Source organism: Streptomyces sp. NPDC048560 (genome assembly GCF_040650955.1).
Classification (GTDB): Bacteria; Actinomycetota; Actinomycetes; order Streptomycetales; family Streptomycetaceae; genus Streptomyces.
Map to the genome: position 1 here is coordinate 33,132 of NZ_JBEZIJ010000004.1, position 57,097 is coordinate 90,228.

Below are 57,097 nucleotides of genomic sequence, written 5' to 3' on the forward strand. Positions count from 1 at the left end.
CGTCGAGACGGGCGGCGCCACCACAGCCGAGGCACGCGCGCACGCCGAGCGGATCGTGCGGGCCGGTGGCGCGGACGGCGCCGTCGCCCCCACCCGCCCACCGCCTTTTCCCCTGTCAGGCCACGAACGTCCTCGGCGCCTCGGCCACCGCGCCTACGCCCGAGGCGACGAGCTCCGCCGCGGCGGCGAGCCGCAGGGCCGCCTCGTCCGCCACCGGACCGCCCACGGTGAAGGGCAGCCGCACATAGCCCTCGAACGCCCCGTCGACCCCGAAGCGGGGCCCTGACGGCACGCGCACGCCCACCCGCTCGCCCGCCACGGCCAGCCGCGAACCGGAGAGCCCTCCCGTACGCACCCACAGGGTCAGTCCGCCGCGCGGCACCTCGAACTCCCACTCCGGCAGTTCCCGGCGCAGGGCCCGGACCAGGTCGTCACGGTTCTCCCGGGCCTGGGCGCGCCGGATCTCCACGGCCTGCTCCCAGCCACCCGTACGCAGCAGCCAGTTGACGGCGAGCTGCTCCAGCACCGGCGTCCCCATGTCCGCGTAGGCGCGGGCCGCCACGAGGCTGCGGATCACGTCCGGGGCCGCGCGCACCCAGCCGATCCGCATCCCGGCCCAGAACGCCTTGCTCGCGGACCCGACGGTCAGCACGGTGCTGCCCGCCGGGTCGAAGGCACAGACCCGGCGCGGCATGTCGACGTCCTCGTCGAGACAGAGCTCGTGCATGGTCTCGTCGACGACGAGGACCGTACCCGCGGCGCGGGCCGCGTCGACGAGATCGCGCCGCTGCTGCTCGTCGGCGAGCGCCCCGGTCGGATTGTGGAAGTCGGCGACCACGTACGCGAGGCGGGGCGCGGCGTCGCGCAGGACCTGGCGCCAGCGGTTCATGTCCCAGCCGCCGAGCCCCTCCTCCATCGCGACCGGCACCAGCCGGGCACCGGCCTCCCGCATCAGCTGGAGGATGTTGGCGTACGAGGGGGACTCGACGGCGATCCGTTCGCCGCGCCCCGCGAAGAGGTGGCAGATGGCGTCGATGGCACCCATCGCGCCGGTGGTGACCATGATCTGTTCGGGCATCGTCGCGATGCCGCGCTCGGTGTAGCGGGTGGCGATCATCTGCCGCAGGGCGGGGAGTCCCGCCGGGTAGTCGCCATGGGTGTGCGCGTAGGGCGGCAGTTCTTCCAGGGCGCCCTGCACCGCCCGGGTCAGCCAGGGCTCGGGCGCGGGCAGCGAGGCGCAGCCCAGGTCGATCATCGAGCCGAGGGACTCCGGGGGCAGCGGTTCGAGGCCACGTGCGGGCAGCGGGTTGCCCGCGGGCACCGCGGTCCAGCTGCCGGCGCCGCGGCGGGACTCCAGGAAGCCCTCGGCCCGCAGCGCCTCGTAGGCGGCGGCGACGGTCGTCCGGCTGACCGAGAGGGCAAGTGCCAGCTCGCGTTCGGCGGGCAGCCGCGCGGCGACCGGGACCCGGCCTTCGAGGACGAGCAGCCGGACACCGTCGGCGAGCGCGCGGTAGGCGGGCTGCTTACGACTGCCGGGCCCTGCGGGGCGGTCATGCTGGGCCTGGAGCTGGCGAGCGAGCTGTGCCGCGCCGACCGTCGAAGTCCACTGAGCCATGGAAATCAGTCCACCTTCCTCGGATTGGCCATAGTTGGCAGCCAATCCCCTGCCACAGAGTGACACGCAGCAGTCCACCATGACCACACCAGGGGGCACCACTTGTCCGATACCACCGGCCGGAGCCGGACCCACCTCACTCGGCGGTTGATCCAGCTGTATGTGGGCCTGGCCCTGTACGGGGCGAGTTCGGCGCTCCTGGTCCGTGCGGAGCTGGGCCTCGAACCATGGGGCGTACTGCACCAGGGCCTCACCGAGCTGACCGGCATCTCGATCGGTGTCGTCTCGATCATCGTCGGTGCGATCGTGCTGCTGCTCTGGATTCCGCTCAGGCAGCGCCCCGGTCTCGGCACGGTCTCCAACGTCTTCGTCGTCGGCATCGCGATGGACGGCACGCTCGCCGTCGTGCCGGCGATCCATGGACCGGGCGCGCAGATCCCGGCGATGGCACTCGGCATCCTGCTCAACGGTGTGGCGACGGGGCTTTACATCACGGCCCGGTTCGGCCCCGGCCCCCGCGACGGGCTCATGACCGGCCTCAACCGGGCCACCGGGCGCTCCATCCGGCTGGTCCGTACGGCGATCGAGGTGGCCGTCGTGGCGACCGGATTCCTGCTCGGCGGCTCGCTGGGCGTCGGCACGGTCCTGTACGCCCTGGCGATCGGCCCGCTCGCCCAGTTCTTCCTGCGCGTGTTCGCCGTCCCCGAGCCGGCCGGAGTCACCGCCGCGGCCGCCGAGCCGTCACCCGGGCAGGCGATACTTCCCCGGTGACCCAAGGACGCCACCCCTATCTGGACCATCCCTCCACGATCCCGTTCGCCCACCGCGGCGGCGCGGCGGAGGGCATGGAGAACACCGCCGAGGCCTTCCGCCGGGCCGCCGGCGCGGGCTACCGCTACTTCGAGACCGACGTGCACACCACGTCGGACGGCCGGCTGGTGGCCTTCCACGACACCACGCTCGACCGGGTGACGGACGCCCGGGGGCGCATCTCGGAGCTGCCGTGGAGCGAGGTGAGCCGGGCGCGCGTGGCGGGCCGCGAACCCCTTCCGCTCTTCGAGGACCTGCTTGAGGAGTTCCCGGACGCCCGGTGGAACGTGGACATCAAGGCGGAGCCGGCCCTCGCCCCGCTCATCGAGCTGGTCCGCAGGACCGGGGCCTGGGACCGGGTGTGCGTCGGCTCGTTCTCGGAGTCCCGGGTGGCAAGGGCGCACCGGCTGGCGGGGCCCCGCCTGGCGACCTCGTACGGCGTGCGCGGCATCCTGGGCCTGCGGCTGCGCTCCTACGGCATTCCGGCGGCGCTGCGGGCGGGCGCCGTGTGCGCGCAGGTCCCGGAGAGCCAGAACGGCATCCGGGTGGTCGACCGCAGTTTCGTCCGGACAGCGCACGCGCGGGGCCTCCAGGTGCACGTGTGGACGGTGAACGACGCGGAACGGATGGCGAGGCTCCTCGACCTCGGGGTGGATGGCATCATGACCGATCACATCGAGACGCTGCGCACGGTGCTGAGCGAGCGGGGGGCCTGGGCCTGACGCCTGCTTCCCCGCGCGCGCGGGGACGAGCGAGGGGGCGCGGTGTGACCACCGGTACCGCAGGAACGGCCGATCCGGCGGAGCGGCCCGCAGGGGCCGAGGAACGCCGCCGTGAGCAGCGCGGCTGGTACTTCTACGACTTCGCCTGCTCGGTCTATTCGACGAGCGTCCTCACCGTCTTCATCGGCCCTTATCTGACGTCGGTCGCCAAGGCCGCCGCCGACGCCGAGGGCTTCGTGCACCCGCTGGGCATACCCGTGCGCGCCGGGTCCCTGTTCGCGTACACCGTTTCGGTGTCCGTGATCGTGGCCGTCCTGCTGATGCCCGTGGTGGGGGCCGCGGCGGACCGCACGGGGCGCAAGAAACCCCTGCTGGCCGCCGCCGCGTACACGGGTGCCCTTGCCACGACCGGCATGTTCTTCCTGGACGGCCACCGGTATCTGCTCGGCGCGTTCCTCCTGGTCGTGGCCAACGCCTCGATCTCCGTGTCGATGGTGCTGTACAACTCCTACCTCCCGCAGATCGCCGGGCCCGACGAACGCGACGCGGTCTCCTCCCGGGGCTGGGCCTTCGGATACACCTCGGGCGCACTCGTCCTGGTGCTGAACCTGGTCCTCTACACGGGACACGACTCGTTCGGGCTGTCCGAGTCCGAAGCGGTACGGATCTGCCTCGCCTCCGCCGGTGTCTGGTGGGGCGCCTTCACCGTCATACCCCTGCGGCGGCTGCGCGACCGCAAGGTGAGCCCCGACGGCCCGGGAGCGGTCGGCTCGGGCTGGAAGCAGTTGACGGCCACCCTGCGCGACATGCGCCGGCATCCGCTGACCCTCTCGTTCCTGCTGGCCTACCTCGTCTACAACGACGGGATCCAGACGGTGATCTCCCAGGCATCGCTGTACGGCTCCGAGGAGCTGGGCCTGGACCAGACGACCCTGATCACGGCCGTGCTGCTGGTACAGGTGCTGGCGGTGGCCGGCGCTCTGGGGATGGGGCGGCTGGCCCGGGTGTACGGCGCGAAGCGCACGATCCTGGCCTCGCTGGTCGTCTGGACGCTGATTCTTCTGGGCGCGTATGTACTTCCGGCGGGTGAACCGGCCTTCTTCTACTCCCTGGCCGCCGCCATCGGCCTGGTCCTGGGCGGCAGCCAGGCCCTGTCGCGCTCGCTCTTCTCGCATCTCGTGCCGCGCGGCAAGGAGGCCGAGTACTTCTCCGCGTACGAGATGAGCGACCGCGGACTGAGCTGGCTGGGGCCCCTGGTGTTCGGCCTCGCGTACCAGCTGACCGGCAGTTATCGCGACGCGCTGCTCTCGCTGGTGATCTTCTTCGCGCTCGGTACGGTGCTGCTGGCGCGGGTGCCGGTGCGGGCCGCCGTGGCGGCGGCGGGCAACCCGGTTCCGGCCCGGATTTAGACGTTGAAGTGAAAGGCCGGTAGTGTACGCCTTTGGCCTGCCCGGAGGACCGTTACTGCGAGCGGAAGAAGCCAAACCGTTGGGTGACAACTTCTGCCAGATGTGACAAACCGGGCATTGGTGGGTACCTAGAACCCTGGAAACCCAGTACAAGCAGCGGCACGACGGGCGACGCAGACCGGCAACGGGAATCTTTACCGCCGACCGGACGTTGACCGGATGACGACGACAGCGACACCTGTCCTGTGGGCGACAAGCCCGGGAGGCACGATTCATGAGTGAGCGAGCTCTCCGCGGCACGCGACTCGTGGTTACCAGCTACGAGACGGACCGCGGCATCGATCTGGCCCCGCGCCAGGCGGTGGAGTACGCATGCCAGAACGGACATCGATTTGAGATGCCGTTCTCGGTAGAGGCGGACATTCCGCCGGAGTGGGAGTGCAAGGCGTGCGGCGCCATGGCACTCCTGGTTGACGGGGATGGCCCCGAAGAGAAGAAGGGCAAGCCTGCGCGTACGCACTGGGACATGCTCATGGAGCGGCGCACCCGCGAGGAGCTTGAGGAGGTGCTGGCCGAGAGGCTGGCGGTTCTGCGCTCCGGAGCCATGAACATTGCCGTGCACCCGCGGGACAGCAGGAAGTCTGCCTGACCCGCGTACAGCCGCACAGATCCAGAAGCCGCGGGCCCGGACACACATCGTGTGTCCGGGCCCGCGGCTTTTCCGTGCGCCGGCGGAGGGGATCAGGGGGTCAGCGGCGGCCTGGGTCCCTCGTCGGGGCGAGGACGCGGCTGCGCGCCGTCCTCGCGGATGACCTCGCCCTGGACGACCTTGCCGTCGGGGCGGTGCATCCGGGCCTGCTGGAAGGCGTCCGAGAGGCTCCCGGGAGAAGCGGCGCGCATCCGGCTCTCGAGCGACCGCTCGGTGTACCGCCCGAGCGCGGTGCGGACCGGCGGCAGCAGCATGAGCAGGCCGGCCGCGTCCGAGATCACGCCCGGGATCATCAGGAGCAGGCCGCCCAGCATCAGGAAGCCGTTGCCCTTGCGGCCCTGGGCGGGGCCGGGTGGTACGGCCGAGGCACCTGGCCGGCCGGGCGTCTGCTGGAGCGTCTCGGAGAGACTGCGGAAGGCTCGCCGGCCGGCGCTCTTCATCACCACGGCCCCGAGCACGGCCCCGGCCACCAGGAGCAGCAGCACGACGAAGCCGCTCGACGCCTGCGCGATCACCGTCAGCAGCCAGATTTCCAGCACCACCCAGCCGGCGAGGGCCAGCGGCAGCAGCCGTCGGGTGCGTGAGCGTCGTGGACGTGCGGGGGGCGGGGTGGCCGTCGTCATGCCCCCAGTGTGCCCGTACGGACATGCATACGGCGTAAGGGGGTGATCATGAGGCGGCGACGGCGGGCGTCAGGGGGTCTTGCGGCCCAGGACCTTGTTGGCCCGGCTCGTGATGCCCCAGCCGGTGACCCGCCACAGCGCCTCGACCAGGATGTCGCGGCTCATCTTCGAGTCACCGATCTCGCGCTCCATGAAGGTGATCGGGACCTCGACGACGTGATAGCCCGCCTCGACGGAGCGCCGGGCCAGGTCGACCTGGAAGCAGTAGCCCTGCGAGGCGACCTCGTCGAGTCCGAGGCCGGCCAGGGTCTCCGTACGGAAGGCTCGGTAGCCGCCGGTGACGTCCCGCACCGACAGGCCCAGCAGCATCCGGGAGTAGAGGCTGCCACCGCGGGAGATGACCTCGCGGTGCTTGGGCCAGTTCACGACCCGCCCGCCCGGCACCCAGCGGGAACCGAGGACGAGATCGGCGCCCTTCAGGGCGGTGAGCAGCCGGGGCAGCTCCTCGGGCTGGTGCGAGCCGTCGGCGTCCATCTCGACCAGGACGCCGTAGCCGTGCTCGCTGCCCCAGCGGAAGCCCGCCAGATAGGCGGCGCCGAGCCCTTCCTTGCCCTTGCGGTGCAGCACGTGGACGCTGCCGTCCGCGGCCGCGAGCTCGTCGGCCACCTTGCCGGTGCCGTCGGGGCTGTTGTCGTCGGCGACCAGGATGTCGGCATCAGGAACGGCGGCACGCACCCGGCCAACGATCAGCTCGATGTTCTCGGCCTCGTTGTAGGTCGGGATGATGACCAGGACTCTGCCGAGCGGGCCGTACTGCCGCTGACCGCCGTCGTTCACAACTGCCCCTTAAAGTCCGTACGCAGGTGTCCACCATATCCAGCGTCCCGGCGCGGGTCGCCGACGCGGTCGGGGGGCGTCGTCACACCGGACCGGACAGAAGCGCGGAACTACGGACAGAACTGCGGATCGGGGCCCGGCGTCCTTCGGGCCGACCTGGGACCCGCTGGCTGCGGGTCGACCGAAAGCCGTTGTCTACTGAACGTCCGGGCCCCACCCGGGTCACACCCTCCGTCCGGCTGAAACCTTCCCTCGCCCCCGAGGCGCGGGCGCTGAACCTGGCTGTCAGCGGTGGTGCGCCGGTGCGGCACACCACCTCATGACCCAGCGGCGTTCGACGACTGCGTGGACGTTTAACCGGTCGGACGTCCTGTGGTGGACCCGGCCGAACCTACCGGCCGGTGGGCGCGTTCTGTCAATAGCCCTTTGACCTGCGACTTCTACCTAAACCGCCTGGTCAGTGACGAAGATCCGCAGGTCGCGGCAGAGTGGCCGCGCCTTCGGTCGGCGGTACGAAATGTCCGCACGTCACTCGTTCGGCCGTACGTAGACACTTTGTCCGAAGACCACAGTGCGCAGACAGACCGGCAGCTCGGCGCCCGGGGTGAGATCCGGCAGGCCAGGGGTGCCTGACCGGGGGTCGGTGGACCAGCGTGCGACCCGGTCGTCGGGGGCCTGGACGACCAGTTCGGCCGTACGCCAGACCGCGTAGTCGGCCGGGGCTCCGGGCACGAGAACGCCGGCGTCGTCGCGGCCGACGGCCCGCCAGCCCCCGCGGGTGTGTGCGGTGAATCCGGCCCGTACGGAGATCCGGTGCTCGGGCGTCCGGTGGAACGCGGCGGCCCGCACGGTGCCCCAGGGGTCGAGCGGGGTGACCGGGCTGTCCGAGCCGAAGGCGAGGGGCACTCCTGTGCGCAGGAGCGCCGCGTACGGGTTCAGCGTCCTGGCGCGCTCGGCACCGAGGCGCTGTGCGTACATGCCGTCGTCGCCGCCCCAGGCTGCGTCGAAGGCGGGCTGGACCGAGGCGGTGAGGCCCAGCTCCGCGAAGGCGGCGATCGTCTCGGGGGTGAGCATCTCGGCGTGCTCGACACGGTGCCGGGCCGCCCTGACGCGAGCGAGCCCGAGGGTCTCGGACGCGGCCCGGATGCCCGCCACGACGGCGGCCACGGCCGCGTCGCCGATGGCGTGGAAGCCGGCCTGGAGTCCGGCCTCGGTGCAGGCGATGACGTGGGCCGCGATCTCCGCCGCGTCCAGGTGGGAGGTGCCGGTGTGCGGGGCGTCCGCGTACGGCTCGTGGAGGCACGCCGTGTGGGAGCCGAGCGAGCCGTCGACGAAGAGGTCACCGGCTGCCCCGATGGCCCCGAGTTCGCGGATGCGGCGCGCGCCCTTCTCGTCGCTGATGCGCTCGGCCCAGTAGCCGTGCACCCTCGGGCCGGGCTGTTCGGCGGCGAGCGCCAGCAGTCCGGTGAAGTCGTCCTCGTCGGAGATGTCGGGTCCCGCGCACTCGTGAACAGTTCCGATGCCGAGCGAGGCGGCGTGCCGCAGGGCGGCGCGCTGGGCCTCGGTGCGCTGGCGCGGCGACAGGGCGCCGTGCGCGGCCGAGCGCACGGCGTGGTGGGCGGCGCCGGTGAGGGGGGCGTCGGGGTGGTACCCGGCGAGCCCTGTGACACCGGGGACGAGGTCCAGCAGGGCGCTCGTGACGACCGCGGAGTGCACGTCGATCCGGGGCAGATAGACGGGCCTGCCCCCGGCCGCGGCATCGAGCTCGGCGCGCGTGGGCGGGCGCTGCTCGGGCCAGCGCGTGGCGTCCCAGCCGTGGCCGAGCAGGACCCGGTCCCCGGTACGGGTGCTCACGTACGCGCGGACGAGGCCGAGTGCGTCGGGAAGGCTGCGGGCGCCGGAGAGGTCCAGGCCGGTGAGGGCGAGGCCGGTGGACGTGGTGTGGACGTGGGCGTCGGTGAACGCCGGGGTGACCAGGGCCCCGTCGAGGTCGATCACCTCGTCGACGCCGCTCGCGAAGGCGTCGGCCGCCCCCTCGGAGCCCACCCAGGCGACGTGACCGCGTTCGACGACCATGGCGGTGGCGAACGGGTCGGCTGGACTGTGGACGTCTCCACCGCGCAGCAGCACGGTGCGGTGGTCGCTCTGGGGGGCGGTGCTCTCGGTCATGGGACCAGTCTCCCGCCTGCCCGTCGCGCCCCCGTCCGCGGCCCCCCTCAGATATGCGGCGGCCGTGCCTCGTACGGCGTGGAGAGGACGACGGTCGTGCGTGTCGACACGCCCGCGAGCGTGCGGATGCGGGTGAGCAGGTGCTCCAGTTCGAGGGGGGTGGCCACCCGCACCTTGAGGATGTAGTTCTCGTCGCCCGCCACGCTGTGGCACGCCTCCAGCTCGCGCACCTCGGCGAGCCGCTCCGAGATGTCGTCGGGGGCGCTGGGGTCGAACGGTTTCACCGAGATGAACGCGGTGAGGGGCAGGCCGACGGCCTCGGGGTCGACGACCGCGGCATAGCCGCGGATCACCCCGCGCTGCTCCAGCCGGCGGACACGCTGATGAACCGCCGAGGTGGACAGGCCCGTGGCCTTGCCCAGGTCGGTGTAGCTCATCCGCCCGTCCTTGACGAGCAACTCCACAATCTGACGGTCCAGCTCCTCCATGCGGATCAACCTATGCCCCACGCCTCTTCCGGCACAGTCGTAAGGCCCCCGGAACGGCACCTGCGGCTGTCATGTGACGAATGCCACAGGTTTACGAGTGGGTAGCGGACCGCCTCGCGGTTACGGCCATCTCGCGACGGGAAGTGCTTGCTGTGGCCGAGGCCACGGCGCCTTGTCGGCCCACCCGAGGGGGGAATTCCCATGCAGAGCCTGAAGCTCACCGGACGTACCGAACCGGAACCCGTCGATCCGGACGAGGACACCGCACTCGACGCGTACGACACCTTCGAGATGTTCCGGGTGATCTGCCCGGACTGCGCGCAGCCGATCGCGCTGCTGGCGGACGAGGACATCCTGCCGGAGCACGCGCTGTGCCCGAGCCCCTGGAACCCGTTCGTCCTCACGGTCTGCGCGGGTACGGGCCGCTCCGCCGCCGAGGCACGCCCCGCGGACGAGTCGCTCGACGCCCAGGAGCAGGAGACGGCCCTGCTGTTGACGCTCCCGCAGGGTCTCGACTGGCGGATGCAGCCGTTCTCGCACGCCGGCGGCGTGGGGTCACGCCCGCTGCGGATCCCCCACCAGATACGGCGTCACGCCGCCTGACGCACCTCTGTCGCAGCGCACCACGCCCGGCCAGGCCGGCGTGGTGCCGACAGCCACCCACCGGCCGGTCCATCGACGGACCGGCACGGCATGGAGCGGCACGGGCATGGAGCCCGGTCACGCACCCGCCGCCGTCCCGGCCACGAGGGCCAGGGCACGGCACGTCCACCTGGCGAACTGGCGCTCGACCACGCCCGGCAGTGACCCAGCGCCTTCGTCCGGCGTTGGTCCTGCATGACCATGCTGCATTCCACGGCCGGCCCAGGTCGACGCCGCCTCGTCGCTCCGACCCCCGAAGAATCGGTTCCGCGCCCGGTTCCACACCCGGCTCCCCGGCCCGAACAGCAGCCGCAACAGCGCCCCGAGCCTCAGCCCACGACCCGGGCGACCGGCCGGTCGGGCCTGCCGTTCTCGGCCGACCCGCCCATCTACCGGGCCATGCTGCGCCATTGGGAGAGCTCGGGGCGGACTCTGCCGGGCCGCCAGGACACGGAGTGGAACCGGATCATGACGACGCCCGTGTGGTCGGACCGCTCGGGTCGCGTCAGCGCGTCTCGGGCCCCGCGAGGTGACGGGCGATGACCATGCGCTGGATCTGGTTGGTGCCCTCGACGATCTGGAGCACCTTGGCCTCGCGCATCAGCCGTTCGACGGGGAAGTCGAGCGTGTAGCCGTAACCGCCGAGCACCTGGACGGCGTCCGTGGTCACCCGCATGGCCGCGTCCGTGCAGAACAGCTTCGCCATCGCCGCCTCCCGCGAGAACGGCCGTCCCGCGTCGCGCAGCCGGGCCGCGGCCAGGTAGAGCGAGCGTCCGGCCTCGATCTGGGTGGCCATGTCGGCGAGCATGAACCGCAGGCCCTGGAAATCGGCGATGGGACGGCCGAACTGGCGCCGCCCGGTGGCGTACTCGACCGCTTCCGTGAGGGCCGCCTGGGCCACACCGATGGCACACGCGGCGATGCCGAGGCGCCCGGAGTCGAGCGCGGACAGGGCGATGGCGAATCCCTGCCCCTCCTCACCGATGCGCCGGGAGTCGGAAACCCTGACGCCGTCGAAGTTCAGCTGGGCGGTGGGCGAGCCCTTCATGCCCATCTTCTTCTCGGGGAGGGCCGCGTTGAGCCCTTCGGCGTCCCCGGGGACGAGGAAGGCGGTGATTCCGCGCGGGCCGTCGACGCCGGTGCGCGCCAGCACCGTGTAGAAGTCGGCGATACCGCCGTGGGTGATCCACGCCTTCGTGCCCGTGAGGACCCAGTCCTCACCGTCGCGCACGGCCTTCGTCCGCAGCGAGGCCGCGTCGGAGCCGGACGCCGGCTCGGAGAGGCAGTAGGCGCCCAGCAGGCCGCCGGAGAGCATCGCCGGGAGGTGTGCGGCCTGCTGCTCCTTGGTGCCGAACCCGGCGAGGGCGTGGCAGGCCAGCGAGTGGACGCTGACGCCGAGGCCGATGGTGAGCCGGGCGGCCGCGAGCTCCTCCAGGACCTGGAGGTAGACCTCGTACGGCTGGTCGCCGCCGCCGTGGTCCGATGCGTAGGGCAGTCCGAGCAGTCCGGATTCGGAGAGCAGGGTGAAGATCTCGCGCGGGAAAAGGCCCGCTTCCTCCTCCTCGGCCGCGCGGGGCGCGATCTCCCTGGACACGATGTCGCGGACGAGCGCGACGAGCTGCCGGGACTCCTCGGTGGGCAGGCTTCGTTCCACCAGCTGCGGGGCACGGTCGGACATGACGGCGCTCTCCTCCCTGTCGGGCGTAGCGGCGGTCGCACGCGCGGGGTAGGAGCGGCGCCGCCGGGTGATCCCGGGCGTGGCCCGGACATATGGCTCCCCAACCGATCCTGCCCTCTCGGATCACAAGAGGCGCTGGCCAGCGGCTGTGGCGGCTTGAGTATGCCCGATGGGAGCGCCGCCGTCACGGGGTGCCCGGCGCGCCCCACGGTCCTGGATCTGGTCCGGACCTTTGACCCAACTGGTGCGGTCCGTCCGGAGTTCAGCCGATCGGCACGCCTTCCGGGCGGACCGGTGGGGCGGAGGGGCACGCTTCACCCTCCGCCCCGTGGGCCGTCAGAGGATGCCGAGCCCCTTCAGGACACAGCTCTGGGCCGGTGTCGGAGCGGCGGGGAAGTAGACGTAACAGACCCCTCCCGTGCCTCCCCTGACCTTGCCCGTGGAGTCGTAGCGCTTGGTCCTGAGCCAGATGTTCTCCCACTCGCGCCGTCGGTAGACACGGCGTACGGCCTCGTTGGAGGGCGACGCGGGGTCGTTGGCGATCACGTCGCCTTCGGCGGTGAAGCCGATCACCGTCATCAGGTGGCCCGAGGTGCCGTAGCCCGCTCCGGTCAGCTCCTCCTTGGTGAAGGACTGAGACGTTATGACCGGGATCCCGGCGCCCACCAGCTCCTCCAGGTCCGTCAGCGAACCGAGGCGGGTGACCACGGCGCTCATGTCCTCGTACGTGGCGGCGTAGGCGGCGTTGAAGGGCCAGTTGCCGCAGCCCTCGTACTGGTAGTCGAACGTGTGGCGGGCCGCGTGGCAGACCTGTGGGTCGGCGATCTCCGGCCTGACCCAGGCCAGGTCCTCCGCGGTGGGCCCGCGTCCCCAGTACTCGATGATCATCTGCGACGAGGTGGGGCTGCACCACGCCTCACCCCCGTTGTCGTACTCGGGGTACTCCCCCACGTGCACGTTCTGCGAGTAGCGCGGCACCGGCAGCTCGCGGGCCGCGCCGGGAGCGGTGGCGGGGACGGTGAAACGGTCCGGGACGTCGGAGGCCATCGCGCCGATCCGCCACACCGTGGGCGTGGCGGTCGTCCCGGGAGTGCGGTGGAGGGTGAGGCGCAGCCGGTACGAGACCAGCCGGAGCCCGCTCGCCGCGTCGTCCACGGCGAAGGTGTCGGTCCAGATCGAACTCTTGCCGTCGCCCTGGTCGTCGACGGACGTGCGCCGGATGTCCTCGTCGCCGGCCGCCCAGCGGCCCATGACGTACCAGGGGGTTGCGGAACCGTCGGAGTAGCTGCCGCGCAGTTCGATCTGGATCCACGTGCCCGCTGGGGCGTGTGCGTTCCAGGAGGCGATCACTTCGGTGGCCGGGACCGTGGAGCGGTGGACCGGCGAGGTCCAGGTCGCGTACTCCCAGGAGCTGGTCCTGCCGGTGTGCGGGTCGGTGTAGTCGCTCCGCCCCGCGGGGGTGGCGATCACGAGGCCCGGCCTGCGGCCGCCCAGGACGCGGGTGCCCGTTCCGGACCCGGAGCGCCACTCGGTGTACGTGTTCCAGAAACGGTTGTCCACCTGCGAAGCCGTCCCTGCGGGCGCGGCGGGGTGGGACGCGGCGGGGTGGGACGCGGCGGGGTGGGACGCGGCGGGGTGGGACGCGGCTGCGGTCGCGGGCCCGGCGGAAGCCACGGCGCCGCCGGTCGCGGCCGCGGCGAGCGCGGCGGTCAGCACGGTTCTGCGCGAAGTCGGTCTGGTCATGGGCGAGACCCCCGGTCGTGAGCGGAATGGGGCTGCGGGTGCCGGTCAGTGGGGCAACTATCGCGGGTCGCGGCACCGTTCGGCCAGCGATTCGCCTCGTGCCGCCGGACCAATATTGGTCTGGTCCACTGGCGTGACCTGCGGTTGCTCCGGCCGGGCTCGTAGGCTGGGTTGATGAACGACCTCGACCCCGGCCTCGCCGGGCACGCCCCCCGCCTCCGGTCGCTGCCTCCGTCCTGCGGCCCGGTGCGCCTGATCGCGGTCGACGGTCACGCCGGTTCGGGCAAGAGCACGTTCGCGGCCCGACTGTCGGCCGCTCTCGGCGACGCGCCTGTTCTGCACCTGGACGACCTCGCCACCCACGACGAGCTCTTCGCGTGGACCGCCAGACTGCGCGAGCAGGTGCTCGACCCCTTCGCACGCGGCGAGAGCGCGCGCTACGCGCCGTACGACTGGACGCGGCGGGGCTTCGGGACCGAGCGGACACTGGAGCCCGCGCCCGTGGTGATCGTGGAGGGCGTCGGCGCGGGGCGGCGGGAGTTGCGGCCGCTGCTCGCGGGGCTGCTGTGGATGGAGTTGGCGAGTGACGTGTCCTGGGAACGGGGCCGGCACCGCGACGGCCCCGCGCTCGGGGAGTTCTGGGACGGCTGGACGGCCGCGGAGAGGAAGCATTTCGCCGACGACCCCTCACGGCCCTTCGCGGACGTCCTGATACGGCAGTTGCCCGAGGGATACGAGTGGGTGAAGGGACCCAGCACCACCACAGGGGTGAACCATTTCGTCACCGAGAGTGAAGGCGTGGCGCCGCCCCGCTGAGCAGTCGGCAATCGGTCCGGAAGTCCCTCAACTCTGCTTGACCGACGGGCCGTACAGGTCTTACGTTCTCAATGTGCGGCTTTTCGGAGCCCCCGCAGACGCGAAGCCCCCGGTTGTTCCCCCGTGACCGGGGGCTTCGTTCTGCCTTCAGACACTCTTGCGGCGGCCCGAAACCGGCCTTTTCGCTCACCCACGGTCACGGTCGGCCGTCGGCCGCACTCTTAGCCGCCTGCTGCCTTCGCGGGTACCATGCACTGCGGTGCGGTCAATTCCCGTCCCCGGCACAGTGATTCGACGCGCCCCGGTGGGCATGATGTGCGGGCGGGACATCCTGGGGGCACGGTTTGTGGGGGACCTGATGGACATCGGCACGCAGGGCGCACAAGCCCCCGCCGACCTCGCCTGGCTGCGCGGCGTCGACGCCTACACGATGGGCGCGTATCCGCAGGCCGAGGAGGAGTTCAGAACCGCGGTGCGCTTCGATCCCGGCATGGCGGACGGCTGGCTCGGCCTCCATGCCCTGCGGGTCGACACGACCACGGCGCTGCTGCGCATGTACCGCCATCGCGACCGCTTCGGCGAACAGCGCGCCCGGCATCGACGCACCCTCAACTCCTGGTACTGGCTGGGCTGGTGGGTGCAGCCCGTACTGGAGAGTTCGCGTGATCTGCTGCTCGCGCACGCCTCCCACTGGCTCGACGGCCGGCACGTGCCCGAGCTGGACCGCGCCCTGGCGGGGCTGCCGCCGGTCGACGCGGACCCGCAGGTGCGGTTCCTGCACGCCTGCCGCTCGTATCTGGTCAAGGACTGGGAGCAGCTCGTCCGCAACACCGAGCAGCTCGTCGAGGACCCGCTGCTCGGCATCGAGGCGGGCCTCTTCGGGGGCATGGCCCGGGTTCGCCTGGAGATGTACGGGCAGGCCGAGCCGCTGCTCTCCGCCGCCCTGATGCGCTGTCGCAGCGAGCAGCCGCAGCGCAAGGAACTGCGCTACTGGCTGGCGCGGGCGCATGAGGGCACGGGCCGCAGCGCTGCGGCCCTGCCCCTCTACCGTGCGGTGCACCGGGTCGATCCGGCGTTCATGGACACCTCGGCCCGGCTCGCGGCGATCTCGGAGGGCGACGGGTACGACGATTCGGCCGATCTGGCCTCCGTGGCCCTGACGGGCTTCGGTTCGGACGGCATGGGCATGGAGACGCAGACCGACGGTGAGGCGTTACTCGGCACCGATCTCGTGGACGGCCGGGAGCCATGGCTCGGCGGCGATCCGCAGGGCCTGACCGGGGCCGTCGCGCCGCCGCCGGCAGACGCGGTGCGGGAGAAGTCACCGACGGGCGGCCGGTCGGGGCCCACGGTCTTCCCGGCGGGGCCGAGTGACACCGCACTGCTCGCCGAGGCGCTGGCCGAGCTGGAACGGATGGTCGGCCTGGAACCGGTGAAGCGGCAGGTCAAGGCGCTGTCCGCCCAGCTGAACATGGCACGTCTGCGCGCCGAGCAGGGGCTGCCCGTGCAACCGCCCAAGCGGCACTTCATCTTCTCCGGCCCGTCCGGCACCGGCAAGACGACGGTGGCCCGCATTCTGGGCCGGGTCTTCTACGCGCTTGGCCTGCTCGGCGGGGACCATCTGGTGGAGGCCCAACGGGCGGATCTGGTCGGCGAGTTCCTCGGCCAGACCGCGGTGAAGGCCAACGAGCTGATCGATTCGGCGCTCGGCGGGGTGCTGTTCGTCGACGAGGCGTACAGCCTCTCCAACTCCGGCTACAGCAAGGGCGACGCGTACGGTGACGAGGCCCTGCAGGTCCTCCTGAAACGGGCCGAGGACAACCGGGACCATCTCGTCGTCATCCTCGCGGGCTACCCGGAGGGCATGGACCGGCTGCTCGCCACGAACCCCGGACTGTCCTCCAGATTCACGAGCCGCGTCGACTTCCCCAGCTACCGTCCGCTCGAACTCACCGCGATCGGCGGGGTGCTGGCGGCGGAGAACGGGGATCTGTGGGACGAGGAGTCCCTGGACGAGCTGCGCAGCATCAGCGGGCACGTGGTGGACCAGGGATGGATCGACGAGCTGGGCAACGGGCGCTTCCTGCGGACGTTGTACGAGAAGAGCTGCGCCTACCGTGACCTGCGGCTCTCCGGGTACGCGGCGGTGCCGACCCGGGACGATCTGGCCACGTTGCGGCTGCCCGATCTGATGCAGGCGTACGGCGAGGTGCTGTCCGGCCGGGGGCCGGTGAACCGGGGGCCCCAGGAGCCGGGGGCGGTGTGAGGGTGCGGGGCGCAAGGGCGGGCCGGGTCGTCCTCGGTCACCGGACCGGCTGAATACCGGTCCTCCCTCGCCGGGCGGGCTTGATCCGGCCCGCCCGGCAAGAGAGCTCCGGGGTCAGGGGCGGCCGGCCATCGCCTTCGGTTCCTGCTGTTCGTGGTGTCCCGCGGGGACGTCCACCGTGCGGCGTGGCACCGAGACCCGGTGGGCGGGGTCGCGGACCTCTCCCACCAGCATCTCCAGGACGTCCTCCATGGCGACCAGGCCGAGGACCCGTCCGGAGGCGTCGGCGACCTGGGCCAGGTGGGTCGCGGCCCGGCGCATCACGGTCAGGGCGTCGTCGAGCGGGAGCTCCGCGCGTACCGTCGCCATCGGGCGCCAGATCTGCTGCGGAACGGCGCGCTCGCCGTCCTCCAGGTCCAGCACGTCCTTGACGTGGAGGTAGCCCATGAACGGGCCGCCGCCGTCCGCGCAGACCGGGAAGCGCGAGAAGCCGGTCCGTACGGTCAGTTCCTCAAGACGGCGAGGGGTGACCGAGGGGTCCACCGTCACCAGGGACGCCCGGTCGAGCAGCACGTCGGTGACGGGCCTGCTGCCCATCTCCAGGGCGTCCTCCAGCCGCTCCTGCGCCGCCGGTTCCAGGAGACCCGCCTGGCCGGAGTCCTCGACGAGCCGGTTCAGCTGCTCGCTGGTGAAGACCGCCTCGACCTCGTCCTTCGGCTCGACCTTGAAGAGCCGCAGGACGAGGCGGGCGCAGACGCCCAGGCCCGCGGTGACCGGACGGCAGAGCCGGGCGAAGCCGACGAGCCCGGGGCTGAGCCAGAGCGCCGTCTTCTCGGGGGCGGCCATCGCGAGGTTCTTCGGGACCATCTCGCCGATGACGAGGTGGAGGAAGACGACGAGGGCCAGGGCCAGCGCGTATCCGAGGGGGTGGATCAGCCCTTCGGGCACGTGCGTCGCGTGGAAGACCGGCTCCAGGAGATGGGCGACGGTCGGTTCGGCGACGGCTCCGAGGGTGAGCGAGCACAGGGTGATGCCGAACTGGGCGGCCGCCATCATCCGCGGCAGGTTCTCCAGTCCGTACAGGACCTGCTTGGCCCGGCTCGATCCACTCGCCGCCAGCGGTTCGACCTGGCTGCGGCGTACGGAGACGAGCGCGAACTCGGCGCCGACGAAGAACCCGTTCGCCAGCACGAGCAGCCCGGCGAACAGCAACTGGACGAGACTCATCGCACGGCCTCCAGCCGGCTGGGGGCGAACGCTTCGGCGGCCGGTTCCTGCGCATCGGTCAGGCGCACGAAGCGGACCTGTTCGGCCCGGTAGTGGCCGACCTGGCGGACGGCTATCCGCCAGCCGGGCAGCTCGGCCCGGTCACCGGGGGCTGGGATGCGTCCCAGCAGACCGGCGACGAGCCCGGCCACGGTCTCGTACGGCCCCTCGGGCACGTCGAGGCCGATCCGGCGCAGGATGAGGACCCGGCAGCTGCCTTCGACGTCCCAGGCGGGACGTCCGTCCTCGGCGACGGCGGAGACGAATTCGGGCCGGTCGGCGCCGATGGCGTCGTGCTCGTCCCTGACCTCGCCGACGAGCTCCTCGATGATGTCCTCGAGGGTGACGACTCCGGCGGTCCCGCCGTACTCGTCGACGACCACGGCGATCGGCTGCTCGTTACGCAGGCGGTGCAGCAGCTGTTCCACGGGAAGCGTCTCGGGGACCAGCAGCGGCGGTACCGCGATCCGGCCCGCGGGGGTGCGCAGCCGGTCCCCGGCGGGCACCGCGAGGGCGTCCTTGAGGTGCACCATGCCGACGACCTCGTCGATGCGTTCCCGGTAGACCGGGAAACGGGAGAGGCCCGTGGCGCGCGTCAGGTTGAGGACGTCCGCGGCGGTCGCCGAGGACTGCAGGGCGCTGACCTTCACCCGTGGGGTCATGACGTGCTGCGCCGTGAGTCCCGCGAGCGACAGGGTGCGTACGAAGAGGTCGGCGGTGTCCTGTTCCAGGGCGCCGGCCTCGGCGGAGTGCTGAGCCAGCGAGACGAGCTCGCCGGGTGTGCGCGCGGAGGCCAGTTCGTCGGTGGGCTCGACGCCCAGCAGCCGTACCAGCCGGTTGGCGACGGTGTTCAGCGCGGTGATCACCGGGCGGAAGAGGGTCGCGAAGCGGTGCTGGGGGCCGGCGACGAACCGGGCGACCTGGAGCGGCCGTGAGACCGCCCAGTTCTTCGGTACGAGTTCGCCGATCACCATCTGCACGGCGGCCGCCAGCAACATGCCGATCACGACGCCTGCACCGGGGACGGCCCCTGCGGGCAGTCCGGTGGCGGTGAGCGGTCCGGCGAGCAGCTCGGCGAGCGCGGGCTCGGCGAGCATACCGACGACCAGTGAGGTGATGGTGATGCCCAGCTGGGTGCCGGAGAGCTGGAAGGAGAGTTCGCGCAGGGCGGCAACGACGGTACGGGCCCGCCGGTCGCCTTCGGCGGCGGCTCGTTCGGCGTCGGGCCGGTCGACCGTGACGAGCCCGAATTCGGCCGCCACGAAGAATCCGTTGGCGAGGATGAGAAGGAATGCCGCGGCGAGCAGCAGCAGCGGGGTGGTCATACCGCCGCCTCCGGGAAGAGCGTGGGCTCTGCTGGGGCGGCGCAGGTACTACCGGACGATCCGTCCATTGCTGGAGGGAGTCACTCCTTGGGTCGCAGGAAAGCCCCGCCGGCCTCGTGGACCTCTCGTGCGGGGCGGGGCGCACAGGGCGCCGCCGCCCTCAAGAGTAGTCAAGAAGGGGCCGTGCGGGGCAGGGGGCTCAGCCGTTCTCCGTACCGGCGTCCGCTCCGGTGCCGTGGGATTCGGCGAGCGCGCGGAGCGCACGGGCGTCGCGGATGGCCTGTTCCTTGGCGATTCCGGGCTGGATACCGAGGGCGGGCAGGCTGGTGCCGTCGCTGAGGTCGAGGAAGACCCAGGGGTCACCGGCCCGCAGGTTGACCCGGACGATCTCCGCCCAGGCCAGCCTGCGGGTACGGGTGATGTTGACGACCGTGACCCCGGCCTCGTCGGCGACGATCCTGGGCCGGCTGAGCAGTGCGAGGACACCGAAGAACAGCAGGGCCACGAAGACGAAGCTGGTCCGCTCCCCCGCGCTCAGCTTCTCCAGGGCCAGGGCGACGACGGTGATGACGACGAACATCACCAGGCCGACCGTCAGCAGGACCACCCGGGTGAGGGTGGGCCGGAAGGTGGCCGGGAGCGTGGGCGGTCCGGTCCTGGGCGCGGGGGTCATCAGGTTCTCTGTCTTCCGGTGTTCGGTGGATCCCCGGCCGTCAGAGGCGGCAGGCGTGGATGGCCGTGGTGAGGATCGCGCGGGCACCCAGTTCGTACAGGTCGTCCATGATGCGCTGGGCCTCCTTGGCCGCGACCATGGAACGGACGGCGACCCAGCCCTCGTGGTGCAGCGGGGAGATGGTCGGCGACTCCAGGCCCGGGGTGAGGGCCACGGCGCGCTCCAGGTGCTCCACGCGGCAGTCGTAGTCCATCATCACGTAGCTGCGGGCTACCAGGACGCCCTGGAGGCGGCGGAGGAACTGCTGGACCTTCGGGTCGTCGACGGGGGCGCCGGTGCGGCGGATGACGACGGCCTCCGACGTCATGATCGGCTCGCCGATGACTTCGAGTCCGGCGTTGCGCAGGCTGGTGCCCGTCTCCACCACGTCCGCGATGACCTGGGCGACGCCCAGCTCGACGGCGGTCTCGACCGCGCCGTCGAGGTGGACCACGGAGGCGTTGACGCCGACCTCGGCGAGGTGCTTGGCGACGATGCCCTCGTAGGACGTGGCGATCGTCATGCCGTCGAAGTCCTGCGGGCCCTCGGCGGTGCCGGGCTTCGTGGCGTAGCGGAACGTGGAGCGCGCGAAGCCGAGCTGGAGGATCTCCTCGGAGTCCGCGCCGGAGTCGAGGAGCAGGTCCCGGCCCGTGATGCCGATGTCGAGGCGGCCGGAGCTGACGTAGATCGCGATGTCGCGCGGTCGCAGATAGAAGAACTCGACCTCGTTCTCCGGGTCCACGAGGACGAGCTCCTTGGACTCCTTGCGCTGCTGGTAGCCGGCCTCATGGAGCATCGCCATCGCAGGCCCGGAGAGTGCACCCTTGTTGGGGACGGCGATGCGCAGCATGAGGTCAGGTTTCCTTTGTGCGAAGGGGTGTTGGAAGCGTGTTCCGCGGTCGTACGGATCGCGGGGGTGCGTCGGCTCAGAGGTGGGCGTAGACGTCGTCCAGGGAGATCCCGCGGGCGACCATCATCACCTGGACGTGGTACAGCAGCTGCGAGATCTCCTCGGCGGCGGCCTCTTTGCCCTCGTATTCGGCGGCCATCCAGACTTCGGCGGCCTCCTCGACGACCTTCTTGCCGATCGCATGGACTCCCTTGTCCACCAGTTCGGCGGTGCGGGAGGTGGAGGGGTCGCCGTTGGCGGCCTTGAGCTGCAGCTCGGCGAAGAGCTCTTCGAAGGTTTTGTTCGCCATGATGTCCTTAGAATACGGGGTCGCCGGCCCGCACTCAGCGCCAGGGTTCGCTGACGGTGCGCAGTGTCGCGGCCGTCGCGACGGCCGCGGTGACCGCTTCGTGGCCCTTGTCCTCGTTGGACCCTTCGAGACCTGCCCGGTCGAGTGCCTGCTCCTCCGTGTCACAGGTGAGGACGCCGAATCCGACGGGGACGCCGGTGTCGACGGTGACCTGGGTCAGCCCGAGGGTGACGCCCTGGGACACGTACTCGAAGTGGGGGGTGCCACCACGGATGATTACGCCGAGGGCGACGATCGCGTCGTAACCGCGGCCGGCGAGGACCTTCGCGACGACCGGGAGCTCGAAGCTGCCGGGTACGCGGAGCAGTGTCGGCTCGTCGATGCCGAGGTCGTGCAGGGCGCGCAGCGCGCCGTCGACGAGGCCGTCCATGACCTTCTCGTGCCACTGGGCCGCGATCACCGCGACCCGCAGGTCACCGCAGTTGCGTACGGACAGTTCGGGTGCGCCCTTGCCGCTCATGTCTTTCTCTCCTGCTCGTTCCGTGATCGTTACTGGTTGCCGCAGGTCGACGCGGGAACCGCGTCGAGCCAGGGCAGGTCGTGCCCCATCCGGTCGCGCTTGGTGCGCAGATACCGCAGGTTGTGCTCGCCGGCCTGGACGGGCATGGGCTCGCGGCCGGTCACCACCAGTCCGTGGCGCAGGAGCGCCGCGGTCTTGTCGGGGTTGTTGGTCATCAGCCGGACGCTGTGGACGCCGAGGTCCAGCAGCATCTGGGCGCCCGCGGCGTAGTCCCGCGCGTCGGCGGGCAGGCCGAGTTCCAGGTTGGCGTCGAGGGTGTCGACGCCCTGCTCCTGGAGCTCGTACGCACGCAGCTTGGAGAGCAGTCCGATGCCCCTGCCCTCGTGGCCGCGCAGATAGACGACGACGCCGCGGCCCTCCCGGGTGACGCGTTCCATGGAGGCGTGCAGCTGAGGGCCGCAGTCGCAGCGCTGGGACTGGAAGATGTCGCCGGTCAGGCACTCGGAGTGGACCCTGACCAGGACGTCGTCGCCGTCACCGATGTCGCCGTGGACGAGGGCCACGTGCTCGACGCCGTCGATGATCGAGCGGTAGCCGTACGCGGTGAACTCGCCGAACGTGGTGGGCAGCTGGACCTCGGCCTCGCGGCGGACCGTCGGCTCGGCGCTGCGGCGGTAGGCGATCAGGTCCTCGATGGAGATGATCGTGAGGCCGTGCTTGCGGGCGAACGGGACCAGTTCGGGCAGGCGCAGCATGACGCCGTCCTCGCCCGCGATCTCCACGATGGCACCGGCGGGCCGCAGCCCGGCGAGGCGGGCCAGGTCGACGGCGGCCTCGGTGTGGCCGTTGCGTACGAGGACGCCGCCGGAGCGGGCGCGGAGCGGGAAGATGTGGCCGGGGCGGACGAAGTCGCCTGGGCCCGCACTGCCCGCCGCCAGCATCCGGAGCGTGGTCGCGCGGTCCGCGGCGGAGATTCCGGTGGTCACGCCGTGCGCGGCGGAGGCGTCCACGGAGACGGTGAAGGCGGTCTTCATCGACTCGGTGTTGTCGTCGACCATCTGGGGCAGGTTGAGCCGTTCCAGCTCGTCGCTCTCCATGGGCGCGCAGATCAGTCCGCGGCACTCGCTCATCATGAAGGCGACGATCTCGGGGGTGGCCTTCTCGGCTGCGATGACGAGGTCGCCCTCGTTCTCGCGGTCCTCGTCGTCGACGACCACGACGGGGCGTCCGGCGGCGATATCGCGGATGGCCTGCTCGACGGGGTCGAGCGACAGGTCGACGACGTGGCCGCCGTGTTCGGGGTGGAACCAGGTGGGCTGGGCAGTCATGCCGTGGCTCCTTCCAGAGCGGGTGTCCGCGTACGCAGCCACCAGTCGCGCATACCCCACAGGACGAGGGCGCCGTAGACGACGTAGATGAGACCGGAGAAGGCGAGACCGCTGTGGAAGTTCAGCGGTACGCCGACGAGGTCGACGAGCAGCCAGGCGAACCAGAACTCGACCATGCCGCGGGCCTGGGCGAGCATCGCGACGAGGGTGCCGGCGAAGATGTAGGCGTCGGCCCACGGGCTCCAGGAGAGCGAGGGGAACGCGGTGAAGAGGCTGCCGACGGCGAGCGTGCCGAGTGCGGCGCCGCCGATGAGGTAGCCGCGTTCGCGCCAGGTGGCGAAGCGGATGGCGATGGAGCCGTCCTGCGCCTGCTGCCTGCCGCGGGTCCACTGCTGCCATCCCCAGACGGCGACCGCGACGACGATCACCTGTTTCCCGACGCTGCCCGCCTGCTGTACGGAGACGTTGGCGGCGATGAGGACGAGGCCGGAGAGGAGCTGGGCGGGCCAGGTCCACACGGAGCGGAGCCAGCCCAGGGTGAGGGCGGCCAGACCGATCGTGTTGCCGATCAGGTCGGACCAGATGATGTCCTGGTCCAGGACGGTGAACGCATCCGAGTTCAGCCAGGTCAGGGCACTCACTTCACCGGCTCCTCGGGCTCCTGGGCCGCGCGGTCGCCGAGCAGGCGCTCGACGTACTTGGCGATGACGTCCACCTCGAGGTTGACCGGGTCGCCGGCCTGCTTGAGGCCGAGCGTGGTCAGCGCGAGAGTGGTGGGGATGAGGCTGATGGTGAAGAAGTCGGGTCCGGCCTCGACGACGGTCAGGCTCACGCCGTCGACGGTGATCGAGCCCTTCTCCACCACGTAGCGCGTCAGGTCCGCGGGCAGGGAGATCTTGACGATCTCCCAGTTCTCGGAGACCTCGCGGTCGATGATGCGGCCCGTGCCGTCGACGTGTCCCTGGACGATGTGCCCGCCGAGCCTGCCGCCCAGTGCCATGGGGCGCTCCAGGTTGACCCGGGAGCCCGCCGCGAGGGCGCCGAGGCTGGAGCGGTTCAGGGTCTCCGCCATCACGTCGGCGGTGAACTCGTGCTCGCCCAGGTCCACGACGGTGAGGCAGACGCCGTTGACGGCGATCGAGTCGCCGTGCTTGGCGCCTTCGGTCACGACAGGACCACGCAGCCGGAAGCGGGAGGCGTCGTCGAGTTCCTCGACGGCGGTGACTTCGCCCAGTTCTTCGACAATTCCGGTGAACACTCAGTTTCCCTTCCGAGCAGGGACGGGGACGGCGGTGATGCGCAGATCGGGGCCGATACGTTCGGTCTCGGTCACATCCAGCCGCAACGCCCGGGAGATGGTGGAGATTCCGGCGTCGGCGAGGGCTGCGGGGCCCGCGCCGAGGAGAACCGGAGCGAGATAGCCGACGACCTTGTCGACCGATCCCGCGGCGACGAAGGCACCGGCCAGGACCGGCCCGCCTTCGAGGAGTACGGAGCGGATGTCGCGGGCGTGCAGCGCGCCGAGCAGGGCGCCGATGTCGAGCCCTCTGCCCGTGGCGGCGCGGGGCAGCCGGAGCACGGTATCCGCGGGGAGGTGAGCCGTGCCGGCGTCCTGCGCGACCGCGATCAGGGTGGGGGCGGTGCCGTCGAGGACACGGGCGCCGGGCCGCACGGCGGTGGCTTCGGTGTCGACGACCACCCTCAGCGGCTGGCGTGCGCCCTCGATCCCGCGTACGCCGAGCTGCGGGTCGTCGGTGCGGGCGGTGCCCGACCCGACGATCACGGCGTCGGCCTCGGCGCGCAGCCGGTGCACGTCCGCGCGGGCCTCGGGGGAGGTGATCCAGCGGCTGGTGGCGTCGGCGGCCGCGATCCGGCCGTCGAGGGTGGCGGCGTACTTCCAGAGGACGTACGGGCGGCCGAGGCGCACGGAGGTGAGCCAGGCGGCGTTGCCCGCCTCCGCCTCGTCGGCGAGGAGGCCCTGCGTGGTCTCGACCCCCGCCGCACGGAGGGTGTCCGCACCGCCGGTGGCCTGGGGGTTCGGGTCCCCGACCGCGTAGACGACCCGGCTCACACCGGCCTCGGTGAGCGCCTGGGCGCAAGGGCCGGTCCGGCCGGTGTGGTTGCAGGGTTCGAGGGTCACGTAGGCGGTGCCGCCACGGGCACGCCCGCCGGCCGCGCGCAGGGCGTGGATCTCGGCATGGGGACCGCCGGCCCGCTGGTGGAAGCCTTCGCCTGCCGGTTCCCCGGCGGCGTCGAGAATGACGCATCCGACGACCGGGTTCGGGCTGGTGGAGCCGAGACCGCGCGCTGCGAGCGTGATCGCTCGCCGCATGGCGGTGATGTCGGCTGCGGTGTCCACCGGGTCCTCCTGCCTCTTCGGGCACGGACTCCGGGGCTGTCGATGACGACAGATGAAGCGGAACGCAACAGGGAACGCCGAAACCGAGGAAACGGACGCGGGTCACCGGGAGATCCCGGAACGCATCCGCCGACGGCGGCGTACCTGTGACGGCCCGCCGCGCACTGCCTCCCATCCGGACTTTCACCGTCGGTCCAGGAATCTCACCTGGTCAACCGGCCGCTGGATGCGGACGGGTCGCGGACTATAACCGCCGGTTCGGAATTACACCGACCCCGGAGTGCGCTGCTGCTGGTACAGGACCAGTCTGCCACGGCCGCCCGTCGGCCATACGGGCGAGTGCCTGTGTGCTGACTCACAGGAAGCCGTGAGGGGGGTACGCACCGTGACAGTCATGGGCAGATGGTCCAGACCTATTGACTCACTGGTCTAGTCCTCTTAATCTCTGCGTCACCTCCGAGGTCCGGTCCGGGTGTGCGCACTCCCTGACCCCAACACGACCAATCCCCCTTGCCAGTTGTGTTCTGCCGACCTCCCCAGGAGGAACGACAAATGCTGTCCCCCACTCGTGCGAGAGCCACCCTCTTCGCAGCAGGCGCGGCCGTCGCCGGGCTGCTGATGGGTGGCCTCGCCGCCGCGCCGTCGGCCGCCGCCGACCAGGAGTCCTGTCGCCCGGACGGACTGTACGAAACACCCGGCGTGGACGTCCCCTACTGCTCCGTCTACGACAGTGACGGCCGCGAGAAGATGGGCGCCGACCACCAGCGGCGCGTCATCGGTTACTTCACCAGCTGGCGCACCGGCAAGGACGGCAAGGCCGCCTACCTCGCGTCGGACATCCCCTGGGACAAGGTCACCCATCTCAACTACGCCTTCGCGCACATCGACGGCGAGAACAAGATCTCCGTCGGCTCCGACAGCCCGCAGAACGCCTCCACCGGAATGACGTGGCCGGGCGTGGCGGGAGCCGAGATGGACCCCGCGCTCCCCTACAAGGGCCATTTCAACCTGCTGAGCAAGTTCAAGAAGCAGCATCCGAACGTGAAGACACTGGTGTCCGTGGGCGGCTGGGCCGAGACCGGCGGGTACTTCGCCGACAACGGCGACCGGGTCGGCTCCGGCGGCTTCTACTCGATGGCGACCAACGCCGACGGCTCGGTCAACCAGGCCGGCATCAACACCTTCGCCGACTCGACCGTCGCCTTCATCAAGAAGTACGGCTTCAACGGCGTCGACATCGACTACGAGTACCCGACGACGATGAAGGACGCGGGCAACCCGCTGGACCACACCCTCGCCAACGCGCGCAGGGCCGGTCTCGTCAAGGGCTACGCCGCGCTGATGAAGACCCTGCGCGAGAAGCTCGACCGGGCCGCGGCGGCCGACGGCAAGCACTACCTGCTGACCGTGGCAGCGCCGTCGTCCGGCTACCTGCTGCGCGGCATGGAGACCTTCCAGGTCCAGAAGTACCTGGACTACGTCAACATCATGTCGTACGACCTGCACGGCGCCTGGAACGAGTACGTCGGCCCGAACGCCTCGCTGTTCGACGACGGCAAGGACGCCGAACTCGCCCAGGCGGGGGTGTACTCCACCTCGCAGTACGGCGGCGTCGGCTACCTCAACACCGACTGGGCGTACCACTACTTCCGCGGTTCGATGCCGGCCGGCCGTATCAACATCGGTCTGCCGTACTACACCCGCGGCTTCAAGAACGTGCAGGGCGGTACGGACGGGATGTGGGGCAAGGCGCCCACGACCGAGTGCCCGGCCGGGGCCGGTCTGACCAAGTGCGGTGACGGAGCCGTCGGCATCGACAACCTCTGGCACGACCTGGACACCAACGGCAAGGAGGCACCGGCCGGTTCGAACCCGATGTGGCACGCGAAGAACCTGGAGAAGGGCGTCGTCGGCGACTACGTCACCCGGTACGGATTCCCCGCCGGCACGAAGCTGACCGGCACCTACGCCCGCAAGTACGACTCGACGCTCGTCGCGCCGTGGCTGTGGAACGCCGAGAAGAAGGTCTTCCTCTCCACCGAGGACGAGCAGTCGGTCGCCGCGAAGGCGGACTACGTCGTCGACCGCGGAATCGGCGGCACGATGATCTGGGAGCTCGCGGGCGACTACGCGTACGACTCCGCCAAGGGGCAGTACGGACCGGGCTCCACGCTCACCTCCACGATGTACGAGAAGTTCAGATCGGCCACGCCCTACGGCGCGAAGCGGTCCACGATCGAGCTGCCCGCCCAGGCGCTGGACATCGACGTGGCCTTCGAGCAGTTCCCGCTCGGCGACTCCAACTACCCCATCGGCCCGAAGCTGAAGATCACCAACAACACCAGGACCACCCTGCCCGGCGGTACGGAGTTCCGGTTCGACTACGCCACGTCGGCGCCCGGCAACGCCAAGGACCAGTCGGGCTTCGGGACGACGGTCATCCGCAGCGACCACACCGCCGCGAACAACATCGGCGGACTCAAGGGGGACTACAACCGCGTCTCGCTGAAGCTGCCGGCCTGGCAGACGCTGGCACCAGGTGCCTCGGTACAGCTCGACTTCGTCTACTACCTGCCCACGTCGACGCCGTCGAACTGGACGGTGACCTTCGGGGGGACGTCGTACTCGCTGGCGGGTGATCTGGCACGGGGCACGACCGTGGTGGAGCCCGGCACGGGCACCAGCCCTTCGCCGGACCCGTCGGCCACTCCCCCGACCACCCCTCCCACCACGCCTCCGGCGGGCGGCAGTTGCTCCGCGCCGGCCTGGAGCTCGACCGCGGAGTACGGCTCGGGTACGACCGTCAGCCACGCATCCCACCAGTGGAAGTCCAAGTGGTGGACGAAGGGCGAGACGCCCGGCACCACCGGTGAGTGGGGTGTCTGGCAGGACCTCGGGGCCTGCTGAGCACCGAACACGAGACCGCCGTGCGGTGACCGGAACGCCCCCGGTCACCGCACGGCCATGTCCGGGCCCGCTCGCGGCCTGGAGCGTCAGCCGCCCGGAGCGAACAGCCCGGCCGGAAGCGTCAGCCGCCCTGAGCGAACAGCGCGTCCTGGGCCGCCTCGCGGGCCGCGACCAGGGCCCCGCGCAGCACCGCGGCCCCGCCGAGCGCGCCCGCCCTGACCTCGGTGGGCAGCGGCGACAGCCTGGCCAGCCGTTCCTCGACCCGTGCGGCCAGTGCGGCTCCGCCCGCGTGGCCCACCTCGCCCGCCAGGACCACGCAGCCCGGATCGAGCACCGACACCACTGCGGCGGCGCCCAGCGCGACCCGGTCGGCGAGCGCGTCCAGGAAGGCGTCGCCGTTCGCGGCCCCCGCGAGGGCGGCGCGGACCGCGTGAACCGCCGCGGGGTTCTGCTCACGACCCCGCGTACCGGCCGGCGCGTCGGCCGGTACGCCGTACCCGGCGGCCAGCTCACAGACCGCGGCCGAGCCGGCCAGCGAGTGGAACCCGCCGTCGCAGCTGACCGCCGACGGCACGCCCTTGGTCCACGGGACGGGCAGGAAGCCGATCTCGCCCGCGCCGCCCGAAGCTCCGCGGCGCAGCTTGCCGTCCAGCATGACGGCGGCCCCGATGCCGTGGCCGAGCCACAGCAGGACGAAGGTGTCGCGGTCCCGGGCCGCGCCGACGCGCTGCTCCGCGACGGCCGCGAGGTTGGTCTCGTTCTCCACGAGCACCGTGGCGGGCAGCCGCTGCTGGAGGGCGGCGACGAGCCCCCGGTGCCAGGCGGGCAGACCCGTGGTGTCGCGGAGTTCCCCGGTGGCCGGGTCGATCAGGCCGGGGGCGCCGACGCCGACGCTGTGCAGGGGGGCCGGGCCCGCCTTGCGCGCCGTGCGCTCCAGGAGCCCGACGGCCTGCTCGATGGCCGCCGCGGTGCCGGTTCCGCCGTCGATGGGCAGGGTGTCCTCGGCGAGCGTCACCCCGAGGAGGTCCGCGACGACGACGGCGACGCTGTCGGTGCGCACGTCCAGGGCCGCGAGATGGGCCCGGTCGGCGACGATCCCGTACAGCCGGGCGTTGGGCCCGCGGCGCTCGGCACCGCTCTCGCCGACCACCCGGATGAGCCCGGCCCCCTGGAGGCGCTCGACGAGGTCGGCCACCGTGGGGCGGGAGAGACCGGTGAGTGTCTTGAGCTGCGTCGCCGTCAAGGGGCCGTCCCGCTGGAGCAGTTCCAGGGCGAGCCGGTCGTTGATGGCCCGGGCGGTGCTCGGTGAGGCGGGCATGCCGCGATCCTTCCAGATCCTGCCGCACGGGTCGCCATCTATTTATCAGGCAGGGTTCCTGATAGTTTACAGCCCGCGTTGTGGAGACGGCCCCCGGGACCCCGGCGGGCCACGCATCCCAGGGGAGGGCACGGCGGTATGACAACGGATCCCGGCAGCATGGTCTTCGACAAGGAGCGGGTGAGGCGGGCCCGCATCGCGGTCGCCGCGGTCTTCACCGTGCACGGAGCGGTGACCGGCAGCTTCGCCACCCGGGTGCCGTGGATTCAGGACCACGCCTCGGTGAGCGCGGGGCAGCTCGGCCTCGCCCTCGCCTTCCCCGCCATCGGCGCCTCCCTCTCCATGCCGCTGGCGGGCCGGATCAGTCACCGCTTCGGTGCCAGGACCGCGCTGCGCGGCCTGCTGGTGCTGTGGACACTGGCGCTGATCCTGCCCGCTCTCGCCCCGAACCTCGTGACGCTCTGCGCGGCGCTCTTCGTGTACGGGGCGACGGCCGGCATGTCGGACGTGGCGATGAACGCGCTCGGCGTCGAGGTGGAGAACCGGCTCGACAAGTCGATCATGTCGGGGCTGCACGGGATGTGGAGCGTCGGCGCCCTGATCGGCTCGGCGGCGGGCACGGTCGCCGCCCATCTGGGCACCGACGCGAGACTGCACCACACCATCGCCGCGCTCGCCCTGACGGCACTCGGCCTGATCGCCTGCCAGGGGGTGCTCGACCTGCGCAGCGAGGCGGACGAGGAGCCGCCGCCGCGCTTCACGCTGCCGCCGAAGTCGGCGCTGATCATCGGTGCGGTGGGCTTCTGCGCGGTGTTCGCGGAGGGGGCCAGCCTCGACTGGTCGGCTGTCTACCTCAGGGACATCATGGGCAGCTCCGCCGGGCTGGCGGCGGCGTCGACGACGGCGTTCGCGCTGACGATGGCGGTGGCCAGGATCGCCGGTGACAAGGTCGTGGACCGCTTCGGCGCCGTCAGGACGGTCCGGGCCGGCGGCGTACTGGCGACGGTGGGCGGGCTCCTCGTGGTGGTGGCACCCGACGCGGCCCTGGCGCTGTGCGGCTTCGGACTGCTCGGCCTCGGGGTCGCGGTGGTCGTCCCGCTGGCGTTCGCCGCCGCGGGGCGCAGCGGTCCCAACCCGAGCCAGGCCATCGCGGGCGTCGCCACCATCACGTACACCTCGGGGCTCATCGCACCCTCCATGATCGGCTCGCTGGCGGAGGCGACCTCGCTGGTCGTGTCGTTCGGCCTGGTGACGGTGCTGGCCTTCGGCCTGGTGCTGGGCGCGGGTGTACTTCGCGGTGCCGACCGCGTCTCCACGGGCGGCGGCGCCCAGGACCCGTCGCCGGCGAAGGCAGGGACCGGAACCGCGGCCTGAGCCCGGCCGCGGCGGGCGGGGCTGCCGGGGCACTGCGCGAGTGCGGCGGACCGCGGCACTAGCATGGCGCTGATCTTTTCCGCGGGAGAACACTCCGCACGGGATATACGCGGTGAACACTCCGCACGGACACACAGGGAGCGACCATGGGCGGCCTCGGCGTGCGCTGGACCTTGCACGGCGACGGGAAGACCCCCGAACCCGGGGCCGTGGTGCGGCCGGACGAGCGGCTCTCCTGGCCCCGCACGTTCGGACTGGGCGCCCAGCACGTGGTCGCCATGTTCGGCGCCTCGTTCGTCGCTCCGGTGCTTATGGGCCTGGACCCCAACCTCGCCATCATGATGTCGGGTGTCGCCACAGTGATCTTCCTGCTGGCGACGAAGGGGCGGGTGCCCAGCTATCTCGGCTGTTCGCTCTCCTTCGTCGGCGTCGCCGCGACGATCCGGGCGAGCGGCGGCAGCAGCGCGACCGTCACGGGCGCGGTCCTGGTGGTGGGCACGGTGCTGTTCCTGGTGGGTCTCGCGGTGCAGCGGTTCGGCGCGCGGATCATCCACGCGGCGATGCCTCCCGTGGTGACCGGCGCGGTCGTCATGTTGATCGGTTTCAACCTGGCGCCCGTCACGGCCTCTACGTACTGGCCGCAGGATCAGTGGACGGCGCTTCTGGTGATGCTGTTCACCGGCCTGGCCGTGGTCTGTCTGCGGGGGTTCTTCTCCCGGATCGCGATCTTCCTCGGTCTGATTTTCGGTTACCTGCTGTCCTGGGCACTCGACGCCGTCTTCGGCAAGATCCACTCCCCGGCGGGCGGCGCGGAGGCGACCGACCACTGGCGGCTGGACCTCTCCGCCGTCTCGCAGGCCGACTGGATCGGGCTGCCGTCCTTCCACGCCCCGAGTTTCGAGTGGTCCGCGATACTGGTGGCCCTGCCGGTCGTGATCGCGCTGGTCGCGGAGAACGCCGGCCATGTGAAGGCCGTCGGCGAGATGACCGGCGACTCGCTCGATGACAAGCTGGGCACGGCCATCGCGGCCGACGGCGCCGCCTCCATGCTCTCCACCGCGGTGGGCGGTCCGCCGAACACCACGTACTCCGAGAACATCGGCGTGATGGCCGCGACGCGCGTCTACTCCACCGCCGCGTACTGGGCCGCCGCGTTCTTCGCTCTGCTCTTCGGCCTCTGCCCCAAGTTCGGTGCGGTCGTCGCCGCGATCCCCGGCGGTGTGCTCGGCGGAATCACCGTCATCCTGTACGGCATGATCGGCCTCCTCGGCGCCCAGATCTGGACGAACGCGAAGGTCGACCTCCGCAACCCGCTCAACCTCGTGCCGGCCGCCGCGGGCATCATCATCGGCGTCGGCGGGGTCAGCCTGAAGATCACCGACAATTTCGAACTGAGCGGTATCGCGCTGGGCACCATCGTCGTGATCACCGGCTACCACGTCCTGCGTGCCTTCGCACCGGCCCACCTGAGGACCCAGGAACCACTGCTGGACGCGGGCACCTCCACGTACGACGAGGAGATGCCGCCCGCGAAGAGCTGAGGCGGCGCCGGGACCCGACGGCCAGGGGTCCGGCCCTCAGGGCGTACGAACGGATCTTCGCCCGTTCCGATGAACCCCCGGCCCGTCGCCGTCGCGGCGGCCCCAGGGCTGGGACGCTGCCCGCATGGCGCAGTCCGAGCAGTACGCAGACACCGCGGGGCAGTACGCGGACCCACCGGCCCCCGGCATCACGGCCGTGGGCGCCCCCGCGGCGGGCGGGCGGATGCGTGCCTTCCGGCCGCGCCGACCGCCGCACGACGGCGTCGCCGTCTTCGACGACGTCTACCTCGCGGTTTCCGGGACCTTCGGCCGGCGGAGCACGTACGGGAGCGATCCCGGCGCGCTGGACTCGCTGCTCGCCGAGCGCTATCTGGCGGTGGCCGACAGCGCCGCGGCGGGTCTGCGGCTTCCCGCGTGCTGGCGGCCGCTGTTCCAGTACCGGCGCCATCCCGGCGTACTGCCCGCGCAGTTCGCCCTCGCGGGCCTCAACGCCCACGTCGGCCACGACCTCGCGCTCGCCGTGGTGGACGCCTGCCATGCGCGCGGATGCGCTCCGTCCGGCCTGGAGGAGGAGTTCGACCAGGTCGGCGATCTCCTGCTCATGCTGGAGGAACGCGTGCTGGAGGACCTGGAGGCGGGGCCCGAACCGCCGGCGGTCACGGACCCGCTCACGCATCTGATGGAGTCCTGGAGCCTGGAACGGGCCCGCGAGGCGGCCTGGTCGGCGGCGAGGGTGCTGTGGGAACTGCGCGAATTCCCCGTCCTGGCAGCGGAGTTCCGGGAGCGGATGGACGCGGGGGCGGGGCTGGTGGGGCGCTGTCTGCTCACGCCGTGCCGCTGAGCCGCTCCCCTCCGCTCTACCCTGGGGCCGACCGACGACGCCTTCCCTGCGGAGCACCTCGATGTCCAGCTCTCCTGACGCCCGTCCCGCCCCCTCCGGCCGCCCCCGGGTGGTCGTCTCGGTACCGCCGGAACTGCGCGCTCAGTTCTTCACCCCCGAGGTCTGGCGGGAGCTGGAGCGGGCGGCGGAACTGATCGTCCTCGACGAGCACCGTGACCGGGCGGCACTGCTGCGGGCGCTTCCCGGCGCCCGGGCGCTCATCACCTCCTGGCGCAGCCCCAGGGCGGACAAGGAACTCCTCGACGTCGCGGAGGCGTTGGAGCTCATCGCGCACACCGGCTCCGCCGTCGCCCCCTACGTCACCGAGGACGTCTTCCGTCGCTCGGTGCTGGTCACGCAGGCCGGGGACGAGATGGCCGGGCCGGTCGCCGAGGTGGCGCTCGCCTTCACACTCGCCCTGCTGCACCGCATCCAGCGCTTCGACCACGCGCTGCGCGGCGGCGCGGAGTGGGCGGACGCGAGCCAGGCGCCGCCCCGCCACGAGATCCGCGGCAGCGAGATCGGGGTGATCGGGGCTTCCCGCACCGGCCGGGCCTACATCGCGATGGTGCGGGCGATGGGGGCGCGGGTGAGCGTCAGCGACCCGTTCCTGTCCGAGGAGGAGGCCGCGGTGCTCGGCGTGCGGTCCGTCTCCCTGGACACGCTGTTCTCCCGGAGCAGGATCGTGGCCGTGCACGCGCCGGTCACCGAGGCGACCCACCGCATGATCGGCGCCGAGCAGCTGGCCCTGATGCCTGACGGCGCCGGTCTGGTGAACACGGCCAGGTCCTGGCTGGTCGACGAGGACGCCCTGCTGGCGGAGCTCTCGTCCGGCCGGCTGGACGCCGCCGTCGACGTGTTCGACGCCGAGCCCCTGCCCGTCGCTCACCCGTTCCGCACGCTGCCCAACGTGCTGCTCACGCCGCACCAGGCGGCGGGCAGCGTCGAGTGCCGTGAGCGGCTCGGCGCGAGCGCCGTGGACGAGGTGCTGCGACTGCTGTCCGGGCGCCCTCCGGCCCACGCTGTCGGGATCGACTCGCTCACCCGCCTGCGCTGAGCCGCTCCCCCGCGCCCCCGGGTCACGCCCGCTCTCAGTCCTCCGGAAGCTCGACCGGGCTGATCTCGTCGAAGACGTCGCCGGGGCCGGGGTTCGTCGCGTCCGTCGCGCCCCCGAACTGGGTCATCACACCCCACACGGCGTTGAGCGCGGTCTGCACGGCGCCCTCGGCCCAGCCTGCCGTCCAGGAGATGTCGTCCCCCGCGAGGAAGACGCCCCGCTTGTCGGCGGGCAGCCGGTCCTGCATGAAGTGGGTGAACAGCCGCCGCTGGTAACGGTAGTGGCCCGGGAGGTTGGCCTTGAACGCGCCCATGAAGTAGGGCTCGTTCTCCCAGGAGACGGTGACCGGGTTGCCGATGATGTGCTTGCGGATGTCCACGTTCGGATAGATCTCGCCGAGCGACTTCAGCATCACGTCCATGCGCTCGTTCGGGGAGAGCGGCAGCCACTTCAGGCTGTCGTCGCACCAGGTGTACGAGAGGCAGATGACGGCAGGCTTGTCGGGCCCCTCGTCCAGGAGGTACGTCCCCCGGGTCATCCGGTCGGTGAGCGTCATCGACATGGTGTCGCGGCCGGTGATCTCGTCCTTGTCCAGCCAGAACGGCCGGTCGACGGGAACGAACAGCTTGGACGACTCCATGTAGTGGGTGCGCTCCATCGCCGTCCAGTGGTCGATCGGGAAGAGCGCGTCGTCACAGGCGATCTTGGAGAGCAGCAGCCAGGACTGCGCGGTGAAGATCGCGGCACGGTACGTACGGATGTCGCCGCTCGCGTCGGTGACGGTGATCTTGTTGCCCGCGGTGCGGTTCAGCCGGGTCACGGCCGGGCGCGGCTCGCCGTTGTGCAGGGAGGCGAGCGACGTGCCGAGCGGCCAGTGGACGATCTTCTGCGGCTCACGGTCCCACAGGCGCAGCGGCAGCTGCTGGCTGCCGCCCACGATTCCGCGGTGGTGGTCGTCCGCCTCGCTGTAGACGACGCGCAGGATCTCCAGGATGGAGTTGGGGAAGTCGGTGTCCCAGCCGCCCGTACCGAAGCCGACCTGGCCGAAGATCTCACGGTGCCGGAAGGACTTGAAGGCCTCGGAGTCGCAGAGGAAGCCGTAGAAGGTCTGGTTGTCGAACTTCTCGACGAGCTTCGCCCAGATCTCGCGGATACGCGGGACGTCGCGCTCGCGCATCGCGCGGTTCATGTCGGAGAAGTCGGCGCCCTCCTCCAGGCAGGCGTTCCAGGCGTCCATCACATCGCGGTAGACCTGGGGCAGGTCGGCGATGGTCTCCGCGTAGTGCGACTCGCCCTTGAGGTCGACGACGGTTGACGGGGTGGCCGGGGACAGCGGGTTGGGGAACGGCTTGGTCTCCAGGCCCACCAGGTCGATGTAGTGCTGGAGGGCGGTGGAGGACGGCGGGAAGCGCATCGCGCCCATCTCGGCGGTCAGTTCGGGGTCGCAGCCCTCGAAGCCGACCGTACGCAGCCGGCCACCGATCTGGTCCGCCTCGTAGACGACGGGCCTGAGCCCCATCTTCATCAGTTCGTAGGCGGCGATGATCCCGGAGAGCCCGCCGCCGATGACGGCGACCTCGGCACCGTGCTCGGTGGCCGGGATCTGGCCGATGCCCGCCGGGTGGGCGAGGAAGTCGTCGTACGCGTAGGGGAAGTCAGGCCCGAACATGGTGATCGGCGGCTGCGCGTCGGTGTGCTGGACGGCGTTGGGCACCGTGGACGTCATGAGGTGGGGACTCCTTGCGCGAAACAGTGGAACGGGGCGTGGCGGTGGGGGCGCGACGGCTCAGACGAGCGAGCCGTAGAGGCCGGGGCGGCGGTCGCTGAGATACGGGTTGGCGGCGCGCGAGGCGGTCAGCGCCTCGGGGTCGACCTCGCCGATGACGAGCTCCTCGCCACGGCCGGCGCGGACCCGAACGACACCGTCGGGCCCGGCCAGACAGCTCAGCCCGACGAACTCGAACTCGCCTTCCTGACCGGTCCTGTTGACGTACGCCACGTACATCTGGCTCTCGAAGGCCCGTACCGGCACGACGGATTCGGCGACGAACTGGAAGGGGTGCATCTGCGCGGTCGGCACCAGCAGCAGACCGGTGCCCGCGAGGGCGTGCGCCCGGACGTTCTCCGGGAACTCGACGTCGTAGCAGATCAGCAGGCCGATGCGTACGCCGCCGAGTTCCGCCTGCACCACGGGCTGCTCACCGGGGGTGAACCACTCCTGCTCGAAGCAGCCGAAGAGATGGGTCTTGCGGTAGTTCGCGAGCGCGGCCCCGTCCGGCCCGATGAGCTGCGCCGCGTTGAAGATCTGCTCCCCGGAGCGCTCCGGGTAGCCGTAGAGCACCGCGAGCCCGTGGCGTACGGCGATCTCCGCGACGGCCTGGGCCCCGGGGCCGTCGGAGGCCTCGGCCAGCCGGGGGACGGCGTCACCGATGGCGTAGCCGGTCAGGAACATCTCGGGGCAGACGAGCAGCTGCGCCCCGGCTCCGGCGGCACGCCCGGCGGCCTCGTCGAGAACCTTGAGGTTCTCGTCCACGGCACCGGGGCGGCCGGAACTCTGGAGCAGGGCGGTGCGCAACGACGGCATGGCTGACCTCGGACGGTGCGAGCGGGGTGGGGAGACGTATTGACGGTACGGCCCGGCGCTCTCCCCGGACAAGGCGCGACCCTTGCGCCCCACCGACGATCCGTTGCGCCCGCCGACCTCACGACGGCGATTCATTGCGCAGAGCGTCTTCCCAGGTCAGAAGGGTGATCTGGGTCTCACCGCGCGCCGCGCCCCAAGGCCCCGCTCAGGCCGGCGGCGACCCCGCCGAATACCGTCGCAGCAACGGCGACAGCACGAGCACGGACTTCGTCCGCTCCACGTACGGCTCGCCCGCGATCCGCTCCAGCACCTGCTCGAAGTGCCGCATGTCCGCGGCGAAGACCTGCACGATCGCGTCCGCCTCGCCCGTGACCGTCGAGGCCGAGGCCACCTCCGGATACAGCGCGAGCCCCCGCTTGATCGCCTCCGGCGACGTGTTGCGGCTGCAGTAGATCTCGATGAATCCCTCGGTCTCCCAGCCCAGGGCCGCCGGGTCCACCCGTACGGTGAAGCCGGTGATCGCCCCTTCGGCGCGCAGCCGGTCGACACGGCGTTTCACGGCGGGGGCGGACAGCCCGACCAGCGCGCCGATATCGGCGTAGGAGCGCCGGGCGTCTTCGGCGAGGGCGTGGACGATGCGTTCGTCGAGGTCGTTCAGGCGCACTTCGGGCGGTTCACTTCTCTGCGGTACGGGTTCGGGGGCGACGGCAGTGCCGCCGCCCCCGAAGTAGACCATGCGCGCCCGCCCGCGGCGCGCTCACGGCCGCCGACCGGTCAGAACGGGAACCGCGAGCGGCCGTGCTGCACCGATATCCACTTCTGGGTGGTGAAAGCCTCGATCATGGACTCGCCGTTCAGCCGGCCGAGCCCCGACGCCTTCTCGCCGCCGAACGGGACGATGGGCTCGTCGTGGACCGTGCCGTCGTTGATGTGGATCATGCCGGTGTGGATGCGCTGCCCCACGCGTACACCGCGCTCGATGTTGCCGGTGTGCACCGCGCCGCTGAGCCCGTACGGGGTGTCGTTGGCGATCCGTACCGCCTCGTCCTCGCCGTCGAAGGGCACCAGGAGCGCGACGGGACCGAAGATCTCCTGGTGCAGTACGGGTGAGTCGGGGGCGAGCCCGGTCAGTACGGAAGGGCTCACCACGTTGCCGTCGGCCCGGCCGTGCAGCAGCGCGGTCGCCCCGGCCTCGACGGTCTGATCGACCAGCTTGGACACCGCGTCGGCCTGCGAGGAGTTGATCAGCGGGCCGATCTGGGTCGCCGGGTCGGCCGGGTCGCCGACCTGCAGCGAGGCCACCTTGGCGACGAACTTCTCGGTGAACTCCTTCTCCACCGCACGGTCGACCAGGATCCGGTTGGCCGCCATGCAGACCTGGCCCGAGTGGATGTACCGGCTGAAGACGGCGGCGTCGACGGCGTAGTCCACATCGGCGTCGTCGAGCACGATGAGCGCGCTGTTGCCGCCCAGTTCGAGCACGGCGCGCTTCAGGTTCGCCGCGCAGACGGTCGCCACGTGGCGGCCGACCTTGTCCGAGCCTGTGAAGGAGATGACCTGCGGGACCGGGTGCTCAAGCAGCGCGTCGCCGATCTCGGCGATGTCGGTGACCACGACGTTCAGGAGACCGGCGGGCAGACCCGCGTCCTCGAACACCTTGGCCAGCAGGGTGCCGCCGACGATCGGAGTGTTCTGGTGCGGCTTGAGGACCACGGCGTTGCCGAGGGCCAGGGCGGGGGCGACCGACTTCAGCGACAGCAGGAAGGGGAAGTTGAAGGGGCTGATGACACCCACGACACCGACGGGCACCCGGTAGACCCGGTTCTCCTTGCCCTCGGTCGGCGAGGGAAGTATCTGACCGGCGGGGCGGAGCGCCAGCTGAATCGCCTCGCGCAGGAACTCCTTGGCCAGGTGGATCTCGAAGGCGGCCTTGAGCCGGGTGCCGCCCAGCTCCGCGACGATCGCCTCACTGATCTCGGGCTCGCGCTCCTCGACTATCCGCAGCGCCTTCTCCAGCACACCGCGCCGGGTGTACGGGTTGGTGTCCCCCCATGCCGGCTGGGCCCGCTCGGCGGCGCGGTATGCCTGGTCCACCTCGTCGGCCGTGGCGACCGGGATCGACGCGAGCTTCTCCCCGTCGTAAGGGTTGAAGTCGATGATGTCCCACGACCCCTTCCCCGGCCTCCACTCGCCGTCGATGTACTGATGGGCCAGGTCAGTGAAGAAGGACATGAGATCCCTTACCGCAGAGAGGCGGGCAGCTGATTGCGCTTCATGTTACTTAATTTTCAACCGAGTTGAAGCGCCGGAAGAGCGCCACCGAGCCGTACCGGCCACCGGGCCGGCGCACGCGAAAGCCCCTTCCGGCATCGATCACCGGAAGGGGCTCAGCTGTTACGGACGGGGCGGGATCAACTCCAGCTGGCGTGCAGCGGCTTGCCCTCCGCGTAGCCCGCGGCGCTCTGCACACCGACGACGGCCTTCTCCGCGAACTCCTCCAGGGAGGCGGCGCCCGCGTAGGTGCAGGAGGAGCGGACACCGGCGATGATCGAGTCGATCAGGTCCTCGACGCCGGGCTGGGTCGGGTCCAGGAACATGCGCGAGGTGGAGATGCCCTCCTCGAAGAGCGCCTTGCGCGCGCGGTCGTACGCGGACTCCTCGGACGTCCGGTTCTTCACCGCGCGCGCCGACGCCATGCCGAAGGACTCCTTGTAATAGCGCCCGTCGGCGGACTGCTGGAGGTCGCCGGGCGACTCGTACGTACCGGCGAACCAGGAGCCGATCATCACGTTGGACGCGCCCGCGGCGAGCGCCATCGCGACGTCGCGGGGGTGGCGGACACCGCCGTCGGCCCAGACGTGCTTGCCGTACTTCTTCGCCTCGGCGGCGCACTCCAGGACGGCCGAGAACTGGGGCCTGCCCACGCCGGTCATCATCCGGGTGGTGCACATGGCGCCGGGTCCGACACCGACCTTGATGATGTCGGCGCCGGCTTCGATCAGGTCGCGCACACCTTCGGCGGCCACGATGTTCCCGGCGACGATCGGCACGTGCGGGTCGAGCGCCCGGACGGCCCTGACCGCGGCGATCATGGATTCCTGGTGGCCGTGCGCGGTGTCGACGACGAGCGTGTCGGCGCCCGCGTCGAGCAGCTGCTTGGCCTTGCTCGCCACGTCACCGTTGATGCCCACGGCCGCGGCGATGCGGAGCTTGCCCGCCGCGTCGGTGGCGGGGGTGTAAAGAGTCGCGCGCAGTGCGGCCTTACGGGTGAGGATGCCGACGAGCCTGCCGTCCGCGTCCACCGCGGGGGCGAGCTTGCGGTTGGCACCGTCGAGCTTGTTGAAGGCGTCGCGGGGGTCGATGTCCGCGTCCAGCAGGACGAGGTCCTTCGACATGACCTCGGTGAGCTGGGTGAAGCGGTCGACACCGGTCAGGTCGTGCTCGGTGACGACACCGACGGGGCGGTAGTCGTCGTCGATGACGACGCCCGCGCCGTGGGCGCGCTTGTGCAGCAGGGACAGTGCGTCCGCGACGGTCTGACCCGGAGCCAGCACGATCGGGGTGTCCAGCACGAGGTGGCGGGTCTTGACCCAGCTGATGACCTCGGTGACGACCTCGATCGGGATGTCCTGGGGGATGACGACGAGACCACCGCGGCGAGCGATGGTTTCAGCCATGCGGCGACCCGCGATCGCCGTCATGTTGGCGACGACGAGCGGGATGGTGGTGCCTGATCCGTCGGGCGAGGTGAGGTCCACGCCCTGCCGGGACCCGACCGCCGAGCGTCCGGGGACCATGAAGACATCGTCGTAGGTGAGGTCGTACGGGACCGAGGGGGACTCTGTGTAGCGACCGGTGCCCGGCTCTAGAAAACGCATAACACTCATTTTTTCATACGAAACGGTGCAGGTCGTTTCCACGAAGACACAGCAAAAGCCCCCCGCTTTCATCTGTTCCTCCAAGGAGGAGGTCGGGAGGGCCGGGCAAGTGCAACCTGCCTTACCCAGGGACTCTACCCGAACGGGATTCGAACCATTCGTGATCACCATCCCTGGACCCGGTGACTGGGGGTCAGGTAGCTTCAAAGCCGCAGGTCCCGAGGTAACCCCAGCGCCGACGATCGATAACCGGAACACCTGTCACGCGTTTGACCGGAGAGGATGCAGATCCGCCCGTGGAGAGCGAACTGCCTGACATCTACTGCCCGTTCCCCCAGCGCACCAGTCCGCACGTCGGGCAGACCCGTGAGCACCTCGACACGTGGACACGCCGGACCGGCCTCGTGCACAGGCCCTCCGCGAGAACCAGATTCGAACAAGCCGACTTCGGCTCCTTCGTCGGCATGGTCTACCCGACGGCCGGCGGCGAGCACCTCGACCTGGTGGCCGACTGGTTCGTCTGGCTGTTCCTCGTCGACGACCAGCTCGACGACGGCCAGCTCGGCCGCGATCCCGAGCGGGTACGGGGCGTGGTCGCCCGGATGCTCGCCGTCATCGACGGCATGGACACCGCCCCCGTCCCGGACGCTGAGCTTCCGGCCGCCGTCATCGCCCTGGAGGATCTGTGGGCGCGGACGGTCCCCGGAAGGGCCGCGCACTGGCGCAGACGGTTCGCCTGGCACCTCACCACCTATCTGACGACGGCCACCAGCTGGGAGGCGGGCAACCGGGCCGACGGTGTGGTGCCGTCCGAGGAGACGTACATCGCCAAGCGGCGGCACACCGGCGCGATCCACGTCTGCATGGACCTGATAGAGATCGTGGCCGGCATCGAGGCACCGGAGTCGATCCACAACGACCCCCGCTTCATCACCGCGCTTGAGGCCTCGTGCAACGTGGTGTGCTGGGCGAATGACGTCTACTCCTTCGAGAAGGAGCAGGTCCTCGGCGAGATCCACAACCTCGTCCATCTGGTCCGCCACCACCGGGGCTACGGGGAACAGCAGGCCATCGACCACGTCTGTGCCCGGATAGCCACCGAGACCGAGCGGTTCCTCACGGCTGAGGACGAGCTGCTGGAGATGTATCCGCAGCTGGCCGGGATGCTGGTCCCGTACCTGGACGGGATGCGGAGCTGGATGCGCGGAAATCTGGACTGGTCCCGGCTCACGCCCCGCTACAACCCGGCGGACGTCAGTCAGTACGAGGAACCGGAGGAGTATCTGGAGGCGACGGTTCTGGGCTTCTCCCCGGAGCGCGCCGCGGAGGGTGTGAGCGACGCCCGGAAGGGCTGAGCGACGACGAAGGCCGGGCGCGCCGCGCCCGGCCTCACGTCTGTCCGCCCGCTGTTCAGACGCTGTCCGGGTCCGCGCGCTCCAGCGCCGGACGGGGTCCGGGGGCCGACTCGGTCAGCAGGAAGTCCGCGGCGGCCGTGTCCGTCACCAGGCTGGTGACCAGGCCGGAGCGCAGGACCGCGCCGATCGCCGCCGCCTTGCGCTGGCCGCCCGCGATCGCCACCACCTCGGGGATCCGGCGCAGCCGGTCCGCCTCCACGGTGATGCAGCGCTCGCCGAGGTCGCGTCCGACCCTGCGCCCCTCGGTGTCGAAGAGGTGCGCGGACATCTCGGCAGCGACGCCGAGCGAGGCGTAGTGCGCGCGCTCCTCGTCCGAGAGCATGTCGTGGACGGTGGAGATGCCCGGCTCCCAGGAACCGATGGAGACCGCGGCGACCGTCACCTTGTCGAAGTACTCGAAGGCGCGGGCGATGCCCGTCTGGTGCCGGAGCGCGGCGGCCGTCGCCGGGTCCGGGAGCAGCATCGGCGCGTAGATCGGGTGGGCCTCGCCGCCGGACACCTGGGCCGCGCGGCGGACCGCCTCGACCGAGCCGCGCTCGGCCGTCCCCGCGTCGTACACACCGGTGAGCTGCACGACCGTGCACGGCGGGAGCCGGTCGAGGGCCGCCGCCATGTGAATGGTGGACCGGCCCCAGGCCAGGCCCAGGACGTCGCCCTCGTTCACCAGCTCACCGAGAAGGTCGGCCGCGACCTCGCCCAGGTTCTCCGGGTCGGGGGCGTCCTCCTGCTCCTCGGCCGGGGATTCGACCACGACCGCGTGGCGGAGCCCGTAGCGGGCTCTGAGCGCGTCGGAGCGCTCCGCGTCCAGCTCGGCCGGCACCCGGATCTCGATACGTACGAGATCACGCTCAAGGGCTGTCTCCAGGACCCTGGCCACCTTGAAGCGGCTGACGCCGAACTCCTCGGCGATCTGGATCTTCGACTTTCCCTCAAGGTAGAACCGGCGGGCCATGGCCGCCGCCTGCACCAGCTCCGCGGGTCCCATCCGCATGGCTGACCGACCCGCCGAGATGCCAGACACCGCGATCTCCTCACTGCTGTTCACACGCTCGATACGCCGTTCATCCTGTCAGATCCGGCGATCCTTGATCAGCCACGTCGGGCCGCGTTCATCTGCCCTTGGTTCAGTGGTCGCACGCCCAGGAGGCGGCGGCCGTGGCCGCCTCCGCCCGGGCCCTCAGTCCCCGCACCGCCTCGGCCGGATCCCCGGCCCCGTACACCGCCGAGCCCGCGACGAACACGTCGGCGCCGGCCTCGGCACACCGCTCGATGGTGGTGGCGGAGACTCCCCCGTCCACCTGGAGCCAGAGTTCGAGACCGTGCTTGGAGATCAGCTCACGGGTGCGGCGGATCTTCGGCAGCATGATGTCGAGGAACGACTGGCCGCCGAAGCCCGGCTCCACCGTCATGATCAGCAGCATGTCGAGCTCGGGGAGGAGGTCCTCGTACGGCTCGATGGGCGTCGCGGGCTTGAGCGCCATCGAGGCGCGCGCCCCCTTCGCCCTGATCTCCCTCGCCAGCCGCACCGGCGCCGCCGCCGCCTCCACGTGGAAGGTGACGGAACCGGCGCCCGCCTCGACGTACTGCGGTGCCCAGCGGTCCGCGTCCTCGATCATCAGATGGCAGTCCAGCGGGGTGTCCGTCGCCTTGCTCAGGGCCTCCACGATCGGCACGCCGAGCGTCAGGTTGGGCACAAAGTGGTTGTCCATGACATCGACATGGAGCCAGTCGGCGCCTTCGACGGCCTTCGCCTCCTCGGCGAGACGCGCGAAGTCGGCGGACAGGATGCTGGGGTTGATCTGGGCCATGCCCCCAGCCTGCCACGTTCCGCGCCACTTCCCCGCCTCGGTACGTACCAAAGCCTCACGCGAACATCACAGTTCACGCATTCCCGGCTTTTCGCCGCTGTTTTGCCGCCTGTTCAGGCCGTACGCGGCCTGCGCTTCTACGGCGAAACGGGCACGGGGCGGCCGCCGGGCGAGCGCCGCCGGGCGGCCGTGACTCCGCGGCCGGGGACCCGTTCGGCTTCGACATGCACTCCGGTCCGCCTGACGGACCTGGGACTCCGCCTGTCCTGAACTCTGTGGAGGCCGGGGCGCGCCACCCCCTCGGCCTCCACAGATGTCGGCCCGCTCCCGGATTCCCCCACTCGCTTCTGCTGTGGAGGGGACCTCACATCAGGGCGCCCAACTCCCTTTCCGGCGGACCGTGCACACCCCCTTGACGACAGGCAACCACTGCTTCGAAGGCGAGCGGACTCGGGGACGAGCCGGGTACGTGACCCCGCCGTCCGAGCTTCCACACCGCCGACAACGACCTGTTGTCGCAACCGGTGCTGGTCCCGGAGGGGGCAGCGACGTCACGTACCGGGCGATGGGTCGCGGCCACGAGATGTCCAACGGCCGTGGCATACCGGTCATGGACGAAGGGGACCCGTTCCGTCCGATGCGGATTGCTCGGCGGCCGAGTCGAGGCCTCGGAGGTCCCCGACGGGCACAGGTTTGATCGGCAGGTGGGCGGAGAAGCGTCCGCCGAGCCCGATCGGCTGGTCGCGTGCGGACGCAAGGACCGTGCCGACGCCGCTCTCGCAGTAGCGTCCCTGGCAGGGGCCCATGCCTGTGCGGCAGGAGAGCTTGACGGCGTTGACGTTGCTGACGAACGGCGACGATTCGAGGAAGTCGTCGATTGCGCCGCGTGTGACCAGTTCGCATCGGCAGATGGTGGTTTCTCGCGTCGCGAGGTCTCCGAGTGCCTCGCGAACTGGTTCGAACATCCGTTGCACCACGGTTGAGAATCGTGTCGCTTTTCGGATGCCGCGTTCCGCTTCGGCGAACTTTGCGGAGGGCACGGGGCGGCCGAGGTCGGCGGCGATCCCGAGACCCGCGAGAGCACCCTCGGCGCAGGACCGGTCGGCTCCGGCGACGCCCGTGGGCTCGCCGGCGACGAACACTCCGGGGACGGATGTCCGCAGTCGTTCGTCGTGTTCGACCACCCAGCCGCCCCGTGGCGAGTCGAACGCGAGCTCGCATCCGATCTGGCGGGCGAGTTCCGTCGACGCGGAGAAGCCGTACCCGAGCACGAGGTGCGATGCCGCGACCTCGCGGGGCGCGCCCGTCACCCTCCACTGCCGGTCGACCCGGGCGAGTTCGATGCCGGAGACGTGTTCTGTGCCGTGGGCGGCCGTCACGATGGTCCGGGGCGAGACCCGGACACCCTTGCGTACCAGCCGCGCCACGATCGCGCCGGTCTCCGCGAGCATCCGCAGATGACCGGGTACGGCGCCGAGGGCGCGGAGCATGTCCGTCGGCGTCGGGATGCTCTGAGCGAACGCGACCTCGCGCACCGGAACGCCGTCGCGGACGAGCAGGTCGGCCACGAGCAGCAGCAGCGGATGTGCCCCGGCCAGCACAACGTCGCCGACGGGTGCGATCCTCTGCGCCTTGACGAGGGTCTGGACACCGCCGGCAGTCATGACACCGGGCAGAGTCCAGCCCGGGAAGGCGACGGGGAGGTCGTAGGCGCCGGTGGCGATCAGCAGCCGCCGCGCGCCGATCACGCGGGTGCCGTGTTCCGGGTGGTTGATCGCCACACACAGATCGCCCGGCTCCGCGTCGTCGTGCAGCACACCGATCGCCGACCAGCCGAACTCCGTCGTCAGTCGCGGGTCTTCCTCGAACCGCCGGATGAGCTCGGTGGCCCAGCCGTAGCCGGCGGTGGGATGCAGGACGCTTCCGGTGAAGGCCTCGGGCGGTTGACGGAAGATCTGCCCGCCCGCTCGCTGCTGCTCGTCGATGACGACGACCGTCAGACCATGATCGGCCGCGGTGAGAGCTGCCGACATGCCCGCCGGACCCGCTCCGATGATCGCGAGATCGAACATCACAGCCTCCCTGACGTCTCGATGACCATGCCCTCGCGCGCGGGGACCAGGCAGGTGCGGGTCAGCGGCCGGCCGTCGACGGTGGCGGCGCACTCGAAGCACGTCCCCATGTTGCACAGCGGCGCCCGGGGCGCTCCGTTGCGGTCTCGTTCGAACGCGACCCCTCCGGCAAGCATGGCGCCGGCCACCGTCTCGCCCGTACAGGCGCGAACCGGCTCGCCGTCCACACCGATCGTCACGACGTCGCCGCGCTCCTGCGTGGTGCGACGCCAGGCGTCGTCCGGGGTCATGAGGTGCTCCCTTCCGCGAAGCGGGCCGGGTCGTACGGTGCGAGGTCGATATCGGGTGAGCGCCCGGCGATCAGGCCGGTCAGCACCCGCGCGAAGCTCGGCCCGAGAGTGAACGCCGATCCGCCGGTGGCGACGAACACCCCGGGCGCGCCCTTGACCGCGCCGACGAGCGGAAGCTGGTCCGGTGCCACCGTGGTCGTGCCGACCCAACTGCGCACGACGGGGACCCGCTCCAGTGCGGGCACGGTCTTCACGGCCGCCCGTGCGTTGCCGGCGATCGACTGCGGGATCAGCTGGTGCTTGCGGTCGAACGCCGGGGCGCCGTGAGCATCCCTCATCAGTCGTGCCGGCCACCCGCCGCCGATGAGGACCGTGTTGTCGAGCGACTGCTTGAGCGACAGACGCGCGCCTGTGTGCTGAACGAGATGGGGGATGAACTTGGGAATCTTCGAGGTGACGGTCATCGTGAGAGCGAGGGGGACGGTGGGGAGCTCGGAGTCGAAGACCCGGCCGAGCTCCGTCGTCCACACACCGGCGGCGAGCACGACTGCGGCGGTCCGGACGGTGCGGGCCCGTTCGTCCCCCACGCGGTCCGTCTCCCGGAGGGCGACGTCCCATCCGGTCGGCACGCGATGCGCGCCGACCAGGCGGGAGCGTGTGATCACGGTCGCCCCGGCCGCGACGGCCGCGCGGCCGACCGCGGGAGCGGCGATGCGGGCGTCCGCCTTCCCTTCCAGAGGGCTGATGTTGGCTGCGACGATGTCCTGTGAGAGGTACGGTGCGACGCCGTCGAGCTCGGCGCGATCGAGCGTGCGCACATCGAGGCCCCAGGAGCGTTCCAGCTCTGCCTTGAACTCGAGCATCCTGACCTGGTCGGCGTTCTCGGCAACCATGAGCCCGCCTGTCTGGCGCACGCCGAGCGACTCCCCGATCTCGTCCTCCAGGCGCGCCCACATCGCGGCGGCGTCGAGGTGGAGCGGCATCGCCTCCGCGGCGACGCGTGCGGCCTCCACGCCGGCCTCGATCATCCGGTACTCGAGCTGGAAGTGCAGGCTCCCGGCGTTCTGGCCCGAAGCGTGCTGGTTCACCTGATCCTTGTCGACCAGGAGCACATGTGCACCGTCGCGGGCGGCCATCCACGCCGTGAGGCAGCCGAGCAGCCCGCCGCCTACGACAACGACGTCGTACCGCTCAGTCATCGGCGAGGGGGAGCGTGTCGATGCCGAGCTCGTGCAGGGTCACCTCGACGCGGGCGACCTCGTCCGGTGTGAGCTCGAGCAGCGGCGCCCGCACGAATCCCGCGGGGATGCCACGCAGCCGCAGCGCGGTCTTGACGATCGCCTGCTGGTTGCCGAACTGCACGCCGTAGTCGGGACGGAACCACGCGTCCATGTACACGCGGTCCTTCTTGCCCAGCTGGATCGCGCGCTCCCGGTCCCCGGCGTCGACGGCGTTCCAGAAGTCGGCCTGGTCGCGGCCGAGGATGCCGCCCGTTCCCATCAGGCCGTCGCCGTGGCCGAGTATCGCGAGGTCGGCGCCGAGCGCGTTGGTGGGCAGGCCGAAGTACCGCACCTCGCCCTCCAGGGCGTACATCCCGGCGAGGAAGCTCGCGAAGTCTCCCGTCGAGTTCTTGATCGCGACGACGTTCTCGATCTGCGCGAGCTCGGTCAGCAGTTCCACACCCATGTCCACGACGCAGCCGCGCGGCCAGTTGTACACGGTCATCGGGATGTCGGTGGCATCGCTCACCGCCCGGTAGAACGCGACGATCTCCTTCCCGTTGGGCACGATGTAGGGCGGCGGGGTGAGGAGGATGCCGTCGAGGCCCGCCGACTCCGCCGCGCGGGCGTGGGCGATCGCCTCCTTCGGGGTGAACGCGTTGCAGGCGCCGAGGACCGGGAAGGTGCCGCTCCGGTGCTCGGCGCCCGCCGCGAACAGCTCGGCGCGCTCCTTTGCGGACAGGGAGAACCACTCGCCGCTGGTGCCGGCCAGGATCGCGCCCTGGATGCCCTCGTCGACGAGCCAGGCGACCTGCACGTGCAGCGCGTCGATGTCGAGCGAGCCCTCGCGGGTGAACGGTGTGGTGATGGCGGGGATGTAGCCGCGCCAGTCGACTGTGTTGCGATCCATGGGTGCTCCAGTGGCCGGTCGGCCGGTGGTGGTCGTACGGGGGTGTGCTGCTCAGGCCGCGGCCGGCGTGCTCTCGGGTCGCTTCAGTTCGACGCCGTCCGGGCCTTCGAAACGGCGGCCCCAGCCCGTTGCGGCCGCCACGACCAGGACGACGGTGAGGACGAGCGGGTAGAGCATCGCGACGAAGATCTCCGTCGTGGCCAGGGCGGGAACGCCCTTGATCCCGGTCGTGAGCTGCGCGCCGATGAACAGATAGGCGCTGAGGACGGGGACGATGGCGGCGATTCCCATCGCGAAGCAGTCCATGACGACCGCTCGGCGGTACGGGTGCAGGCCGACGCGTGCGCCGATCTTGTCGGCGACCGGGCCGAACGTGAGCATCGCGGCCGAGTTCACGCCGCCGAACAGCAGCGTGGTGACCGAGACCCCGATGCCGATCGCGAACTCCGCACCGCGCGGGGTGCGGGACAGGCGGCTGCCGGTCAGGGCGTTCACGAGCCAGTCGAGGATGCCCGCGTCGGTGAGTATGCCCATGATGCCGAACACGGCCACCACCAGAGCGATCACGCTGAGCATGTCGCCGACGCCCGAGATCAGGAATCCGGTCGGCGCCCCGTCGTGGACGCCGACGACGCCCTCGGGGGTCAGCAGACCCGAGGCGAGACCGGTGACGATCCCGGTCGCCAGCCCGACCGTGACCGCCTTGAAGATGTCGCGGGTGAGCAGCGCCACGGTGAGCATGAGCGCGACGGGGATGAGCATCACGAGGGCGAGCGGGTTGGCAGCCTGTTCCAGCAGTTCCTGCGAGTGTGCGGAATCGCCCGAGTGGCCCGACGACCCCAGCACGAAGAACCCGACGGCCGCGAGGGCCGCAGCGGTGAAGGCGAAGCGAGCGCGGCTCCGCACGACACCGGCGATATCGGCGGTGCCGGACTTTCGGCGGAACGTCTGCGTCGACGACGAGATGACGGTCGTGTCGGAGATCGGGGCGACGTTGTCCCCGAAGATCGCGCCGGAGATGACCGCGGCCGCGAGGAACGCCGGCTCGGCGCCGAGGAACACGCCGGCCGGGTAGAAGATCGGAAACGCCGTGAACATCGTCCCGATGGACGACGCGGTCGACATCGAGATGATGCACACCGCGACGAACGTGAACAGGGTGAACGTGCCGCCGTCGACGCCGAGGTTCTCTGCGAGCCACACGAACCCGCCGGAGACGTTGGTCTCCTTGATCAGGGCGGACATCAGGCCCACGCAGAAAAGGATCATCACGATCGTGACCGCGGTGGACGATCCGATCCCCCTGGTCACGGCGGACCAGTACGCCGAATACGGCTTGGCGAACGGCGCGCCGACGAGCAGCGCGACGACACCTCCCGCGGCGAGGGCGGTCATGTCGAACGTCTTGAACACGACGAAGAAGACGACGCAGAACCCGAGGAACACGAGGACCGGAACGAACGCCAGTGCCTTTCCTCCGCGGAAGACCAGATGTCTGTCAGCGCTCATGGCGGTGAACCACTTTCCACAACATTGAGAACAACGCGGATGTGTACTGAGTGTGTACTTATTTACACGAGTACACAAAAGTGCACGAGGCTCCGACTGTCAACTGTTGATTCTTCTGCAGAAACGTGCTGACACCCTCAAAGGCCCACGCCCCAGGGGTGTACAAGAGTGCACAAGGGTGCACGGCTCGACTAGGCTGACCGCCGTGATCGGAGACCAACTACGCACGCTACGGACGGAGGCGGGGCTCAGCCTGCGCGATCTCGCGGCGCAGACCGGCCTGTCAGCGACCCTGCTCAGCCAGGTGGAGCGGGGCATTCGCGAGCCGAGCCTCAAGACCCTCCGGGCCCTGAGCACGATCTTCGGCCCATCGGCCGCCTCGCTGCTCCATGAGCAAACCCCGCTCACGGCTCACCACAGCCGCCCCGACGAACGTTCCCGCCTGCTCATGCCGAAGGGCCTCGTCCAGTACGAACGCCTGACCCCGAGCAACGGCCAGCTCGAAGTCCTCCTCGGCACACTCGGGCCGGGCCACGCCTCCAGCCGCGAGCCGTGGAGCCACGTTGCGGTCGAGTGCGCCTACGTCATCACCGGCACCGTCACGGTACACGTCGCCGATCAGCGTTTCGAAGTACAGGCGGGCGAGGCGCTGACCTTCGACGCCACACTGCCTCACCGCTACGCCAACAACGGAAACCAGGTGGCGACCTACCTGGCGTCGGTGACACCCCCCACGCCCTGAGGGCCGCCCGTATTCCTTGGTGGATCGGCGCGCGGCTTCGGATGCGGCGAATCGCCAGGCGGAGGGCCGCGTACTAGATGTATTCGGGCGTTCCGACAACGCGGCGAGGTGCCTTAGCAGTCGTCGTGCGCCCGCACCTCGACGGAAGACCCCCTCATCATCGACAGGCCAGAGGTGCCCACCTGTCCACACCGGTCTCGTCGTCACGCACCGAAATTCCCTTGCCGGCCGTTGCTGCCCGGCGAGGAAGAGGACGACGCCGCCCATCGCAATGTCCGCGCATGCCTTCGCCCGCACTGGCCTCGCCGTTTCACTTGGGGTGCCGAGGTGACGCTGTGGGGTCGATCGAGGCGGTATCGGGCGGTGGGCATGGTGGGGACCCGGCGCGTTGGTCGGGTTCTCCAAGGTCTTTCCGTCGTAGGTGGCCGGGACGGCTGGTCAGCTGGCGGGGCGGGGTAGGGCGGCCAGACGGTGGAAGGCAGCGACGAGTTGGTGTCACCAGGGCCAGGTTGCTGCGATCCCCAGGTGGAGGCGACGGCCGCCGCGGTTCGGACGGGCAGCGACGTGCAGGATCCGGTTAGCGAAGTTTCTTGGGGCGGTAGCCGGCTCGCCGTCCAGCAGCAGGACGCGGGTCCAGGCCAGAAGGTCGATGGCCGCGAGGCTGAGCTCGAGTAAGGCGGAGTTGACGGAGAACAGGCGGGATGGGAAGCGTCCGAAGCCGGTGGTCTTGCCGCACCGGATGTGGTCCTCGACGGCAGCGTGTCCACGGTGGCGGACCTCCAGGAACTGGGTCGAGCCGCCGCCGGAGTACGTGGTGTCGATGAGGAAGACCTGGTGCCGCAGGCCCTCGTCACTGTCGAACAAGGAGAGCTGGGCACCGGGGTGCGGGCGTTCGCGCGCACGATGATGCGGGTGCCGGCCGGGTAGCCGGTCAGGTCGGCCATGCCGGTCAGCTCGGCGACCTCGGCGGACTCACGCAGGGCCCCGTCGGCGTCCAGGGCGGGGTGCCAGACCTGTTCGGGCAGGGCGCGGATGGCGCGTCGGACCGGTGCGGTGACCGCGTATCCGACCGAGAAGCGCAGGTGAAGGCCGTTGTCACGCAAGGCGCGGAGATGCGTGATGAAAGCCTTCGCGCTGCCCGCGCTGTCAGTGCGGACCAGGATGTCGGTCTCTTGCGGGCCATGCGGACACCGATGTGCTTGCCCCGGCACCAGACATACGACCCCCGAGGCACGGGTGCGATGAGCCGACGGAGTGAGCCGACGACTCCTCTATCCAAAGTTTGCACAGGAGCACAGGGCCGGTACAGGGCGGATCTGACGTTTCACGGCCACGAGCGATTCGACGGACGCCTGCGCGTCTCAATTCCGTGGCCCATGGGCCGGACAAGGGCCACGGCGAATGAGAAAGGGTCATTCATTCTGAGACGCTACAGCCGCACCGACTGTTCAGGCCGTGCGGCGAAGCAGCGCCAGGTACATCGCGTCCGTGCCGTGCAGATGGGGCCAGAGCTGTACGTCCGGTCCCTCTCCCAGCGCGGGCACTCCCGGCATCAGGGGACGCGCGTCCACCCACTCGGCCTCGAAGGACTGCTGCCCTCCCCTGCCCTTGAGTACGTCCTCGACGACGACCCGCGTCTCCGCGAGATGGGGGGAACAGGTCGCGTAGCCGACGACTCCGCCGATCCGAACGGCCTTCAACGCCTCGCGCAACAGGCCGCGTTGGAGCGGGGCGAAGCTTTCGAGGTCCTTCGCCTTGCGCCGCCAGCGGGCTTCAGGACGGCGACGCAGTGCGCCCAGTCCGGAGCACGGCACGTCCATCAGGACCCGGTCGAAGGATCCCGGCTGCCACGGCGGGCGGGTGCCGTCGGCGGTGATCACCTGGTACGGGCCGGGGTTGCCGGCCAGCGAACGCTCGACCAGCCGCGCGCGGTGCGGCTGCTTCTCGGCGGCGAGCAGCGCGGCGCCGCGGCCGGCCGCGAGCGCCGCCAGCAGGGCGGCCTTTCCGCCGGGTCCCGCGCAGCCGTCGAGCCAGCGGCTGTCCCGGCCCTCGACCGGCGCGTTGGCCAGGGCGAGGGCGACGAGCTGGCTGCCCTCGTCCTGCACTCCGGCCCGGCCGTCCTGGACGGCGGTCAGGGCACCCGGTTCGCCGCCCTCCGCCATCCGCACCGCAAAGGGCGACCAGCGGCCGGGAAGGCCGTTGTCCTCGCCGAGTGCGGCCAGGAGTTCCTCGGTGGTGGAGCGGCCCGGCCGGGCCACGAGAGTCACCTCGGGCCGCTCGTTGTCGGCTTCGAGCAGATCCTCGATGCCCGCACGGCCGCCGCCCAGGGCGTCCCAGAGGGCGGAGACGATCCAGCGCGGATGCGAGTGGACGAGGGAGAGATGGTCCTCGGCGTCCTTCTCGTACGACGGGGCGACCTGCTCCACCCAGCCGTCCAGGTCGTGCGCCGTCACCTTCCGCAGGACGGCGTTGACGAACTTGGCGCGTCCCTCGCCCAGCACGACCCGGGCCAGCTCCACGCTGGCCGAGACGGCGGCATGGGTCGGGATCCGGGTGCCCAGCAGCTGGTGCACGCCCATGTTCAGGACGTCCAGCACCGGCGGGTCCACCTCGCGCAGCGGCCGGTCGATGCAGGCGGCCACGATCGCGTCGTACGTCCCCTGCCGGCGAAGCGTCCCGTAGACCAGCTCGGTCGCGAGCGCCGCGTCCCTGCCGTCGAAGTCACCCTTCGCCCGTGCCTTCTTCAGCAGGGGAGGCAGGACGAGGTTGGCGTACGCGTCGCGTTCGTCGACGGCCCGCAGCGCCTCGAAGGCGAGGAAGCGCACAGGGTCCTTCACAGGACGGCGATGTGGCTTGGCGGGACGGCGACGCTGCTGGTCTGTCACGAGAAAGGTGCTCCGCTGATGGTGAGGGGACGATCCCTCACAGGGTACGTCGCGGCTACGCGCCGACCAGTTCGCCCGGCACGATGCGCACTCCGCGCGCCCAGTCGGCGCCCTTCATCGGCTTCTTGCCCTGCGGCTGGACCCAGAGCAGCTCCACGGCGTGCGAGCCGGTGCCGACGTAGACGTTGTTCTTGGCGGCGGACAGCTCGCCCGGGGCGAGGTCGGCGCGGTCGAGGACGGGCGCGGCCTGGATGAGCTTGAGGCGCTCTCCGCGAAAGAGCGTCCAGGCGCCTGGGGCGGGGGTGCAGCCCCGGATCACCCGGTCGACCCGCAGCGCGGGGGCGGACCACAGCACCTGGGCGTCCTCGACGGTGATCTTGGGGGCGAGGGTGATGCCCTCGGCCGGCTGCGGCACCGCGTGCAGCACACCGTCCTCGATGCCGTCCATGGTCGCGGCGAGCAGGCCCGCACCGGCGAAGGCGAGCCGGGTCAGGAGATCTCCCGCGGTGTCGGTGGGGCGTACCTCCTCGGTGAGGACGCCGTAGACCGGTCCGGAGTCCAGTCCCTCCTCGATGAGGAACGTCGAGGCGCCGGTCACCTCGTCGCCCGCCATGACCGCGTGCTGCACGGGGGCGGCGCCGCGCCAGGCGGGCAGCAGCGAGAAGTGGAGGTTGACCCAGCCCCGCGCCGGTACGGCGAGCGCGGCCTTGGGCAGCAGCGCCCCGTACGCGACGACCGGGCAGCAGTCAGGCGCGATCTCCCGCAGCCGCGCGAGAAAGTCCTCGTCCCTCGGCCTGAGGGGCTTGAGGATCTCGATCCCGGCCTCCTCGGCACGCTCGGCGACGGGACTGGCCACCAGCCGGCGCCCGCGCCCGGCCGGTGCGTCGGGCCGGGTGATGACGGCGGCCACTTCGTGACGGCCGGAGGCCAGCAGGGCGTCCAGGGCGGGTACGGCTACCTCTGGGGTGCCTGCGAAGACGAGCTTCATGGGGGCTGACTGCCTCTCGGGCCGAAACGTACGGTGATGAGCAGCACACCAGTCTAGGGCCTGTCGTCCGGGGCGGGCCCGGCATGATCCGGGCGTGAGGCCCTGGGCCTGTGGTTACGTCCCCGGACGGTGTCCGTGCCGGGGGGCGTACGCCTGGCCGCGCGCCCCTCACATACCCGCTTACGCCCCGAGAGCGTGACCACATCCCCCGGTGGCGCGTTGGTCAAAGGAGATTGACCGAAGTGGGCCGCCTCGGTGCGGCCCCGATCCCCTTAATCGCCGGTTCGAGAGGCTTCTTCATGGCCGACCACGCAACCCACGACGCCCAAGCGCGGGCCAGTCTGCATCTCCTGGTGCGGGACATCGAGCGGGTCCGGCGGCAGGTGGACGCGCTGCGCACCCTCACCGCCCAGCTGGGCAACGTCTACCGTCCGCGCCGCTCCGGCCCGTCAGCGGGCTTCGTCGTCTACGGCAGGGCCCCGGCCCCCACCGTCCGCCTGGCCCAGGAACTGCGGGACAGCGTCGAGACGCTGGTCACGGCGGCGGTCGACTTCGACCGCTCGCTAGGTTTCTCCTGGGACGCGGTGGGCTCGGCCCTCGGGGTCACCAAGCAGGCGGTGCACCGCCGCTACGGCGCCCGCCGCAACACGCCCGGAACCGCACCGGCCGAGGCGCCCGTCGCAGCCGAGAACGGCGCACAGCGGCCCGTGTCCGTGGTCCCCGGTATCCCGGGGACCCCCGGCGCGCCCGCGGGCCCCCAGCTGCCCTCCGTACCCGCGGCCCGCTCAATGCCGCCCCAGCCCTCGGCCGCTCCCGCGATGCGGGAGGAGCTGCGCCCCGGTGCCTTCCCCGGCCCGCGCAACGGCTGACGCCCGGCCACGTCCTCTGCCCCTCCGTGCCGCGCGCACGGCGGGGCAGTCCCATATGCCCGGCCGGGCCCCCGCGTCTCAGCCGATGTCCGGCGGATCGATCCTGATCCGGACCGGATCACCGCCGCCCTTGGCCATCCGCGCCGCCTGCGCCGTCTTCAGTGCCGCGGCGAGCGCCGCGCCCCGTCCCGGCTCGACCCGGACCAATGCCCGCTCCCAGGTCTCTCCCGGCGGGGCGTCCCACGGCCTGCGCGGCCGTCCGGGCTCCGCGGCCGGCACCGGAACGGGTCCCAGGATCTGCGCCTGCGGTGGCAGTTCGGCGGCGGCCAGGAACCCGGCCAGCGCTTCGGCCGGGCCGGTGACGGAGGCCATCCGGGACACCGGGGGGAAGCCGAGCTCGGCCCGCTCCGCCAGTTCACGCCGTGCGTACCCGGCGGGGTCCCACCGCACCAGAGCCTGCACGGCGCGCAGCGTCGGCTCCGCGACGATGACCACGGTGCCGCCCTCGCCCTGCCCCCGGACGAGCGAGGCGGCGGAGGTCCACCGGCGCAGCGCCTCCTCACCGGCCCTCAGATCCGGTCTGCCGAGCATGGCCCAGGCGTCCAGCAGCAGCGCCGCCGCGTACCCGCCCTCGGCGACGGGTTCGGCGCCCGGGGTGCTCACGACCAGCGCTGGCGCATCCGGCACCGAGTCCAGGATGTGATCGCGCCCGGAGGTCCGGACCGGCACGGCGGGGAAGGCCCTGCCCAGCTCCTCCGCCGTCCTGCGGGCCCCGACGATCTGAGCCCGGAGCCGGAAGGAACCGCAGGCCTCGCAGTGCCAGGACGTCTCGGCACGCCCGCACCAGGCGCAGTTCAGATCCTGCTGGTCCGGGGCCTCCAGCGGCCCCGCGCAGTGCCGGCACCGCGCGGGTGTCCGGCAGCGCTCACAGGCCAGCCGGGGCGCGTAACCCCGCCGGGGCACCTGGACCAGCACCGGGCCGGTGCGCAGCCCGTCCCGGACGGTCTGCCAGGCGAGGCTGGGCAGCCGGGCACTGCGGGCGGCGCCGTCCCGCGCCAGTTCACCGTCGCCGATGGTCCGCACGAGGGGCGCCGCACTCCTCAGCTGCTCCCGGTCCGCGGCCAGTGGCAGCGCCCAGCCCGTCTCGACGAGCTGGGCGGCCTCCACCGTGCAGCTCGTACCGCCGAGCAGGAAGCCGCATCTGCCGTGCGCCGCCCGCAGCTCCAGCACCTCCCGGACGTGCGGGAACGGCGCGTTGTCGTCGCTGTGGCTGGAGTCGCCGTCGTCCCAGATCACGACGAGGCCGAGGCCGGCGACGGGGGCGAACATCGCGGCACGCGTCCCGACGACCGCCCGCACGGAACCACGGCGCACCGCGAGCCACTGCCGGTAGCGCTTCTCCGGACCCGAGTCCGCCGTCAGGAGCGTGTGCCGCCCCTCCCCCAGCAGCCCCGAGAGGGCGGTGTCCACCCGTGCGGCGACCCGGCCGTCCGGGACGACGACGAGCGCGCCCCGTCCCGAGGCGAGCGTGGCAGCCACCGCCCTGGCGATCTCCTCGGGCCAGTGCGGGCCCGGCAGGGCCGTCCACACGGCGCGCGGCGCTCCGCCCTCGGC

Annotated in this window: 48 protein-coding genes, 1 pseudogene and 1 riboswitch (1 of these 50 running past the window's edge); of the genes and pseudogenes, 15 read left to right on the forward strand and 34 right to left on the reverse strand. The window is 71.0% G+C overall.

The genetic code is table 11. The annotated features are described in order from the left end of the window. Positions 1-115: 115 nt before the first annotated feature. Positions 116-1,615 (reverse strand): PLP-dependent aminotransferase family protein, encoded by a 1,500-nt coding sequence (locus AB0C82_RS12940; protein WP_362839951.1) that lies wholly within the window; start codon positions 1,613-1,615, stop codon positions 116-118. A gap of 102 nt (positions 1,616-1,717) precedes the next feature. Here AB0C82_RS12940 and AB0C82_RS12945 point away from each other — a divergent pair, with 102 nt between their 5' ends. The 4 genes from AB0C82_RS12945 (at position 1,718) to AB0C82_RS12960 (ending at position 5,205) form a co-directional block, all read left to right on the forward strand. Continuing rightward, positions 1,718-2,386, forward strand: coding sequence for a hypothetical protein (locus AB0C82_RS12945; RefSeq protein ID WP_362839954.1), 669 nt, complete (start codon positions 1,718-1,720; stop codon positions 2,384-2,386). Further along, positions 2,383-3,147: a glycerophosphodiester phosphodiesterase gene (locus tag AB0C82_RS12950; RefSeq protein ID WP_362839956.1), complete on the forward strand. Its 765-nt coding sequence runs from the start codon at positions 2,383-2,385 to the stop codon at positions 3,145-3,147. The genes AB0C82_RS12945 and AB0C82_RS12950 overlap by 4 nt, the downstream gene beginning before the upstream one ends. A gap of 44 nt (positions 3,148-3,191) precedes the next feature. After that, entirely contained in the window at positions 3,192-4,556 is a 1,365-nt protein-coding gene (locus tag AB0C82_RS12955; protein WP_362839959.1) for an MFS transporter, read from the forward strand. A 274-nt stretch (positions 4,557-4,830) separates the two neighbouring features. After that, the gene (locus tag AB0C82_RS12960; protein WP_031146696.1) at positions 4,831-5,205 is read left to right on the forward strand and encodes an RNA polymerase-binding protein RbpA; all 375 of its coding nucleotides are present in this window, start codon (positions 4,831-4,833) and stop codon (positions 5,203-5,205) included. A gap of 92 nt (positions 5,206-5,297) precedes the next feature. On the opposite strand, the gene fxsA is transcribed toward AB0C82_RS12960, so the two are convergent. From fxsA to AB0C82_RS12980, 4 genes are all read right to left on the reverse strand, one after another. Continuing rightward, positions 5,298-5,888 (reverse strand): FxsA family membrane protein, encoded by a 591-nt coding sequence (fxsA, locus tag AB0C82_RS12965; RefSeq protein WP_362839962.1) that lies wholly within the window; start codon positions 5,886-5,888, stop codon positions 5,298-5,300. A 69-nt stretch (positions 5,889-5,957) separates the two neighbouring features. Next, the gene (locus AB0C82_RS12970) at positions 5,958-6,725 is read right to left on the reverse strand and encodes a polyprenol monophosphomannose synthase (protein ID WP_362839964.1); all 768 of its coding nucleotides are present in this window, start codon (positions 6,723-6,725) and stop codon (positions 5,958-5,960) included. A gap of 528 nt (positions 6,726-7,253) precedes the next feature. Then, positions 7,254-8,894 (reverse strand): amidohydrolase, encoded by a 1,641-nt coding sequence (locus AB0C82_RS12975; protein WP_362839966.1) that lies wholly within the window; start codon positions 8,892-8,894, stop codon positions 7,254-7,256. 47 nt (positions 8,895-8,941) lie between these two features. Then, positions 8,942-9,382, reverse strand: coding sequence for an Lrp/AsnC family transcriptional regulator (locus tag AB0C82_RS12980; RefSeq protein ID WP_362839967.1), 441 nt, complete (start codon positions 9,380-9,382; stop codon positions 8,942-8,944). Positions 9,383-9,583: 201 nt separating this feature from the next. Between AB0C82_RS12980 and AB0C82_RS12985 the strand changes: the two genes are divergently transcribed. Next, positions 9,584-9,985: a hypothetical protein gene (locus AB0C82_RS12985; RefSeq protein ID WP_362839970.1), complete on the forward strand. Its 402-nt coding sequence runs from the start codon at positions 9,584-9,586 to the stop codon at positions 9,983-9,985. A gap of 544 nt (positions 9,986-10,529) precedes the next feature. Here AB0C82_RS12985 and AB0C82_RS12990 read toward each other — a convergent pair. Together AB0C82_RS12990 and AB0C82_RS12995 are read right to left on the reverse strand one after the other, a co-directional pair. Then, the gene (locus AB0C82_RS12990; protein WP_362839972.1) at positions 10,530-11,702 is read right to left on the reverse strand and encodes an acyl-CoA dehydrogenase family protein; all 1,173 of its coding nucleotides are present in this window, start codon (positions 11,700-11,702) and stop codon (positions 10,530-10,532) included. 336 nt (positions 11,703-12,038) lie between these two features. After that, complete coding sequence (locus tag AB0C82_RS12995; protein WP_362839974.1) at positions 12,039-13,445, reverse strand: peptidase C39 family protein; 1,407 nt, start codon at positions 13,443-13,445, stop codon at positions 12,039-12,041. 174 nt (positions 13,446-13,619) lie between these two features. Between AB0C82_RS12995 and AB0C82_RS13000 the strand changes: the two genes are divergently transcribed. Together AB0C82_RS13000 and AB0C82_RS13005 are read left to right on the forward strand one after the other, a co-directional pair. After that, positions 13,620-14,261 (forward strand): hypothetical protein, encoded by a 642-nt coding sequence (locus AB0C82_RS13000; protein ID WP_362839976.1) that lies wholly within the window; start codon positions 13,620-13,622, stop codon positions 14,259-14,261. 358 nt (positions 14,262-14,619) lie between these two features. Further along, positions 14,620-16,527 carry an AAA family ATPase gene (locus tag AB0C82_RS13005; RefSeq protein ID WP_362839978.1) on the forward strand — a complete coding sequence of 636 codons (1,908 nt, stop codon included), beginning with the start codon at positions 14,620-14,622 and terminating at the stop codon, positions 16,525-16,527. 114 nt (positions 16,528-16,641) lie between these two features. On the opposite strand, the gene AB0C82_RS13010 is transcribed toward AB0C82_RS13005, so the two are convergent. The 10 genes from AB0C82_RS13010 to ribD form a co-directional block, all read right to left on the reverse strand. Further along, the gene (locus AB0C82_RS13010; RefSeq protein ID WP_362839981.1) at positions 16,642-17,754 is read right to left on the reverse strand and encodes a hemolysin family protein; all 1,113 of its coding nucleotides are present in this window, start codon (positions 17,752-17,754) and stop codon (positions 16,642-16,644) included. After that, positions 17,751-19,118, reverse strand: a complete 1,368-nt coding sequence (locus tag AB0C82_RS13015) for a hemolysin family protein (protein WP_362839983.1) — start codon at positions 19,116-19,118, stop codon at positions 17,751-17,753. The genes AB0C82_RS13010 and AB0C82_RS13015 overlap by 4 nt, the downstream gene beginning before the upstream one ends. A gap of 199 nt (positions 19,119-19,317) precedes the next feature. After that, positions 19,318-19,791, reverse strand: a complete 474-nt coding sequence (locus AB0C82_RS13020; RefSeq protein WP_362839985.1) for a PH domain-containing protein — start codon at positions 19,789-19,791, stop codon at positions 19,318-19,320. A 40-nt stretch (positions 19,792-19,831) separates the two neighbouring features. Beyond that, entirely contained in the window at positions 19,832-20,680 is an 849-nt protein-coding gene (gene hisG, locus AB0C82_RS13025) for an ATP phosphoribosyltransferase (protein ID WP_362839987.1), read from the reverse strand. Between the two features lie 76 nt (positions 20,681-20,756). Then, entirely contained in the window at positions 20,757-21,029 is a 273-nt protein-coding gene (locus AB0C82_RS13030; protein WP_056787177.1) for a phosphoribosyl-ATP diphosphatase, read from the reverse strand. A gap of 34 nt (positions 21,030-21,063) precedes the next feature. Then, entirely contained in the window at positions 21,064-21,549 is a 486-nt protein-coding gene (ribH, locus tag AB0C82_RS13035; protein ID WP_362839990.1) for a 6,7-dimethyl-8-ribityllumazine synthase, read from the reverse strand. Between the two features lie 29 nt (positions 21,550-21,578). Continuing rightward, positions 21,579-22,877: a bifunctional 3,4-dihydroxy-2-butanone-4-phosphate synthase/GTP cyclohydrolase II gene (locus AB0C82_RS13040; RefSeq protein ID WP_362839993.1), complete on the reverse strand. Its 1,299-nt coding sequence runs from the start codon at positions 22,875-22,877 to the stop codon at positions 21,579-21,581. Beyond that, positions 22,874-23,518, reverse strand: a complete 645-nt coding sequence (locus tag AB0C82_RS13045; RefSeq protein WP_362839996.1) for a nicotinamide mononucleotide transporter family protein — start codon at positions 23,516-23,518, stop codon at positions 22,874-22,876. Before AB0C82_RS13045 ends, AB0C82_RS13040 begins: the two co-directional genes overlap by 4 nt. Continuing rightward, positions 23,515-24,135, reverse strand: coding sequence for a riboflavin synthase (locus tag AB0C82_RS13050; RefSeq protein WP_362839999.1), 621 nt, complete (start codon positions 24,133-24,135; stop codon positions 23,515-23,517). Before AB0C82_RS13050 ends, AB0C82_RS13045 begins: the two co-directional genes overlap by 4 nt. Continuing rightward, on the reverse strand, positions 24,136-25,236 hold the full coding sequence (gene ribD, locus AB0C82_RS13055; RefSeq protein WP_362840002.1) for a bifunctional diaminohydroxyphosphoribosylaminopyrimidine deaminase/5-amino-6-(5-phosphoribosylamino)uracil reductase RibD: 1,101 nt from the start codon (positions 25,234-25,236) through the stop codon (positions 24,136-24,138). Between the two features lie 157 nt (positions 25,237-25,393). Beyond that, positions 25,394-25,524, reverse strand: a riboswitch (FMN riboswitch). Between the two features lie 264 nt (positions 25,525-25,788). Here ribD and AB0C82_RS13060 point away from each other — a divergent pair. Then, complete coding sequence (locus tag AB0C82_RS13060) at positions 25,789-28,143, forward strand: glycosyl hydrolase family 18 protein (protein WP_362840005.1); 2,355 nt, start codon at positions 25,789-25,791, stop codon at positions 28,141-28,143. A 121-nt stretch (positions 28,144-28,264) separates the two neighbouring features. On the opposite strand, the gene AB0C82_RS13065 is transcribed toward AB0C82_RS13060, so the two are convergent. Further along, positions 28,265-29,461: an ROK family transcriptional regulator gene (locus tag AB0C82_RS13065; protein WP_362840008.1), complete on the reverse strand. Its 1,197-nt coding sequence runs from the start codon at positions 29,459-29,461 to the stop codon at positions 28,265-28,267. A gap of 138 nt (positions 29,462-29,599) precedes the next feature. Here AB0C82_RS13065 and AB0C82_RS13070 point away from each other — a divergent pair, with 138 nt between their 5' ends. The 4 genes from AB0C82_RS13070 (at position 29,600) to AB0C82_RS13085 (ending at position 34,313) form a co-directional block, all read left to right on the forward strand. Beyond that, complete coding sequence (locus tag AB0C82_RS13070) at positions 29,600-30,835, forward strand: MFS transporter (protein ID WP_362840011.1); 1,236 nt, start codon at positions 29,600-29,602, stop codon at positions 30,833-30,835. Positions 30,836-30,981: 146 nt separating this feature from the next. Beyond that, positions 30,982-32,376, forward strand: coding sequence for a solute carrier family 23 protein (locus AB0C82_RS13075; RefSeq protein WP_362840013.1), 1,395 nt, complete (start codon positions 30,982-30,984; stop codon positions 32,374-32,376). A 124-nt stretch (positions 32,377-32,500) separates the two neighbouring features. Then, entirely contained in the window at positions 32,501-33,217 is a 717-nt protein-coding gene (locus tag AB0C82_RS13080; protein WP_362840016.1) for a DUF5995 family protein, read from the forward strand. A gap of 61 nt (positions 33,218-33,278) precedes the next feature. Then, positions 33,279-34,313, forward strand: a complete 1,035-nt coding sequence (locus AB0C82_RS13085; RefSeq protein ID WP_362840019.1) for a hydroxyacid dehydrogenase — start codon at positions 33,279-33,281, stop codon at positions 34,311-34,313. Between the two features lie 34 nt (positions 34,314-34,347). Here AB0C82_RS13085 and AB0C82_RS13090 read toward each other — a convergent pair whose 3' ends face one another. From AB0C82_RS13090 to AB0C82_RS13110, 5 genes are all read right to left on the reverse strand, one after another. Next, on the reverse strand, positions 34,348-36,039 hold the full coding sequence (locus AB0C82_RS13090) for an NAD(P)/FAD-dependent oxidoreductase (RefSeq protein ID WP_362840022.1): 1,692 nt from the start codon (positions 36,037-36,039) through the stop codon (positions 34,348-34,350). 60 nt (positions 36,040-36,099) lie between these two features. Beyond that, positions 36,100-36,897: a carbon-nitrogen hydrolase family protein gene (locus AB0C82_RS13095; RefSeq protein WP_362840024.1), complete on the reverse strand. Its 798-nt coding sequence runs from the start codon at positions 36,895-36,897 to the stop codon at positions 36,100-36,102. Between the two features lie 205 nt (positions 36,898-37,102). Then, the gene (locus tag AB0C82_RS13100; RefSeq protein WP_362840962.1) at positions 37,103-37,561 is read right to left on the reverse strand and encodes an Lrp/AsnC family transcriptional regulator; all 459 of its coding nucleotides are present in this window, start codon (positions 37,559-37,561) and stop codon (positions 37,103-37,105) included. A 110-nt stretch (positions 37,562-37,671) separates the two neighbouring features. Further along, positions 37,672-39,129, reverse strand: a complete 1,458-nt coding sequence (locus AB0C82_RS13105; protein ID WP_362840027.1) for an aldehyde dehydrogenase family protein — start codon at positions 39,127-39,129, stop codon at positions 37,672-37,674. Positions 39,130-39,308: 179 nt separating this feature from the next. Continuing rightward, entirely contained in the window at positions 39,309-40,775 is a 1,467-nt protein-coding gene (locus AB0C82_RS13110) for a GuaB1 family IMP dehydrogenase-related protein (protein WP_362840030.1), read from the reverse strand. A gap of 296 nt (positions 40,776-41,071) precedes the next feature. Here AB0C82_RS13110 and AB0C82_RS13115 point away from each other — a divergent pair, with 296 nt between their 5' ends. After that, positions 41,072-42,130, forward strand: coding sequence for a terpene cyclase (locus AB0C82_RS13115; protein ID WP_362840033.1), 1,059 nt, complete (start codon positions 41,072-41,074; stop codon positions 42,128-42,130). A gap of 55 nt (positions 42,131-42,185) precedes the next feature. Here AB0C82_RS13115 and AB0C82_RS13120 read toward each other — a convergent pair whose 3' ends face one another. The 7 genes from AB0C82_RS13120 to AB0C82_RS13150 form a co-directional block, all read right to left on the reverse strand. Further along, complete coding sequence (locus AB0C82_RS13120; RefSeq protein ID WP_328909029.1) at positions 42,186-43,181, reverse strand: sugar-binding domain-containing protein; 996 nt, start codon at positions 43,179-43,181, stop codon at positions 42,186-42,188. 133 nt (positions 43,182-43,314) lie between these two features. Continuing rightward, positions 43,315-43,998, reverse strand: coding sequence for a ribulose-phosphate 3-epimerase (gene rpe, locus AB0C82_RS13125; protein ID WP_362840036.1), 684 nt, complete (start codon positions 43,996-43,998; stop codon positions 43,315-43,317). A 608-nt stretch (positions 43,999-44,606) separates the two neighbouring features. After that, positions 44,607-46,070 carry an NAD(P)/FAD-dependent oxidoreductase gene (locus tag AB0C82_RS13130; RefSeq protein WP_362840039.1) on the reverse strand — a complete coding sequence of 488 codons (1,464 nt, stop codon included), beginning with the start codon at positions 46,068-46,070 and terminating at the stop codon, positions 44,607-44,609. Further along, positions 46,070-46,360: a (2Fe-2S)-binding protein gene (locus AB0C82_RS13135; RefSeq protein WP_362840042.1), complete on the reverse strand. Its 291-nt coding sequence runs from the start codon at positions 46,358-46,360 to the stop codon at positions 46,070-46,072. Before AB0C82_RS13135 ends, AB0C82_RS13130 begins: the two co-directional genes overlap by 1 nt. After that, a complete protein-coding gene (locus tag AB0C82_RS13140) occupies positions 46,357-47,559 on the reverse strand; it encodes an FAD-binding oxidoreductase (RefSeq protein WP_362840045.1) in 1,203 nt (400 codons plus the stop codon). The genes AB0C82_RS13135 and AB0C82_RS13140 overlap by 4 nt, the downstream gene beginning before the upstream one ends. Continuing rightward, positions 47,552-48,490: a dihydrodipicolinate synthase family protein gene (locus tag AB0C82_RS13145; RefSeq protein ID WP_362840048.1), complete on the reverse strand. Its 939-nt coding sequence runs from the start codon at positions 48,488-48,490 to the stop codon at positions 47,552-47,554. The genes AB0C82_RS13140 and AB0C82_RS13145 overlap by 8 nt, the downstream gene beginning before the upstream one ends. A 51-nt stretch (positions 48,491-48,541) precedes the next feature. Continuing rightward, entirely contained in the window at positions 48,542-49,999 is a 1,458-nt protein-coding gene (locus tag AB0C82_RS13150; RefSeq protein WP_362840051.1) for a Na+/H+ antiporter NhaC family protein, read from the reverse strand. Positions 50,000-50,204: 205 nt separating this feature from the next. On the opposite strand from AB0C82_RS13150, the gene AB0C82_RS13155 reads away from it, so the two are divergent. Further along, on the forward strand, positions 50,205-50,741 hold the full coding sequence (locus AB0C82_RS13155; RefSeq protein WP_362840054.1) for a cupin domain-containing protein: 537 nt from the start codon (positions 50,205-50,207) through the stop codon (positions 50,739-50,741). Between the two features lie 495 nt (positions 50,742-51,236). On the opposite strand, the pseudogene AB0C82_RS13160 reads toward AB0C82_RS13155, so the two are convergent. The 3 genes and pseudogenes from AB0C82_RS13160 to fmt all read right to left on the reverse strand — a co-directional run. Then, a pseudogene (locus tag AB0C82_RS13160) lies at positions 51,237-51,910 on the reverse strand (transposase); the annotation flags it as partial. A gap of 279 nt (positions 51,911-52,189) precedes the next feature. Then, positions 52,190-53,626: a transcription antitermination factor NusB gene (locus AB0C82_RS13165; RefSeq protein ID WP_362840057.1), complete on the reverse strand. Its 1,437-nt coding sequence runs from the start codon at positions 53,624-53,626 to the stop codon at positions 52,190-52,192. Positions 53,627-53,681: 55 nt separating this feature from the next. Further along, positions 53,682-54,614: a methionyl-tRNA formyltransferase gene (gene fmt, locus AB0C82_RS13170; RefSeq protein WP_362840060.1), complete on the reverse strand. Its 933-nt coding sequence runs from the start codon at positions 54,612-54,614 to the stop codon at positions 53,682-53,684. 299 nt (positions 54,615-54,913) lie between these two features. On the opposite strand from fmt, the gene AB0C82_RS13175 reads away from it, so the two are divergent. Beyond that, positions 54,914-55,483: a hypothetical protein gene (locus AB0C82_RS13175; RefSeq protein WP_362840063.1), complete on the forward strand. Its 570-nt coding sequence runs from the start codon at positions 54,914-54,916 to the stop codon at positions 55,481-55,483. Positions 55,484-55,561: 78 nt separating this feature from the next. On the opposite strand, the gene AB0C82_RS13180 is transcribed toward AB0C82_RS13175, so the two are convergent. Further along, positions 55,562-57,097: the 3' portion of a primosomal protein N' gene (locus AB0C82_RS13180; protein WP_362840066.1), read on the reverse strand. Its footprint extends 609 nt past the window's final position; the window shows 1,536 of its 2,145 coding nt (coding positions 610-2,145); its start codon lies beyond the right edge, outside the window; it ends in the stop codon at positions 55,562-55,564.

Bases quoted from the DNA above. Each gene is read 5' to 3' on its own strand.
- AB0C82_RS13065 (WP_362840008.1), bottom strand. From the start codon at position 29,461: ATGCCCGCCTCACCGAGCACCGCCCGGGCCATCAACGACCGGCTCGCC.
- AB0C82_RS13030 (WP_056787177.1), bottom strand. From the start codon at position 21,029: ATGGCGAACAAAACCTTCGAAGAGCTCTTCGCCGAGCTGCAGCTCAAG.
- AB0C82_RS13145 (WP_362840048.1), bottom strand. From the start codon at position 48,490: ATGGATCGCAACACAGTCGACTGGCGCGGCTACATCCCCGCCATCACC.
- AB0C82_RS13080 (WP_362840016.1), top strand. From the start codon at position 32,501: ATGGCGCAGTCCGAGCAGTACGCAGACACCGCGGGGCAGTACGCGGAC.
- rpe (WP_362840036.1), bottom strand. From the start codon at position 43,998: ATGGCCCAGATCAACCCCAGCATCCTGTCCGCCGACTTCGCGCGTCTC.
- AB0C82_RS13095 (WP_362840024.1), bottom strand. From the start codon at position 36,897: ATGCCGTCGTTGCGCACCGCCCTGCTCCAGAGTTCCGGCCGCCCCGGT.
- AB0C82_RS13010 (WP_362839981.1), bottom strand. From the start codon at position 17,754: ATGAGTCTCGTCCAGTTGCTGTTCGCCGGGCTGCTCGTGCTGGCGAAC.
- AB0C82_RS13135 (WP_362840042.1), bottom strand. From the start codon at position 46,360: ATGACCCCGGACGACGCCTGGCGTCGCACCACGCAGGAGCGCGGCGAC.
- AB0C82_RS13060 (WP_362840005.1), top strand. From the start codon at position 25,789: ATGCTGTCCCCCACTCGTGCGAGAGCCACCCTCTTCGCAGCAGGCGCG.
- AB0C82_RS13015 (WP_362839983.1), bottom strand. From the start codon at position 19,118: ATGACCACCCCGCTGCTGCTGCTCGCCGCGGCATTCCTTCTCATCCTC.
- AB0C82_RS12975 (WP_362839966.1), bottom strand. From the start codon at position 8,894: ATGACCGAGAGCACCGCCCCCCAGAGCGACCACCGCACCGTGCTGCTG.
- hisG (WP_362839987.1), bottom strand. From the start codon at position 20,680: ATGCTGCGCATCGCCGTCCCCAACAAGGGTGCACTCTCCGGGCCTGCG.
- AB0C82_RS13105 (WP_362840027.1), bottom strand. From the start codon at position 39,129: ATGTCCTTCTTCACTGACCTGGCCCATCAGTACATCGACGGCGAGTGG.
- AB0C82_RS13130 (WP_362840039.1), bottom strand. From the start codon at position 46,070: ATGTTCGATCTCGCGATCATCGGAGCGGGTCCGGCGGGCATGTCGGCA.
- AB0C82_RS13150 (WP_362840051.1), bottom strand. From the start codon at position 49,999: ATGAGCGCTGACAGACATCTGGTCTTCCGCGGAGGAAAGGCACTGGCG.
- AB0C82_RS12940 (WP_362839951.1), bottom strand. From the start codon at position 1,615: ATGGCTCAGTGGACTTCGACGGTCGGCGCGGCACAGCTCGCTCGCCAG.
- AB0C82_RS13075 (WP_362840013.1), top strand. From the start codon at position 30,982: ATGGGCGGCCTCGGCGTGCGCTGGACCTTGCACGGCGACGGGAAGACC.
- AB0C82_RS12995 (WP_362839974.1), bottom strand. From the start codon at position 13,445: ATGACCAGACCGACTTCGCGCAGAACCGTGCTGACCGCCGCGCTCGCC.
- AB0C82_RS13140 (WP_362840045.1), bottom strand. From the start codon at position 47,559: ATGACTGAGCGGTACGACGTCGTTGTCGTAGGCGGCGGGCTGCTCGGC.
- AB0C82_RS13020 (WP_362839985.1), bottom strand. From the start codon at position 19,791: ATGACCCCCGCGCCCAGGACCGGACCGCCCACGCTCCCGGCCACCTTC.
- AB0C82_RS12990 (WP_362839972.1), bottom strand. From the start codon at position 11,702: ATGTCCGACCGTGCCCCGCAGCTGGTGGAACGAAGCCTGCCCACCGAG.
- AB0C82_RS12985 (WP_362839970.1), top strand. From the start codon at position 9,584: ATGCAGAGCCTGAAGCTCACCGGACGTACCGAACCGGAACCCGTCGAT.
- ribH (WP_362839990.1), bottom strand. From the start codon at position 21,549: ATGAGCGGCAAGGGCGCACCCGAACTGTCCGTACGCAACTGCGGTGAC.
- AB0C82_RS13000 (WP_362839976.1), top strand. From the start codon at position 13,620: ATGAACGACCTCGACCCCGGCCTCGCCGGGCACGCCCCCCGCCTCCGG.
- AB0C82_RS13110 (WP_362840030.1), bottom strand. From the start codon at position 40,775: ATGCGTTTTCTAGAGCCGGGCACCGGTCGCTACACAGAGTCCCCCTCG.
- AB0C82_RS13040 (WP_362839993.1), bottom strand. From the start codon at position 22,877: ATGACTGCCCAGCCCACCTGGTTCCACCCCGAACACGGCGGCCACGTC.
- AB0C82_RS12980 (WP_362839967.1), bottom strand. From the start codon at position 9,382: ATGGAGGAGCTGGACCGTCAGATTGTGGAGTTGCTCGTCAAGGACGGG.
- AB0C82_RS13085 (WP_362840019.1), top strand. From the start codon at position 33,279: ATGTCCAGCTCTCCTGACGCCCGTCCCGCCCCCTCCGGCCGCCCCCGG.
- AB0C82_RS13175 (WP_362840063.1), top strand. From the start codon at position 54,914: ATGGCCGACCACGCAACCCACGACGCCCAAGCGCGGGCCAGTCTGCAT.
- fmt (WP_362840060.1), bottom strand. From the start codon at position 54,614: ATGAAGCTCGTCTTCGCAGGCACCCCAGAGGTAGCCGTACCCGCCCTG.
- AB0C82_RS13120 (WP_328909029.1), bottom strand. From the start codon at position 43,181: ATGCGGATGGGACCCGCGGAGCTGGTGCAGGCGGCGGCCATGGCCCGC.
- fxsA (WP_362839962.1), bottom strand. From the start codon at position 5,888: ATGACGACGGCCACCCCGCCCCCCGCACGTCCACGACGCTCACGCACC.
- AB0C82_RS13005 (WP_362839978.1), top strand. From the start codon at position 14,620: ATGGACATCGGCACGCAGGGCGCACAAGCCCCCGCCGACCTCGCCTGG.
- AB0C82_RS13070 (WP_362840011.1), top strand. From the start codon at position 29,600: ATGACAACGGATCCCGGCAGCATGGTCTTCGACAAGGAGCGGGTGAGG.
- AB0C82_RS13090 (WP_362840022.1), bottom strand. From the start codon at position 36,039: ATGACGTCCACGGTGCCCAACGCCGTCCAGCACACCGACGCGCAGCCG.
- AB0C82_RS12960 (WP_031146696.1), top strand. From the start codon at position 4,831: ATGAGTGAGCGAGCTCTCCGCGGCACGCGACTCGTGGTTACCAGCTAC.